The 56,848-nt window shown below is 53.6% G+C and carries 54 protein-coding genes and 1 other RNA gene (2 of these 55 only partly in view); 31 read left to right on the plus strand and 24 right to left on the minus strand.

Translation table 11 applies throughout. The annotated features are described in order from the left end of the window. The 4 genes from RIC05_RS02390 to RIC05_RS02405 all read right to left on the minus strand — a co-directional run. A protein-coding gene (locus RIC05_RS02390) for a trimethylamine N-oxide demethylase (RefSeq protein ID WP_350046323.1) crosses the window boundary here: on the minus strand, positions 1-2,285 show its 5' portion. Its footprint begins 100 nt before the window's first position; only the first 2,285 of its 2,385 coding nucleotides appear in the window; its start codon is at positions 2,283-2,285; its stop codon lies off the left edge, out of view. Between the two features lie 283 nt (positions 2,286-2,568). Continuing rightward, entirely contained in the window at positions 2,569-2,733 is a 165-nt protein-coding gene (locus RIC05_RS02395; RefSeq protein WP_350043083.1) for a hypothetical protein, read from the minus strand. 35 nt (positions 2,734-2,768) lie between these two features. Further along, positions 2,769-4,115 carry an ammonium transporter gene (locus tag RIC05_RS02400; RefSeq protein ID WP_350043082.1) on the minus strand — a complete coding sequence of 449 codons (1,347 nt, stop codon included), beginning with the start codon at positions 4,113-4,115 and terminating at the stop codon, positions 2,769-2,771. Positions 4,116-4,408: 293 nt separating this feature from the next. Next, complete coding sequence (locus RIC05_RS02405; protein WP_350046322.1) at positions 4,409-5,395, minus strand: GlxA family transcriptional regulator; 987 nt, start codon at positions 5,393-5,395, stop codon at positions 4,409-4,411. 150 nt (positions 5,396-5,545) lie between these two features. On the opposite strand from RIC05_RS02405, the gene RIC05_RS02410 reads away from it, so the two are divergent. The 5 genes from RIC05_RS02410 (at position 5,546) to RIC05_RS02430 (ending at position 11,420) form a co-directional block, all read left to right on the plus strand. After that, positions 5,546-6,796, plus strand: a complete 1,251-nt coding sequence (locus RIC05_RS02410; RefSeq protein WP_350046321.1) for a sarcosine oxidase subunit beta family protein — start codon at positions 5,546-5,548, stop codon at positions 6,794-6,796. A gap of 24 nt (positions 6,797-6,820) precedes the next feature. Continuing rightward, complete coding sequence (locus RIC05_RS02415; protein WP_350043079.1) at positions 6,821-7,099, plus strand: sarcosine oxidase subunit delta; 279 nt, start codon at positions 6,821-6,823, stop codon at positions 7,097-7,099. After that, the gene (locus RIC05_RS02420; RefSeq protein WP_350046320.1) at positions 7,096-10,071 is read left to right on the plus strand and encodes a sarcosine oxidase subunit alpha family protein; all 2,976 of its coding nucleotides are present in this window, start codon (positions 7,096-7,098) and stop codon (positions 10,069-10,071) included. The genes RIC05_RS02415 and RIC05_RS02420 overlap by 4 nt, the downstream gene beginning before the upstream one ends. Next, positions 10,064-10,606 carry a sarcosine oxidase subunit gamma gene (locus tag RIC05_RS02425; RefSeq protein WP_350046319.1) on the plus strand — a complete coding sequence of 181 codons (543 nt, stop codon included), beginning with the start codon at positions 10,064-10,066 and terminating at the stop codon, positions 10,604-10,606. Before RIC05_RS02420 ends, RIC05_RS02425 begins: the two co-directional genes overlap by 8 nt. Positions 10,607-10,727: 121 nt before the next feature. Continuing rightward, positions 10,728-11,420 carry a dienelactone hydrolase family protein gene (locus RIC05_RS02430; protein ID WP_350046318.1) on the plus strand — a complete coding sequence of 231 codons (693 nt, stop codon included), beginning with the start codon at positions 10,728-10,730 and terminating at the stop codon, positions 11,418-11,420. Positions 11,421-11,492: 72 nt separating this feature from the next. On the opposite strand, the gene argE is transcribed toward RIC05_RS02430, so the two are convergent. Both argE and RIC05_RS02440 read right to left on the minus strand, forming a co-directional pair. Next, positions 11,493-12,671 (minus strand): acetylornithine deacetylase, encoded by a 1,179-nt coding sequence (gene argE / locus RIC05_RS02435; protein WP_350046317.1) that lies wholly within the window; start codon positions 12,669-12,671, stop codon positions 11,493-11,495. Further along, complete coding sequence (locus RIC05_RS02440) at positions 12,668-13,435, minus strand: NAD kinase (protein WP_350043073.1); 768 nt, start codon at positions 13,433-13,435, stop codon at positions 12,668-12,670. The genes argE and RIC05_RS02440 overlap by 4 nt, the downstream gene beginning before the upstream one ends. A 197-nt stretch (positions 13,436-13,632) precedes the next feature. Here RIC05_RS02440 and RIC05_RS02445 point away from each other — a divergent pair, with 197 nt between their 5' ends. The 3 genes from RIC05_RS02445 to RIC05_RS02455 all read left to right on the plus strand — a co-directional run bounded on the left by RIC05_RS02445 (position 13,633) and on the right by RIC05_RS02455 (position 16,776). Then, entirely contained in the window at positions 13,633-14,376 is a 744-nt protein-coding gene (locus RIC05_RS02445; protein WP_350046316.1) for a TetR family transcriptional regulator, read from the plus strand. A 151-nt stretch (positions 14,377-14,527) separates the two neighbouring features. Further along, positions 14,528-15,451, plus strand: coding sequence for a sulfurtransferase (locus tag RIC05_RS02450; RefSeq protein ID WP_350046315.1), 924 nt, complete (start codon positions 14,528-14,530; stop codon positions 15,449-15,451). 113 nt (positions 15,452-15,564) lie between these two features. Next, on the plus strand, positions 15,565-16,776 hold the full coding sequence (locus tag RIC05_RS02455) for a YeeE/YedE family protein (protein ID WP_350046314.1): 1,212 nt from the start codon (positions 15,565-15,567) through the stop codon (positions 16,774-16,776). A 150-nt stretch (positions 16,777-16,926) separates the two neighbouring features. Here the strand turns inward: RIC05_RS02455 and RIC05_RS02460 are convergent, their stop codons facing one another. Further along, positions 16,927-17,367, minus strand: coding sequence for a hypothetical protein (locus tag RIC05_RS02460; RefSeq protein WP_350046313.1), 441 nt, complete (start codon positions 17,365-17,367; stop codon positions 16,927-16,929). A gap of 231 nt (positions 17,368-17,598) precedes the next feature. Here RIC05_RS02460 and dcm point away from each other — a divergent pair, with 231 nt between their 5' ends. From dcm to RIC05_RS02485, 5 genes are all read left to right on the plus strand, one after another. Further along, complete coding sequence (gene dcm / locus RIC05_RS02465; RefSeq protein WP_350046312.1) at positions 17,599-18,882, plus strand: DNA (cytosine-5-)-methyltransferase; 1,284 nt, start codon at positions 17,599-17,601, stop codon at positions 18,880-18,882. A 4-nt stretch (positions 18,883-18,886) separates the two neighbouring features. Further along, complete coding sequence (locus RIC05_RS02470) at positions 18,887-19,339, plus strand: very short patch repair endonuclease (protein WP_350046311.1); 453 nt, start codon at positions 18,887-18,889, stop codon at positions 19,337-19,339. Beyond that, positions 19,339-20,673, plus strand: coding sequence for an MvaI/BcnI family restriction endonuclease (locus RIC05_RS02475; protein ID WP_350046310.1), 1,335 nt, complete (start codon positions 19,339-19,341; stop codon positions 20,671-20,673). Before RIC05_RS02470 ends, RIC05_RS02475 begins: the two co-directional genes overlap by 1 nt. Before the next feature lie 300 nt (positions 20,674-20,973). Then, the gene (locus tag RIC05_RS02480; RefSeq protein WP_350046309.1) at positions 20,974-22,767 is read left to right on the plus strand and encodes a DEAD/DEAH box helicase; all 1,794 of its coding nucleotides are present in this window, start codon (positions 20,974-20,976) and stop codon (positions 22,765-22,767) included. Between the two features lie 80 nt (positions 22,768-22,847). Further along, entirely contained in the window at positions 22,848-23,057 is a 210-nt protein-coding gene (locus RIC05_RS02485) for a cold-shock protein (RefSeq protein WP_008892034.1), read from the plus strand. A 131-nt stretch (positions 23,058-23,188) separates the two neighbouring features. Here RIC05_RS02485 and RIC05_RS02490 read toward each other — a convergent pair whose 3' ends face one another. Beyond that, on the minus strand, positions 23,189-23,866 hold the full coding sequence (locus RIC05_RS02490; RefSeq protein ID WP_350046308.1) for a FadR/GntR family transcriptional regulator: 678 nt from the start codon (positions 23,864-23,866) through the stop codon (positions 23,189-23,191). A 201-nt stretch (positions 23,867-24,067) separates the two neighbouring features. On the opposite strand from RIC05_RS02490, the gene RIC05_RS02495 reads away from it, so the two are divergent. The 6 genes from RIC05_RS02495 (at position 24,068) to RIC05_RS02520 (ending at position 28,807) form a co-directional block, all read left to right on the plus strand. Continuing rightward, positions 24,068-24,850 carry a transporter substrate-binding domain-containing protein gene (locus RIC05_RS02495; protein ID WP_350046307.1) on the plus strand — a complete coding sequence of 261 codons (783 nt, stop codon included), beginning with the start codon at positions 24,068-24,070 and terminating at the stop codon, positions 24,848-24,850. A gap of 46 nt (positions 24,851-24,896) precedes the next feature. Then, the gene (locus RIC05_RS02500; protein ID WP_350046306.1) at positions 24,897-25,568 is read left to right on the plus strand and encodes an amino acid ABC transporter permease; all 672 of its coding nucleotides are present in this window, start codon (positions 24,897-24,899) and stop codon (positions 25,566-25,568) included. Then, positions 25,561-26,214, plus strand: a complete 654-nt coding sequence (locus RIC05_RS02505; protein WP_350046305.1) for an amino acid ABC transporter permease — start codon at positions 25,561-25,563, stop codon at positions 26,212-26,214. Before RIC05_RS02500 ends, RIC05_RS02505 begins: the two co-directional genes overlap by 8 nt. Continuing rightward, entirely contained in the window at positions 26,201-26,929 is a 729-nt protein-coding gene (locus RIC05_RS02510; RefSeq protein ID WP_350046304.1) for an amino acid ABC transporter ATP-binding protein, read from the plus strand. Before RIC05_RS02505 ends, RIC05_RS02510 begins: the two co-directional genes overlap by 14 nt. A 121-nt stretch (positions 26,930-27,050) precedes the next feature. Beyond that, positions 27,051-28,295 (plus strand): MFS transporter, encoded by a 1,245-nt coding sequence (locus tag RIC05_RS02515; protein WP_350046303.1) that lies wholly within the window; start codon positions 27,051-27,053, stop codon positions 28,293-28,295. Positions 28,296-28,333: 38 nt separating this feature from the next. Beyond that, positions 28,334-28,807 carry a YaiI/YqxD family protein gene (locus tag RIC05_RS02520; protein WP_350043060.1) on the plus strand — a complete coding sequence of 158 codons (474 nt, stop codon included), beginning with the start codon at positions 28,334-28,336 and terminating at the stop codon, positions 28,805-28,807. A 182-nt stretch (positions 28,808-28,989) separates the two neighbouring features. Here the strand turns inward: RIC05_RS02520 and RIC05_RS02525 are convergent, their stop codons facing one another. The 6 genes from RIC05_RS02525 to RIC05_RS02550 form a co-directional block, all read right to left on the minus strand. Then, complete coding sequence (locus RIC05_RS02525) at positions 28,990-30,447, minus strand: aldehyde dehydrogenase (RefSeq protein ID WP_350046302.1); 1,458 nt, start codon at positions 30,445-30,447, stop codon at positions 28,990-28,992. A gap of 54 nt (positions 30,448-30,501) precedes the next feature. Further along, on the minus strand, positions 30,502-31,218 hold the full coding sequence (locus RIC05_RS02530; protein ID WP_350046301.1) for an ABC transporter ATP-binding protein: 717 nt from the start codon (positions 31,216-31,218) through the stop codon (positions 30,502-30,504). After that, a complete protein-coding gene (locus RIC05_RS02535) occupies positions 31,211-31,945 on the minus strand; it encodes an ABC transporter ATP-binding protein (protein WP_350046300.1) in 735 nt (244 codons plus the stop codon). Before RIC05_RS02535 ends, RIC05_RS02530 begins: the two co-directional genes overlap by 8 nt. Further along, positions 31,942-32,928 (minus strand): branched-chain amino acid ABC transporter permease, encoded by a 987-nt coding sequence (locus tag RIC05_RS02540; RefSeq protein WP_350046299.1) that lies wholly within the window; start codon positions 32,926-32,928, stop codon positions 31,942-31,944. Before RIC05_RS02540 ends, RIC05_RS02535 begins: the two co-directional genes overlap by 4 nt. Further along, on the minus strand, positions 32,925-33,797 hold the full coding sequence (locus RIC05_RS02545) for a branched-chain amino acid ABC transporter permease (protein WP_350046298.1): 873 nt from the start codon (positions 33,795-33,797) through the stop codon (positions 32,925-32,927). The genes RIC05_RS02540 and RIC05_RS02545 overlap by 4 nt, the downstream gene beginning before the upstream one ends. Positions 33,798-33,877: 80 nt before the next feature. Further along, positions 33,878-35,095 carry an amino acid ABC transporter substrate-binding protein gene (locus tag RIC05_RS02550; protein ID WP_350046297.1) on the minus strand — a complete coding sequence of 406 codons (1,218 nt, stop codon included), beginning with the start codon at positions 35,093-35,095 and terminating at the stop codon, positions 33,878-33,880. A gap of 316 nt (positions 35,096-35,411) precedes the next feature. On the opposite strand from RIC05_RS02550, the gene RIC05_RS02555 reads away from it, so the two are divergent. Then, positions 35,412-36,398 (plus strand): helix-turn-helix domain-containing protein, encoded by a 987-nt coding sequence (locus RIC05_RS02555; RefSeq protein WP_350046296.1) that lies wholly within the window; start codon positions 35,412-35,414, stop codon positions 36,396-36,398. 156 nt (positions 36,399-36,554) lie between these two features. Further along, positions 36,555-37,406 (plus strand): DUF3750 domain-containing protein, encoded by an 852-nt coding sequence (locus tag RIC05_RS02560; RefSeq protein WP_350046295.1) that lies wholly within the window; start codon positions 36,555-36,557, stop codon positions 37,404-37,406. Positions 37,407-37,416: 10 nt separating this feature from the next. Here RIC05_RS02560 and RIC05_RS02565 read toward each other — a convergent pair whose 3' ends face one another. Then, positions 37,417-37,932: a TspO/MBR family protein gene (locus tag RIC05_RS02565; protein WP_350046294.1), complete on the minus strand. Its 516-nt coding sequence runs from the start codon at positions 37,930-37,932 to the stop codon at positions 37,417-37,419. A gap of 22 nt (positions 37,933-37,954) precedes the next feature. Beyond that, positions 37,955-39,169 carry an alpha/beta hydrolase gene (locus tag RIC05_RS02570; protein WP_350046293.1) on the minus strand — a complete coding sequence of 405 codons (1,215 nt, stop codon included), beginning with the start codon at positions 39,167-39,169 and terminating at the stop codon, positions 37,955-37,957. Positions 39,170-39,439: 270 nt separating this feature from the next. Between RIC05_RS02570 and RIC05_RS02575 the strand changes: the two genes are divergently transcribed. After that, complete coding sequence (locus RIC05_RS02575; protein ID WP_350043049.1) at positions 39,440-41,131, plus strand: methyl-accepting chemotaxis protein; 1,692 nt, start codon at positions 39,440-39,442, stop codon at positions 41,129-41,131. A gap of 59 nt (positions 41,132-41,190) precedes the next feature. Here RIC05_RS02575 and RIC05_RS02580 read toward each other — a convergent pair whose 3' ends face one another. Continuing rightward, positions 41,191-41,889 carry a glutathione binding-like protein gene (locus tag RIC05_RS02580; protein WP_350046292.1) on the minus strand — a complete coding sequence of 233 codons (699 nt, stop codon included), beginning with the start codon at positions 41,887-41,889 and terminating at the stop codon, positions 41,191-41,193. A gap of 154 nt (positions 41,890-42,043) precedes the next feature. On the opposite strand from RIC05_RS02580, the gene RIC05_RS02585 reads away from it, so the two are divergent. Then, positions 42,044-42,736 carry a glutathione S-transferase family protein gene (locus RIC05_RS02585; protein WP_350046291.1) on the plus strand — a complete coding sequence of 231 codons (693 nt, stop codon included), beginning with the start codon at positions 42,044-42,046 and terminating at the stop codon, positions 42,734-42,736. A gap of 116 nt (positions 42,737-42,852) precedes the next feature. Further along, entirely contained in the window at positions 42,853-43,179 is a 327-nt protein-coding gene (locus RIC05_RS02590; protein WP_350046290.1) for a hypothetical protein, read from the plus strand. A 107-nt stretch (positions 43,180-43,286) separates the two neighbouring features. Here the strand turns inward: RIC05_RS02590 and RIC05_RS02595 are convergent, their stop codons facing one another. Next, on the minus strand, positions 43,287-45,146 hold the full coding sequence (locus RIC05_RS02595; protein WP_350046289.1) for an autotransporter domain-containing protein: 1,860 nt from the start codon (positions 45,144-45,146) through the stop codon (positions 43,287-43,289). A 217-nt stretch (positions 45,147-45,363) separates the two neighbouring features. After that, positions 45,364-46,704 carry an MFS transporter gene (locus tag RIC05_RS02600; RefSeq protein WP_350046288.1) on the minus strand — a complete coding sequence of 447 codons (1,341 nt, stop codon included), beginning with the start codon at positions 46,702-46,704 and terminating at the stop codon, positions 45,364-45,366. Between the two features lie 451 nt (positions 46,705-47,155). Between RIC05_RS02600 and cyoA the strand changes: the two genes are divergently transcribed. From cyoA to RIC05_RS02625, 5 genes are all read left to right on the plus strand, one after another. After that, entirely contained in the window at positions 47,156-48,286 is a 1,131-nt protein-coding gene (gene cyoA / locus RIC05_RS02605; protein WP_350046384.1) for a ubiquinol oxidase subunit II, read from the plus strand. Between the two features lie 91 nt (positions 48,287-48,377). Then, positions 48,378-50,384: a cytochrome o ubiquinol oxidase subunit I gene (gene cyoB / locus RIC05_RS02610; RefSeq protein WP_350046287.1), complete on the plus strand. Its 2,007-nt coding sequence runs from the start codon at positions 48,378-48,380 to the stop codon at positions 50,382-50,384. Between the two features lie 10 nt (positions 50,385-50,394). Next, the gene (cyoC, locus tag RIC05_RS02615) at positions 50,395-51,015 is read left to right on the plus strand and encodes a cytochrome o ubiquinol oxidase subunit III (RefSeq protein WP_350046286.1); all 621 of its coding nucleotides are present in this window, start codon (positions 50,395-50,397) and stop codon (positions 51,013-51,015) included. Continuing rightward, complete coding sequence (locus RIC05_RS02620; RefSeq protein WP_350046285.1) at positions 51,012-51,395, plus strand: cytochrome o ubiquinol oxidase subunit IV; 384 nt, start codon at positions 51,012-51,014, stop codon at positions 51,393-51,395. The genes cyoC and RIC05_RS02620 overlap by 4 nt, the downstream gene beginning before the upstream one ends. Before the next feature lie 90 nt (positions 51,396-51,485). After that, entirely contained in the window at positions 51,486-52,280 is a 795-nt protein-coding gene (locus RIC05_RS02625; protein ID WP_350046284.1) for an SURF1 family protein, read from the plus strand. Positions 52,281-52,380: 100 nt separating this feature from the next. On the opposite strand, the gene RIC05_RS02630 is transcribed toward RIC05_RS02625, so the two are convergent. From RIC05_RS02630 to RIC05_RS02650, 5 genes are all read right to left on the minus strand, one after another. Further along, entirely contained in the window at positions 52,381-52,938 is a 558-nt protein-coding gene (locus RIC05_RS02630; RefSeq protein ID WP_350046283.1) for a peroxiredoxin-like family protein, read from the minus strand. A gap of 133 nt (positions 52,939-53,071) precedes the next feature. After that, complete coding sequence (locus tag RIC05_RS02635; protein WP_350046282.1) at positions 53,072-53,695, minus strand: class I SAM-dependent methyltransferase; 624 nt, start codon at positions 53,693-53,695, stop codon at positions 53,072-53,074. 172 nt (positions 53,696-53,867) lie between these two features. After that, complete coding sequence (locus tag RIC05_RS02640) at positions 53,868-54,449, minus strand: TetR/AcrR family transcriptional regulator (RefSeq protein WP_350046281.1); 582 nt, start codon at positions 54,447-54,449, stop codon at positions 53,868-53,870. A 133-nt stretch (positions 54,450-54,582) separates the two neighbouring features. Next, positions 54,583-55,110, minus strand: a complete 528-nt coding sequence (locus RIC05_RS02645; protein WP_350046280.1) for a dihydrofolate reductase — start codon at positions 55,108-55,110, stop codon at positions 54,583-54,585. Beyond that, the gene (locus RIC05_RS02650; RefSeq protein ID WP_350046279.1) at positions 55,110-55,904 is read right to left on the minus strand and encodes a thymidylate synthase; all 795 of its coding nucleotides are present in this window, start codon (positions 55,902-55,904) and stop codon (positions 55,110-55,112) included. Before RIC05_RS02650 ends, RIC05_RS02645 begins: the two co-directional genes overlap by 1 nt. A gap of 392 nt (positions 55,905-56,296) precedes the next feature. On the opposite strand from RIC05_RS02650, the gene ssrA reads away from it, so the two are divergent. Continuing rightward, positions 56,297-56,663, plus strand: a transfer-messenger RNA (tmRNA) gene (ssrA, locus tag RIC05_RS02655). A gap of 86 nt (positions 56,664-56,749) precedes the next feature. Then, positions 56,750-56,848, plus strand: the 5' end (the start) of a protein-coding gene (locus RIC05_RS02660) for an SspB family protein (RefSeq protein ID WP_350046278.1). Its footprint extends 507 nt past the window's final position; only the first 99 of its 606 coding nucleotides appear in the window; the start codon lies at positions 56,750-56,752; its stop codon lies beyond the right edge, outside the window.

The raw sequence follows: 56,848 nt of genomic DNA on the forward strand, positions 1-56,848 counted from the left end.
TCTGTGCCGATATCGGCATGGGCAATATCAACACGTGCGAGTGCGATGTTTTTGCCCAAGATGGGCGATCGCATCGCACTGGTGATCTCGCCGATCTGGGCGCGGCCAATATGGATGCAATCGCCGTGGCTGGCGGCGACATTGCCATCAAGTTCAATGCCGACCAGTTTGTGCGATGGATGTTCCTTGCGCCGGATCAGGGCGTCGCGGCCGATGAAATCATCTTCCTTGGATTTAAGCGGGACGGTAAAGCCGATCCCGGCTTCGAACGGGTCGGTCTGATCGGAAAATTCGTAATTGGCAAAAATCAGCCCGGCTTCGATCCGCACCATATCAAGCGCACCAAGCCCCATCGGAGTCAGTTCATGGGGAATGCCAGCTTCCCAGATGGCATCAAAGACCGTGATCGCATCTTTGGGATGGCACCAGACTTCATAACCAAGTTCGCCCGTATAGCCGGTGCGCGAAACGACAACCGGTGCGCCCTTGGCATCACCGATGCGTCCGATGGTGAATTTGAACCAGCCGACTTCATCAAGTTTTGGCTGATGCGGGGGTGTCCAGATGACATCGCGCAGGATATCGCGGCTTTTGGGGCCCTGGACGGCGATGTTGTGCATCTGATCGGTTGAAGACCGGATCAGGACATGCAGGCCGAGTTTTTCAGCCTGTTCGCGCAGCCACACACCGCTGTAATCATCGCCGCAAATCCAGCGGAAATTATCCTGCCCAAGGCGTAGCAAGGTGCCATCATCCATCATGCCGCCATGGGGGTAGCACATGGCGGTATAGACGACCTGACCAATGCCAAGCTTTTTGACATTGCGCGTCAGGCAATATTGCAAAAGGGTTTCGCTATCAGGCCCGGTGACTTCGAATTTACGCAGGGCGGACAGGTCAATCACCACGGCCTTTTCCCGGCAGGCATAATATTCTTCGATCATGCCAAAGCCTGTATATTCGTGGGCCAGCCAGAAGCCTTTATATTCAACAAAATTGCGGGTCAGTTCGCCAAAACGGGGATGGAAGGCAGTTTCTTTGGTCATTTTTGCTTCGGCCTCTGCTGTCGGGCGCCAGGCAACGGCATGGGTGAATTTTTCCGTCGCGTCATAGCTTCGAATATGGATGTCGGTGGGTTTCCAGCCATTGGCGGCAGTAGTGTCATCCGGGCAGGCGGAGGATACACACACCAGATCGGTCATGGCGCGGAGCAAAACGTAATCGCCGGGACGCGACCATGGCTGATCGGCATACATCACGCCCTGATCATCAATGCCGGTATTGAAAAAGAAATTGATCGCCATCCAGCCGGGACGCGGATCAACGCCATGTTTGGCAAGGGCGGCATTAAAATTATCGGTACAGTTCACATGCCCCGGATAGCCGATATCGTCGTAATATTTTGCCGCACAGGCCATGGCAAAGGCATCATGGCGCCCGCAGGTATCCTGAATAACTTCGACCAGCGGGTCCATGTCCTGATCATAGTATTTCGCATGCAGGCCGGGCATCGGATAGGCATGGCCCATCAGGGTCCGGGTGGTGGTGACATCTAGCGGGTTCTGAATGCCGCGATCAAGTTTGCGGGCATCAAAGCATTGAAAATCAGTACATTGCCGACCATCAACATCAAGAATCTGGATATAGTCACCGGCCTTGATTTCATAAGCCTGCGCGGTGGCGGCATTGATCCGAAGATCAAGTTTGGGATCAGACAAAGGATCGGGCAGGGCAAAGCTGTAAGGGTCGCGATGGCGCGCACGCGTGATCAGGGCGGTCACCGGGCTTGCCGTGTTATGGGCATCAATCTGCATCAAGGGTGCCGGGGTGGCGATAATGACAAAGCCATCAAGATTTGCGGTTAGCTCGATTGTGTCGCCGGCCGGGCTGCTATTGCCAAACAGCCGGAATGCCATGCAGGTTTCAAGTTGCACATCGCGGCGTTTTAACGTGCGGGCAAAGCGGGTCAGGCTTTCATCAAAGGCGGTGCTCAGAAGTTCCATCAAGCCGCGTGGGGCCCCGTGCGGCAGACGGTGAAAGATCGACGGACAGGATTTGCCATCCGGATCAAGGGCAATCAGTTCGACCGATTGCATGCCTTCGGCATTGGTCAGAACCAACTGATCGCCTTCGCGTATCGGGATCAGGGCGGCACCCCGACCGGGAATTTCATAGCGTTCGGTGTTGCGGGCCATGTCGGTACGCCCGGCATTGAGGATGCGACTGGGGCGTGCGGCACGCACAGAATGGGGGTAGGGCGCAGATGCTTGGGCGGGGTTGATCATCGTGGCCTCATGCGGTGTATGACTATGGGCCCTAAGGCAGCGGGGATGGTGGATGTTAGGGTCCAAATGCGTGCGGCGTGCGGTGTGCAGTGTGCAGGAGAAGGCCGATCAGTTTTGCAGGCGTTGCGGCATTTTACACTCTTTTCGTCCCGATCCTTAATCGCGATTTTCAGAAGAAAGACAGAAAGGCCAGTATGATGCTGGCCTTTCTGATTGTGGTTGAAGGGTGTGTTGCCGGTTGGGTTCAGGGCAGGTTGGCAACACACCCGGACAATCCATCAGATTACATGTCTTTGTATGCTTTGTTCTCATGCATGGCCATCGAAGCAATGGTCCAGACACAGACGCCAACACCAATCAGCGTGAACAGAACAAGAAGGGCCGGTTTGTCAGCAAAGGTGAAATAGGCCTCTGCACCTTCCCAGCTTGTAAGCGGAGCTGTATTCATTTTTCAGTTTCCTTGTCTAAAAGTTCAGAACAAGATTACTCAGCCGGGGTCGGCGAAGTAGGATCGTTGGCAAACGCAGCCGGAACAGTGCTTTCCGGATAGGCGCTTGTCGGAACTTCGGCGATGTCCAGACCGGCAATCTCTGCTTTCTCGGTGACACGCAGCAGTCCAACAACCTTGAGGATGTAGGACAGGACGTAACCCGGAGCAAAGCCGAGAACCATGAAGACAACAGCACTTGAAAGCTGACCAACAAACGAGATTTCAGGACCGGCAACGTTCGGGTAACCCGACGCAAAGATGCCCGCCATGACAAGGCCCCAGACACCGCCAAAGCCGTGAACGGAAACCGCGCCAACAGCATCATCGATCTTGAATTTCTCGACGAGGATGTCGTTAAGTTTCGGCATGACGCAACCGCCGCCGAAGCTGATCAGGAATGCAAGGCCCGGATAGTAAAGATCAAGTGCCGGAGCAGACGAGATCACACCGATCAGGGCACCAGACATCATCCAGAACGGATCACGGGTCACCAGATACGCACCGATCATGCCGCCAGCAACGCCCATCAGGGTGTTGAATGCGAATGCCGACAGGGTTGCCGGGGTGTTGTAAATGGTCATCCATGTGTCGCCGGTATAGATAATGCAACCGCCAAGGAAGCCGAAGAAGCCCATGACAATGAGCATCAGGCCAATCAGCGACATCGGCATGTTATGGCCGTTGATGTTGTTAACCGTACCATCGGCGTTAAAGCGACCGATACGCGGGCCGAGGTTGATCAGAACACCAAGGGTGAAGAAACCGGCGATGGTGTGAACGGCACCAGCAGCACCAACGTCGTGCAGGCCCCACTCGGTGGTGAGCCAGCCATCCGGGTGCCAGCCCCAGGATGCGCCAAGAATCCAGACAACCGAGCCAAGGAAGATCGCAAGGATCGTGAAACCGGAAATACGGATACGTTCGATCACCGAACCCGACATGATCGAGGCGGTGGTTGCTGCGAACAGCGTGAAGGCCGCATAGAAAATGCCCGACGCGTTATCGGTCAGGTTCGGCCCCATATATTGGCTCCAGGGCAGACCTGCCTCGGACCCTTCGGAAATGCTGAAACCTGTCGGGAACGCAAGGTAGATCCACCAACCGACATAGTAGAAGGTCGGGATCAGGAATGCGAACGCGATCAGGTTTTTCATGCCGGATGCAAGAGCGTTTTTCGCGCGCGATGCACCCATTTCGTAAGCAAGGAAGCCTGCATGGATGGCAAGCATCAGCGCTGTACACCACCAATAGAAAACTTCGGAATTAATGGTCGTTGCCATGCTGAGTGATGTCTCAAGACTATCAAGCCTCGCCATCAACTCTGGTACGGATTGTTCCATTTTAGTCTCTCCATCACAAAATGCCCCCCGATGGACATTCCTTTTATTAAAAATCAATTCCTTGTAGTGAACAAGTTGAAAAGTGTTTTTTATTGTGCGTCGCAATAAATATAATAAATTCAATATGTTATGTTTGATGAAATGTGCGTGAGATTTGATGTGCGTAAAAATTAGACGTCAAAAATCACTGCGCATCTAATAATCAGACTCGCTGAGTCGTGCCGATTCTGTCGAAATCAGGGTTCGGGAAATGCATCCTTCGGTTGGACAGGATGTTCGCCAAAAGGGTGGGGTCAGGTACGACGGGCTTTGCCGGGAGTGACACCATAGGTTTCCTTGAAGCTGCGCGAAAAATGGCTGCTGTTGGAAAAGCCGGTGGCAAAAGCGATTTCTGAAATGCTGAGCGCACTTTGGGTCAGAAGCTTTTTGGCATGGTCGAGGCGGACCTGCCGGTATGTCTCAAGAAAGGATTTGCCAAGATGGGCAACAAACAGGCGATCAAGCTGGCGGCTTGAAAGTCGGGCGAAGCGGGCCATCTCGTCGCGGGATTTCGGGTCTTCGATGGTGGTTTCCATCTTTTCCAACACCCGAAGCAACCCGGCATGATGGACGTTATAGCGTTCGGCAAGCGATGCGCGTTGTGATCCGCTTGAAACGCCGACATGGGTATGAAGATACCAGTCCGATACACGGGTGGCGAAATCCAGTCCCAGATGGTCGGCGATCATGGCATGCATCATATCAAGCGGCGCAACCCCGCCGCCACAGGTGATGCGGTCACCATCCATGACAAACCGGGCGCGTTTGGGTTCCAGATCGGGAAAGGCTTCGATCAGGGCCGGGGCATGTTCCCAGTGGATGGTGAATTGCCGTTGGGCCAGCAACCCGGCAGCGGCAAGAATATAGGCACCGCTTGATATCCCGCCCAGACGAACACCCCAACGCGCGAGTTTGCGCAAGGCAGGAAACATTTCCTGTGCCTGCCACTGTGCGGGGTTTCCACCGGCACAGACAAACAGGGTATGCAAATTGGTTGGCGCCATCGCAATCGGGGTGGTCGGCACCATCGTTCCCGATGAGGAATGCACAGTCCCGCCCGATGCCGAATAATTCAGGATTTTATAGATCGGCTGCCCGGCCAGAAGGTTGGCCGCCCGCAGCGGTTCAATTGCCGAGGCATAAGACATCAGCGCAAAGTCGGGCAGCAAGACAAACCCGATGGTCTGCGGGGCAGGCAGCGGCGACGTCCCGGTTTGGGCGTTGCGGGCGTTTGACGTCATGGGATGCTGCCTTGTTGCTGTGCGGCGGTCAGAACGAATGTCGCAAATTTGTTATTAGATGTCCTTTTTAGACAAGCTGTATTTTAAGGCTGTGTCAAGATCGACTGGTATTTCAGGATTTCCAAACCGGGCAACAGCGAAAGAACCAAGATGCGTTATTCAGCCCTGTCATTGCTTGGCAATGCCTTTTCCAAGAACAAGAACTGGAAGCCGGCATGGCGCAATCCGGACCCGAAACCGCATTATGACGTGATCATTATTGGCGGCGGCGGGCATGGATTGGCAACAGCCTATTACCTGTCAAAGGTGTTTGGCGTGCGCAATGTGGCGGTACTGGAAAAGGGATATCTGGGTTCGGGGAATATCGGGCGCAACACGACGATCATTCGGTCGAACTATTTGTTGCAGGGGAATAACCCGTTCTACGAATTTTCCATGAAGCTGTGGGAAGGGCTGGAGCAGGATTTCAATTTTAACGCCATGGTGTCCCAGCGTGGCGTGATCAATCTGTTTCATTCCGATGCGCAGCGCGATGCCTATACCCGCCGTGGCAATGCCATGCGCCTGCACGGGGTCGATGCCGATCTTTTGGGCCGCGATCAGTTGCGCGAAAAACTGCCGTTCCTTGATTATGAAAATGCCCGGTTCCCGATTATGGGGGGCCTTATGCAAAAGCGCGGCGGCACCGTGCGCCATGACGCGGTGGCATGGGGATTTGCCCGTGTGGCGGATCAGAACGGGGTGGATATCATCCAAAATTGCGAAGTCACCGCGATTGACCGTGAGGGTGATCAGGTCACAGGCGTTCAAACCACGCGCGGTGCGATCAAATGCAATAAGATCGGCATGGCCGTTGCCGGGAATTCAAGCCATGTGGCGCAAATGGTCGGTATGCGTCTTCCGATTGAAAGCCACGCGCTTCAGGCCTTTGTGTCCGAAGGGTTGAAACCATTCATTGATACCGTCGTGACATTCGGGGCCGGGCATTTTTATGTGTCGCAATCTGACAAGGGGGGCTTGGTGTTTGGCGGGGATATCGAAGGATATAATTCATATGCCCAGCGCGGAAACCTTGCCTGTGTTGAACATGTTGCCGAGGCGGGCATGGCAATGATCCCGGCCCTTTCGCGGGTGCGCATTTTGCGAAGCTGGGGCGGGATCATGGATATGAGCATGGATGGATCGCCGATCATGGATCGGACCCATATCGGCAATCTCTATTTCAATGGCGGTTGGTGTTATGGCGGGTTCAAGGCAACGCCGGCATCTGGTTATTGCTTTGCCCATTTGCTGGCAAAGGATGCACCGCATGAAACCACGACCGAGTTCCGCATGGACCGGTTTGCGCGGGGATATCTTCTGGATGAAAAGGGCGTTGGTGCCCAAGCCAACCTGCACTGATTAAGTCGCATAAGGATTTTGGAAATGAGCAGTCTTGTCAAATGTCCCCATTGTGGCCTTCGCCCCCGCGAGGAATTTTCAGTGCGCGGCGAAGTCGCAACCCCGCGCCCCAAGGCGGGTGCGGATGAAAGCACATGGTTCGATCATGTTTACCTGCGCGATAACCCGCGTGGTGAGCACCGCGAATATTGGCACCATGCCGGGGGATGCCGCCGGTGGTTGGTGTTAAGCCGCAATACCGTTACCCACGATATCAGTGACGTTGTCGATGCCAGCACCTTGAAGGTCGGGGGCGAGGTATGAGCAGTTTCCGGATTGATGGCGGCACACTGATTGACCGCAATGATGTGCGGCATTTTACATTCAACGGTGCAAAGCTTAGCGGGTTTGGTGGCGATACAGTTGCATCGGCCTTGCTTGCCAATGGCAAACAACTGGTCGGGCGCAGTTTTAAATATCACCGTCCGCGCGGCATTCTGAGCGCCGGGGCGGCAGAGCCCAATGCGCTTTTGACCATCGGGCGCGACGGGCGGCGCGATCCCAATACCCGTGCAACCATGGCGGAACTGTTTGACGGGCTTGAAGCCAGATCACAGAATTGCTGGCCGAATGTTGATTTTGATATTGGGGCGGTGAACGGATTGCTGGGCCCGTTTTTGGGGGCCGGGTTCTATTACAAGACATTCATGTGGCCTGCGGCCTTTTGGGAAAAGGTCTATGAGCCGATTATCCGTAAGGCAGCCGGTCTTGGCCGGGCAAGCTATGATCCCGATCCGGCTTATTATGAGAAATGCTGGGCGCATTGTGATCTTCTGGTGATTGGTGCCGGGCCGTCGGGATTGGCGGCCGCATTGACCGCCGGGCGATCCGGTGCGCGGGTTATCATTGCCGATGAAGGTGCGCAGTTGGGCGGCGGGATGTTGGCCGAAGGCGGCATGATCGGGGATAAGCCCGCAGATGTCACATTGGCCGATATTGTTGGCGAGCTTCATGCCTTGCCCAATGTCGAGATCAAGAAACGCACGACGGTCTTTGGTGCCTATGATGATCAGGTTTTTGGCGCGGTTGAGAGGGTGCAAAAGCATCTGGCGGAAAGTGCGATCAATCCCCACCGGGCGATGGAACGGCTTTGGCGGATTGTTGCCAAACACACCATTCTGGCAACCGGGAGCGAAGAACGCCCGATTGTCTTTGGCGGCAATGATCGACCCGGTGTGATGATGGCCGGAGCGATGCGGACATATTTAAATGCCTATGGCGTTGCGCCGGGTAAGCGCGTTGCGTTGTTTGCCAATAACAATCATGCCTATCAAACCGCGATTGATCTTGAGGCCCGCGGGATCGAGATTGCCGCGATTATTGATCCGCGCACTTGCCCCAATATTCCTTATGAAGGCAAGGCACGCCATATTGCCGGGGCCATGGTCCGTGATACGGCCGGGCGGAAGGGGCTTAAATCCATCACGGTGCGCCATGATGACGGGCGCGATGAAGTGATTGGGGTGGATGCGCTTGCGGTTTCTGGCGGGTATAGCCCGATTGTGCATCTGGCCTGCCATCGCGGGGCAAAGCCGGTCTGGTCGGATGCGCATGCCGGGTTCCTGCCACCTGAAACAACAGACGGCATGACGCCTGCGGGCGCGGTCACGGGGTTGGTTGGCATTGCGGCCTGCTTTGATGCCGGGGCCAAGGCGGCCGTCGCGGCATTGGACGGACTTGGTTTTACCGCACAGGGGGCAAGTCTTGCGGGTGTTGCGGAGGCCGATGAGAGTGGTCAGCACACATTTGCCCTTTGGTCGGTTCCGTCTGCCAAGGGCAAGGCGTTTGTCGATTATCAGAACGATGTTACGGCGGGTGACATTAACCTTGCGATGCGCGAGGGATATGATCATGTCGAGCTTGCCAAACGCTATACCACCAACGGCATGGCGACCGATCAGGGCAAGACATCGAATGTAAACGCGATTGGCATTCTGGCCGAGAACAAGGGCGTTTCCCCCGGCGAGATCGGCACAACCACCTTCCGCCCGTTTTACACGCCGGTTTCATTTGGCGCATTGGTCGGGGCATCCAAAGGGTTTGACTTCCAGCCGGTTCGTAAATCGCCACTGCATGGTTGGGCGACGGGGAACGGGGCCAGGTTTGTCGAGACCGGGCTTTGGTATCGGTCAAGCTGGTTCCCGAAAGACGGGGAAACGTTCTGGCGCGATAGTGTGGATCGCGAAGTTTTAAACGTTCGCACCAATGTCGGCATTTGCGATGTATCGACCCTTGGCAAGATCGAGATTTTTGGCGCGGATGCGGCAGAATTCCTGAACCGGGTTTATTGCAACGCATTTCTGAAATTGCCGGTGGGCAAGGCACGTTACGGCATCATGCTGCGCGAAGACGGGTTTGTGTATGACGATGGCACGACAAGCTGCTTGGGCGAAAACCATTACTTCATGACGACGACAACCGCCCTTGCCGCCGGTGTTTTGACCCATCTGGAATTTTGTGCGCAGGTTTTGTGGCCGGAGCTTGATGTTCGGATGGCATCAGCCACCGATCAATGGGCGCAAATGGCGGTTGCCGGACCCAAATCGCGCGATGTTCTGAGCCAGATCATTGATGATGATATTTCCAATGATGCCTTTCCGTTTTTGGCCGCAAGGGAAGTATCGATGTTTGGCGGGCGGCTTAGGGGTCGGTTGTTCCGTATTTCGTTTTCTGGCGAGTTGGCGTTTGAAATCGCCGTCCCGGCAGGTTATGGCGACAGTGTGGCCGATGCGATCATGGTCGCAGGCAAGGATCATGGTATTGCGCCTTATGGGACAGAGGCGCTTGGCGTGATGCGGATTGAAAAAGGTCATGTCACCCATGCCGAAATTAATGGCACGGTCACCCCGGCCGATCTTGGGATGGGGCGGATGGTGTCAACCAAGAAGGATGACTTTATCGGGCAGGTGATGAATTTGCGCGACGGGTTGGTTGATCCATCCCGTCCGGCTTTGGTCGGGATCAAGCCAAAATCGCCAGCCGATAAATTTGCCACCGGATCGCATATTTTAAATGTCGGCGATGCGGTCAGCCTTGAGAATGATCAGGGCTATGTCACATCGATGTGCCATTCACCCAGCCTGGGTCATGCCATTGGTCTGGCCCTGATCAAGGGTGGGCCGGATCGATATGGCGATGAGATCGTTATCTGGAATGGTCTGGCCGGATCGGCTGTCACCGGCATTATTTGCAATCCCGCCTTTGTCGATCCAGAGAATGAGAAGCTTCATGCGTGATTTTCCCCTTAACAACGTATCGCCGTTTCCCGCCAAGCGTGATGCCAATGGTCATGCCGCGGTGCATATCGCGCCAATCGGGGCGGGGTTTGTTTTTCATGTGTTGGGCAATGCGCAGGCAGGTGAGGCCAGCCTTAAAAAGCTTATCCATGATATTGCGCCGGATGTGGGCGGGGATCTTCGCAGTTCGTCGCCCGGTCAGTGGTTCTGGATCGGGGCGTGTGAGGTATCACAGGACCGGCAGGGCGAAATTTTGGCAAAATTGCCGGGTGACTTTGCCATATCCGATCAGACCCATGGGCGTGTCCGGCTTTCGGTTTCCGGGGGCAAAGTCCGCGATGTGTTGGCAAAGGGGACGATGATTGATCTTGGACCGGATGTTTTTGCGGTGGGGACATCGGCCATGACCCAGATCGGGCATATCGGGGCAATGATCACGCGCACCGATGAGGATTGTTTTGAAATTATGGTGCTGCGCAGCTTTGCGGTTAGTCTGTGGGATGAGCTTCATCATATGGCGGCAGAGTTCGAATAACGGTGGTGGTCTGAAACCTTGGGCGATGTAACAGCGGGTTTTTTGATCTCCAAGCCTTGTCATGTCACAATCTTGCGATACCTGATTGGACATAAAGATCAAAACAAGGAGGACGCTTACGATGACCAAGCTGAATGTGACCACCCCGGATGGTGCCTTTGACTGTTATGTCGCCATGCCGGATATGCTGCCGGCACCGATTGTCGTGGTTATTCAGGAAATCTTTGGCGTCAATGAAGTGATGCGCGGCATTGCCGATGACTATGCCAAGCAGGGCTATGTCGCGGTCTGTCCTGATCTGTTCTGGCGGATTGAGCCGGGCATTGACATTACCGATAAGTCCGAAGCCGAATGGAAACAGGCATTTGGCTATTATCAGGCGTTTAATGTCGATAAGGGCGTTGAAGATATCGCCGCCACCATGAAGGCCGCGCGCAGTATTGAGGGATCGAACGGCAAGGTTGGTGTTGTTGGCTTCTGTCTTGGTGGATTGCTGACGTTTCTGTCGGCAACGCGGACCGATGGCGATGCCTTTGCTGCCTATTACGGCGGGGGGATGAATAATTATATGAATGAGGCCGATAACATCAAAAACCCGCTGATTGTTCATCTGGCCGGCAAGGATGAATATATCCCGGCGGATGCGCAGGCCGTGATCAAGGATGCGCTGGGCGATCATCCCTTGACCGAACTTCATATCTATCCCGACCGCGACCATGCCTTTGCCCGGAAAGGCGGGGCGCATTACGACGAAGGTGATGCACAAACCGCGAATGCGCGCACGGCGGAGTTTTTTGACGCCAATCTGGTGTGATCAGACGCAGGGCGAAATGACAAGGGGCTGCGAATTTCGCAGCCCCTTTTTCATGGTCATATGTCTGGGGAATTACTTCGTTAATACGCCAAGCAATTTATCAAGGAACAGTTCGCAGCGGCCAAGCTGATCCATCTCGATGAATTCATCGGGCTTGTGGGCCTGTTCGATATTGCCCGGACCGCAGACAACCGTTGGAATATCGCCAAGAGCGGAAAAGACGCCGGCTTCTGTGCCGAAGCTGACCTTGCCGGTGGTGTTGGCCCCGGTCAGGGCCATGACCAGTTTGGTTACTTCTTCGTCATCGCCAGTCGCAAGGCCGGGCATGTCAGAGATAACTTCGATTTCGACCCCGACATCGTCATAGGTTTCGCGCATTTCCGGGATCAGGGTATCATCGAGATAGGCGAAAATGGATGCCTTGAGGGCATTGCGATCATCATTGGGCAGATTGCGGAATTCGAAATCGACAAAGCAGTTCTGCGGAATGATATTAAGCTGCGTGCCGCCCTTGATCACGCCGGTATGGAATGTGGTGTGATTGGGCACAAAATCATTGTCATGCGGGCCATGATCGCGGCACTGGCGACCAAGCTTGCGCAGGAACACAACAAATTCCGATGCAAATTCAACAGCGTTAACACCTTCGCCCGGAAGGGATGAATGCCCGGAACGGCCGGTGAAATGCGCGCGGGCGGAATATTTGCCTTTGTGCTGGGTAATCACCTTCATCTCGGTCGGTTCACCGACAATGCACATGGCGGGTTTGTTCGGCAGATTATTGATCGCCTCAACCAGACTTGGCACACCAAGGCAGCCGACTTCTTCGTCATAGGTAAAGGCCAGATGGATCGGCACGCGCAGATCAGCGTTTTTAAAGGCTTCGGCCTTGGCCAGAAGGCAGGCCAGAAACCCCTTCATGTCGCACGATCCGCGGCCATAGAGTTTGTCATCGCGGATATCAACGGTATAGGGATCAGACGCCCAGTTCTGGCCTTCGGTCGGGACCACGTCGCTGTGACCGGACAAGATCACGCCGCCATCAACCGCCGGACCGATCGAGGCATAAAGATTGGCCTTGGTGTTGCTTTCATCGCGCACAACAAGGGTCTGATAGCCAAGCCCTTCCAGGAATGCTTTGACCTCGTCGATCAGATCCATGTTTGGCGTCATGCTCACAGACGGGTGGGCAATGAGTTTCGTGCACCAGTCAATGGTGGATTGCGACGGTGAAAGTGCGGCGGTGGTCATTCGACGAATTGTTCCTTCAAGATGCGTTCTTCAAGATTATGTTCCGGATCAAACAGCAGTTTGATCTTCATGGTGCGATCTTCGCGGATCGTCACATGGGAAACATCGCGCACTTCGGTATAGTCGGCCACAGCCGATACCGGGCGCTTTTCCGGGTTTTCGATATGGAAAACGACTTCGGCCCCGTGCGGCAACAGCGCCCCACGCCAACGACGCGGGCGAAACGGACTGATCGGGGTTAAGGCCAAAAGCCCGCTTCCCATCGGAAGGATCGGCCCATGTGCCGAAAGATTATAGGCGGTACTTCCCGCAGGTGTGCAGACCAGAGCACCATCACAGACCAGTTCGGCCAGACGTTCAACACCATCCACCTTGATGCGCAATTTGGCGGCTTGTCGGGTTTCGCGCAACAGCGACACTTCATTGATTGCCAGCGCACACAGGCTTTCGCCAGATACGGTGTGGGCTTCCATCTGAAGCGGGTTGAGTTCAACGGTCTGGGCTTCGGCGATGCGATCAAGCAGATCAATTTCGCGAAATTCATTCATCAGGAACCCGACCGTTCCCCGGTTCATGCCATAAATCGGCACCTTGCGGCCCATGTAACGGTGCAGGGTTTCAAGCATGAAACCATCGCCGCCAAGGGCAACAATCACCTCAGCCTTATCCGGGGCTGTGTGACCGTATCGGTGTTTCAGCCGATACATTGCATCCTGTGCGATCTTGGTGTCGGCTGCGACGAAGGCGATGGAATCAGTCTGCATCTGCTATCCGAAGGGTAATTGGGGCTGTCCCATAGGGACATTCGCCAACAATAGAGTACGCTTTGCGTTGAATTGCAAGGGTCTGCGTCATGTTCGTGATCACAGAAAGGGTTTGAGAACCGGGTTGCCTTGTTGACCTTGTTGCCAAAAGAGTGGAACCTGACATTCCAGATCATTTTCCAGTTCCGATTGGCGCAATGTCCAAAGAACCTTTTAGCATCTCTGCCGCCCTTTCACGGATTTCACGTTCCGATGACCTTGATGGTGATCAGGTTCTTGAAGTGGGCGAAGGCATGGAAGTTGAAAGCACATCCAACGGCGCACTGGTGCCCAAACGGGTGCGTGATCCCGATGCCACACGCCAACGGATCCTTGATGCCGCCTTTGGCGAAATTCGCCGGGCCGGGTTTGGCGGGGCGTCGATCAATAATATCCTTGATCATAGCGGTGTGACCAAGGGCGCGCTGTATCATCACTTTGCCGGTAAGGCCAAGCTGGTCAATGCCGTGATCGAGGATTGCCTGCCGGGCTATGTCGATGAAGTTTGGCTTGATGAACTTGAAGGTGTCGATGATATCCTGCCGGTCATGATGGGGCAGGTCGACCGGCTTGGCAGCGATGACGCGCCGACCTTGCTTGAAGGCGGCTGTCCGTTGGCACGGTTGGCATCGGGGGCGGGGGAGCTTGATGAGAACCTTCGCAAACGCATCGATGGTGTCTATCGCTATTGGCGGCGCAGTCTGGCATCGCACATTGGCAAGGCGCAGTTTAACAAGACGGTGCGCACTGATGTTGAACCTTCTGCCGTGGCAGAATTCCTGATTGCAGCCTTGCACGGGTTCCTGACCCGTCCACCGGCCTTGCGCAATCTGGAAACCCAGGATGCGTTTGCCCGTGAATTTGCCCGCTATCTGAACGGACTTCGCCCGGGCGGCGGGTGACCTTATTGCCCAAGGGCATAGGGGGTAAATTCTTTGCTTTGCCACATTAAACAAAATATTAGTGTGTTAATGAAGTTATTGACATTTTTCTGTGCGTGATTACATCTATCCCACAGTTTCATGATACTTTTGCAATATGGAGACAGGCCCCATGCGTTCTCTTATCCTTTCTGCTGTTGCCGCAGCAGCGTTTGTTTTTGCCGGTACGGCTGCGCAGGCGGAACGTCTGACCGACAAGCCGCTGGTGGATGCCAACTGGGTAGAAGCCAATCTTGGCAATCCGTCACTGGTTGTTGTCGATATCCGTTCGATGACCAAAGAAGGAAGCCCCTATGATGCCGGTCACATTGCCGGTTCGGTTTATGCGCCATATGGCACATTCGGCTGGCGGGCAAAGGTCGACAATGTTGTCGGCATGCTGCCGCCGGTTGATGTGATTTCCAAACGCATCGGATCGCTTGGCATTGATAATGACAAACAGGTCGTTGTTGTGCCCGCAGGTCAGAACAGTTCGGACTTTGGGGCGGCAACCCGCGTTTATTGGACCTTCAAGGTTCTGGGCCACGATGCGGTAACCATCCTTGATGGGGGTCAGCGCGCATGGCTTGCCGCAGGCAAAGACGTTTCAAAAGACTCGGTCGCGCCAGATGCAGTTGCCTTTAACGCCAGTTTCCGCCCGGAACTTCTGGCGTCTGCCGATGATGTCGCCAAGGCGCAAGCCAATGGTGTCGCGCTGATTGATGCCCGTCCGGTATCGCAGTTCAAAGGCGAAACCAAAAGCGGTGTTGTTGCCCGTGCGGGTGCCGTTCCGGGGGCAAAAAACATCGCCCAGTCCGAGTTTTATAACGATCAGAACGGTGCCTTTGTTGCATCGGATGTGATTGCAGGTCTGGTTGCGGATGCCGGTGTTGCCAAAGACGCCAAAGAAATCACCTATTGCAATACCGGTCACTGGGCATCGGTTGCATGGTTTGGTTTGTCCGAAGTCATGGGCAACAAGAACACTGCAATGTATGATGGCTCCTTGACCGAATGGGCTGCTGATCCAAGCCGCGAAATGGTTATTCCGGAATAATCCGGCATTTCCTTCGGCTTTATGGCAGGTTAAATTTCAACGGAATCGGGTTTTGCCCGGTTCCGTTCGTGCTTCATGATTGATGAATTTATTCAAGGTTACTGAGCGTCACCATGTCAGAAACGACCTTAAAAGCGCGCCCGCAGATATCGGGCTTTGAATTTGACAAGGGTCCGGCTGCGATTACGGCTGTGCTGTTTGTCATTGTCGGGATTGCAATTGCGCAGGCCGTCGATCTGCATCAGGCCGTTCTTTATGGTCTTGGCGGCATACTCGGCATTGCGCTGTATCACGCATCATTCGGTTTTACCGGCGGTTGGCGCCGTTTCTCGGTCGAGAAGCGCGGACGCGCGATGCGGGCCCAGCTTTTAATGATCGGTGTTGCTGCCGCGGCCTTTATCCCGATGCTGGCCCTTGGAAGCCCGCTTGGCAATCCGATTGTCGGGGCGGTGGCACCGGTCGGGACATCGGTTCTGATCGGGGCGTTTTTGTTCGGGCTTGGCATGCAGCTTGGCGGTGGATGCGGGTCGGGAACCCTGTTCACGGTTGGCGGTGGCAGTGCCCGCATGTTGTTAACCCTTGTCTTCTTTATTATTGGTGCGGTGATCGGGACGGCGCATTTGCCGATGTGGCTTGAGCTTCCGGCACTCCCGCCAATGAGCCTTGGCCGTGAATTTGGCATGACCGGTGGTCTTGTCGTTACCTTTGGCGGCTTGGCCCTGATCGCGCTTATTACGGTGCTGATTGAAAAGCGCGCGCATGGCACCCTTGAAGTCACCCCGACCGCACCACGCGCCGGGATTGCGCGGTTGTTTCATGGCCCCTGGCCGTTGGTCTGGACCGGGCTTTTGTTGGCCGGGCTGAATGTTGCGACGCTTTTGATTGCCGGTCACCCATGGTCGATCACGTTCGGGTTTGGCCTTTGGGGGGCGAAAATCGCGCAAGTGATCGGTATTTCCGTTGAAACATGGGAATTCTGGAACTGGCCCGGACCGGCACAGGCGCTGGTAAATTCGGTTCTGGAAGATAATACGTCGGTGATGAATTTCGGCATTGTGATTGGCGCTGCGTTTGCGGCTGCCCTTGCCGGGAAATTTGCGCCGAAGGTTTCTGTGCCGGTTGCGTCACTGGTTGCGGCAGCAATTGGTGGATTGCTGATGGGCTATGGCGCGCGTTTGGCGTTTGGCTGCAATATCGGGGCGTTCTTTAGCGGGATTGCATCGGGCAGTGTTCATGGCTGGTTGTGGTTTGTTCTGGCCTTTGCGGGCAGTTGGCTTGGCATTGCACTGCGTCCTGTCTTTGGAATGGATGGTTTCCGGAAATGAGCGAGAAAAACACACTTCTGTTTGGTGCGGTCTTCCTTGCTGCGAGCGGGGCGGTTGCCCTGGACCATTATAGCCACACAGCAAATATTCCGGCGGTTGCCAATCCGGCACCTGCTGCGTTTCCGGCGGCGGGCAGTAATCCGTGCGGCGCTAATCCATGCGCGGCAAATCCCTGTGGTGCCAATCCTTGCGGCGCGAACCCTTGTGGCGCGAACCCGTGCGGGGCTGGATATAACCCGTGTGCCGCGTCGCCTTGTGGTGCAAATCCGTGTGCAGCATATAATCCGTGCGGTGCGGCCAATCCCTGTGCTGCGGCGAATCCTTGTGCGGCATCGCCGTGTTCAGCCGGGAATCCATGTGGGGCAGGGTATAACCCGTGCGCAGCGTCACCTTGTGGCGCAAATCCGTGTGCGGCGTATAATCCATGCGGTGCGGCCAATCCCTGTGCTGCGGCGAATCCTTGTGCGGCATCGCCCTGTTCGGCCGGGAATCCATGTGGTGCGGGATATAATCCGTGTGCCGCATCACCGTGCAGTGCCAATCCATGTGCGGCTTATAACCCGTGTGGGGCAGGCAATCCGTGTGCGCCATCTAACCCATGTGCGGCGGCGAACCCGTGTGCGGCGGCGAACCCGTGTGCGGCTGTGAACCCGTGCGGTGCCATGAACCCCTGTTCTGCCAGTTGAAGTCTGTCTGGTCATGAGATTGCGGGCGCAGAAATTTGCGTCCGCAATAAAAAGGGAACAAAACGTGATTCTTTGCTTGATCTAAATTCAGGCTTCCTTATTCTTGTTTTGTTCTCTTTTCGGTTTGGGGTGCAAGATGGAACGCAGTTTTCATTCGCTTCGCACAGCAAACGGCTGGTCAGTGGGTGACGCAGCTGCATGGTTTGGTGTATCAATACAGAAAGTCGAGCAGTGGGATGCAGGTAACGGCAAACCTGACGAGAGATATCTGCAAGACCTTGAAGATACCTTGATATACAAAAAGAATTTCAACCGGGGCCATCCGATGAGCGACTTTACCTTTATTGACCTGTTTGCGGGAATCGGCGGTGTCCGGCGGGGGTTTGAAGCGGCTGGTGGAAAATGCGTCTTTACCAGCGAATGGGATTTGTACGCGCAAAAAACGTACCGGGAAAACTTTCCGGACGACGACCACGAGATCGCAGGCGACATAACCCGGATAAAGGCAGAAGACATTCCCGCCCATGATGTTCTTCTTGCCGGGTTCCCGTGTCAGCCGTTCTCGATTGCCGGTGTGTCCAAGAAGAATGCGCTTGGGCGCGCACACGGTTTTATGGACAAAGCCCAGGGAACCCTGTTCTTCGATGTGCTGCGTATTCTCAAGCATCACAAGCCTGCGGCCTTTATGCTTGAAAATGTCAAAAACCTTAGAAGTCATAACAAGGGCGACACATTCAAGACCATCTTGGGCGCTCTGCGTGATGAGCTTGGCTATCATGTCCAGGCAAGGGTTATCGACGGAAAAGGTTACGTTCCGCAGCACCGTGAGCGTATTTTTATTGTAGGCTTTCGAGAGGATGTGGGCTTCGACTTTGAGGCTTGTGCGTTTCCGGATGCGACTTCGGGGCCGGTTATCAGCACTATTCTTCATGCCCCGCACGAGGAACCGGAAGATCAGTTCACGTTGCCACCGGAAGATGCTCTGTCAAATGTCGCGAGCGTTGTAAATCCGAAGTACACTTTATCGGACAAGCTCTGGAAGTACCTGTTCGATTATGCCGCAAAGCACAAGGCAAAGGGCAACGGGTTCGGGTTTGGTCTTTGTGGCCCGAATGACAAGGCCAGAACGCTTTCTGCGCGCTACTACAAAGATGGAAGTGAAATTCTGATTGATCAGGGTGAAGGCAGGAACCCGCGCCGATTGACGCCGCGTGAATGTGCTCGTCTGATGGGGTTTGATGATGACAACTTTACAATGAAAATTCCCGTTTCTGATACTCGCGCATACAAACAGTTCGGAAATTCTGTTGTTGTGCCGGTGATCAAGGAGATTGCCCGCCAGATGAAGCCTTATGTTCTAAAGAGCCTGGAATCAGAGGGGCAGGTTATTCCAGGCGAAGAGACGGTCGCAGCAGAGTGATTGTATGACTGACATTGTATCGCCAGCAAAACGTAGCGAGATGATGTCAGGTATACGGGGCAAAAATACCAAACCTGAAATATTGGTGCGCAAGGCCTTGCACGCCAGAGGGTTTCGGTATCGTTTGCATGGAAGGCGGCTACCGGGAAAGCCGGACATCGTTCTTCCGAAATACAATGCTGTCATATTTGTCCATGGCTGTTTCTGGCACGGACATGATTGCCATTTGTTCAAGCTGCCCAGATCACGTACCGAATTCTGGCAAGAGAAGATCAAAAGCAATCGGGAGCGAGATGTTGAAATCCGCAAGTTGTTGCTGGACAACGGTTGGCGTGTAGCCGAAGTTTGGGAATGCTCTGTTAAAGGGAAATTGCGTATCGACTTGCCCGATTTGATTGTCCGGCTTGTCAACTGGCTTACCGGGGAAGAACCTGAACTGGAAGTGCGTGGGGGATAATGTTTGAAGAAATTTCTGCGCTGATCGGTCGAATGGCGGAATGTGGCGCAAAGAGGTTCTATGCCAAGAGATTGGCTCCAAATGACAATTCGAAGAACCAGATTTATCTGGGAGGTGACTTTTCAGCGCTTAACGTTATCCCGCATCAGGAAATTTATACAGATAGCGACGAGGTTTCGGGAAGCAAACGGGACAGGGCCAAAGCCGGAATTTTGTTTTCATGGATCGATGAAGCAGGCTTGTATGAAGCACCTAATGCTCAGTTGATTCTTTATCCGAAGTATCCCGAAGTCAGAATGTCCGGCTTTCTGAAGGGGTGCCGGAAAGCCCCGTCAAACATCCTTAAGGTCAGGGATGAAGGTCGCGTGATGTTCCTTGGTATCACCGATGCAGGCCGTGTTTTGGGCTATGCCGTTGATCAGGTGCATCCCTTGGCTAGAGAACTCGCATCTCACCCGGAAATCTCGGAGATCGGAGTTTTCCTGGAGATCCCGTCTCGCCCCGGCGCGGGAAGTTCCCGTACCCAGTTGCTGCGAAAGTTGAAGGAAATACACAGAAAGCAATGGATTCCGTCGCAGAAACTGGGGGCGGATGGAGAAGTTCATTCTTATGTCGCGCGGAATGGTGGTGGCTATACTCTTGAAGCAGAATTGGGGATTGCTCCGAACGGGTATGCCGAACCCGATTATCTGGGTTGGGAGATCAAGCAATTCGGAGTGCGTGATTTTAGCAGATACCTTCCAAAGGGCCCTGTTACTCTTATGACTCCCGAGCCGTCTGGAGGAATTTACAAAGACCTCGGTGTGACTGCATTCCTGCGTTCTTATGGATACAAGGATAAAAACGGTGTTCCGGACAGGCTGAATTTCGGGGGGATATATTCTTGTGATAAACCGCCTCACAAGGATACGGGACTGCGCCTGGGGTTAATCGGGTATGATGTGGCCACCGAAAAAATAACAGACATTGAAGGTGGACTGGCTTTGTTTTCAAAGGGTGATGAAATTGCCGCTCTCTGGAAGTTTGCTTCAATAATGGATCACTGGAACAGAAAGCACGCGCAAGCAGCTTATGTGCCTTCGATTTTCCGTCAGGGGCCACCGGCTTATGCTTACGGGGCAAAAATTCTGTTATGTGAGAAAACCGACTTTAACCTGTTTCTGAATGCGATTGCTTCCGGGGCGATATATTATGATCCGGCTATAAAAATGGAACAGATGTCGTCCTTGAGCCCGAAGATAAAACGAAGAAGTCAGTTTCGTGTGAAGCATCAGAGTCTGGCTGCGCTTTATCAGAACGCGGAAGAGGTCGATCTGGAAAAGTTCGAAGACTGAGGCGGTTTTTCCGGCTCGACGCGCAATTGTGCGGGGCCTGTGTGCGTAAAACGCGGGGCTGTAACAAATAACCCGTTTGACAAGCCGAATAAACTCTGCGCATTGTGTAGTTGATATTTGATCGCTCCAGAAGCGTAGACGGGATGCAAGTCCTTCCCTGTTGAGTGATTGACGTAAGAACGCAATGAAGTATCCAGCTACGCGGGTGCTTCCAGAACTGCAAGGCGCAGACCTGATTACTAAAATTCACCGGGCGATAGCCCAGCTGTCTGCAGCCTCTAATTTACGAGTTACTCTTATTTGACCCAGTTTTCCGAACTCGGCCTGGCCGAGCCGGTCCTTCGCGCACTAGCGCAAGAAGGATATGATGCGCCCACCCCTATTCAGGCGCAATCCATCCCGTCCCTGCTCCAAGGTAAGGACCTGCTTGGTATCGCTCAGACCGGTACCGGTAAGACGGCAGCATTCGCGTTGCCGATCCTAGATCGCCTCTCCAAAACCGAAGGTCGTACACCCAAGGGTGCCTGCCGTGTGCTGGTACTTGCACCGACGCGCGAACTTGCTGCGCAGATCGGTGAAAGTTTCCGTGCCTATGGCCGCTTCCTGAATGTCCGCGTTGCCGTGGTCGTTGGTGGTGTTGCCCCGGGTCCCCAGATCAAAGCGATTAATCCAGGTGTCGAGGTGCTTGTCGCCACCCCTGGTCGTTTGCTTGATCATGTTGATAGTGGCAAGCTGAGCCTTAAGCATGTTGACGTCGTGGTTCTTGATGAAGCCGACCATATGCTTGACCTTGGCTTCCTGCCGCCAATCAAACGCATCATCAAAATGCTTCCGCGTAACCGTCAGAACCTGTTCTTCTCGGCAACCATGCCGGGGCAGATCGGTCAGCTGGCTGGTGATATGCTTTCTGATCCGGTCAAGGTGTCGGTAACCCCGGTTTCCACCACTCAGGAACGTGTCGAGCAGTCGGTTTATCTGATCGAGCGGACCCGCAAGCGTCAGCTTTTGGCTGAACTTCTTGATAATCCGGTTTTCAAACGCACCTTGGTCTTTACCCGGACCAAGCGTGGTGCCGATCGTGTTGCCCGTCATCTTGAGGCAAACAAGATCAGTGCAGCAGCCATTCACGGCAATAAAAGTCAGAACCAGCGCGAGCGCGCTCTGAACGCCTTTAAGGACGGTCAGATCGGTGTGCTTGTTGCAACCGATATCGCAGCACGCGGTATTGATGTTGATGCTGTGACTCACGTCGTGAATTTCGAACTTCCCAACGTCCCGGAAAGCTATGTCCACCGTATCGGCCGTACGGCCCGTGGCGGTGCCAGCGGTTGCGCAATTGCATTCTGTGATGCCGAAGAACGTGGTTTGCTGCGCGATATCGAAAGAACAACCCGTCAGACGATCCCGGTAATTGATCGTCGCGATGCCAAGCTTGCTGCTGAGCAGGAAGCGCTGTCGGACGAGCCACGCGAAACCAACCGTGGACGTCGTTCCAGTGGTGGTCAGCCGCGCGGCAACGGTGGTCGCAACAATGGTGGCAATAATAATGGTCGTCGTGGTGGCGAAGGCAACCGCAGCGCATCTGCTGGTCGGAATGACCGGGATGGCCGTGCTGCTGGTGGTCCGCGTCGCCCGGATGATGCCCGCAAACCTGCGGTGCGTCGTGACGTCGAAGTCAATGCCCGTTCGACTGAAAAGGCCGAGGTGAATCCGGCCCTGGAAAAATCGAAAAGCCGTTTTAAAGGCGGGATCAAATCCAAGCCGGAAAATGGTCGTGGCACCGGTGCCGGTAACGGCGCGGGTCAAGCAGATGGTCGCAAGCGCCCGACGAAACGTGTGGATTCCAATGGAAACCGCCGCGACGGTGTGCAAGGTGACAATTCAATTTCTTCCGGTCTTTCCTTTATGGGAAGCACCGAGGAACGCCGCGCGAATGGCAACGGGGGCAATGCCGCCCGGACCGCCAGACCGCAAGGCAAGCGCGGCGGTGCGAACCGCAATCGCAATCAACGTGGTCCACAACCTGGCGGGCAGCCGGGTGGGGCGGGCCGCGATACATCTTCCGGTAATCAGAGAAAGCGTGACCACGCCTGATTTGATTACCGAACACAAATAGGCCCACCCACACGGGGTGTGTCGTAACGCCAATCAATACTCGATAAGGAGATTTAAAGATGGCAACTGGTACAGTTAAATGGTTCAACGCAACTAAAGGTTTTGGTTTCATTCAGCCTGACGAAGGCGGAAATGACGTATTCCTGCACATCAGCGCTGTTGAACGCGCTGGTATGGGTCACCCACAGGAAGGCGACAAAATCAATTACGAACTGCGTACCGACTCACGTTCGGGCCGCGTTTCGGCTGACGACCTGACTGCTGCTTAATTCGGCTTGTCGTTCTTTTTGAACGGCACCGTATTATACGAAACCCCCATCCGCGAAAGCGGGTGGGGGTTTTGTGTTTTCGCCCGAAGCTGTCGCCATGGTTGCGGGTGATGGCATATGTGGTCCTGGTCCTAGGGCCGCAAGAAAGCGATCTTGGCACGGGTCGCGGCACTTAGAACATGGAAATGCATGGCATCGCGGGCACCTGACGGGTTGTGGTCGCGGATATAGCGCAAGACCTGTTCATGTTCGGAGAGCGGGGCGGCAATCGCATTTGCATTGGCAAAGGGCAGCATCTGATTTTCATGAATGATCTGGGCTGCCGGATGCATGGCATCGGCAAACATCGGGTTGCCAGATGCCAATAGAAGAACTTCATGAAATTCCGTATCGGCCATGGCAGCCGCGATCAAATCATCGGCCTCAAGGGCGGCACGCATGTCATTGATGCTGTTTGCAAGTGTCTCAAGATGTTCTGCATTGCGCATCTGGGCGGCAAGCCCTGCGACATAGGGTTCAATCGCCAGACGGAACTGATAGACCTGTGCCGCATGACGGTTGCGGTCCTGATCCATCGGTGTGTGAATTTGGCGATCGGTGATGTATACGCCTTTGCCTGCATGGATATGGACAATGCCAAGGGCCTCAAGTGTGGCCAATGCTTCGCGCAGGCTGGTGCGGCTAATGCCAAGCTCGTTGGCGAGGCTGCGCTGAGGAGGTAGCGAGTCACCAGCGCCTAGCCCCTTGTTTTTTATCAAATTTCGAATGTCTCGCGCGGCGCGTTCTGGCGCGGTTTCGCTGCGTGTCATCTGCGTTCCTTATTCTGGTCAGACCAGTGAGGGGCGGGCGTGTATCCCGAAATTCCCTAGGTTCTGCCAGTTATGATTGCTCGGTGAGTTGAATTTACGCTTAGGAAAAAAATATTCATAGACAAAAGATCAAAAAATATGCAGCCTTCGTGTCAGGTTAAAAAAAGTGCATTAAACTCTTAGCAAAACGGGTAGAGGCTCATGAAACAATTCTTCAAAACCGCAATTGCGGCTGTGGCGATGCTTGCCGCACCACTTGGTGCAGCGTCAGCCGGTGCTTTGGATACGATTGCCGAAGCAGGTGTCTTAAAGGTCGCCGTGCCGCAGGACTTTCCGCCATTTGGATCGGTCGGGACCGATATGCAGCCAAAGGGCTATGACATCGATATGGCAGCGCTGATTGCGGAAGAACTTGGTGTGAAGCTTGAGCTGGTGCCGGTTGCATCCAGCAACCGCATTCCGTATTTGACCACCGGCAAGGTTGATCTGGTGATTTCCAGCCTTGGCAAAAACCCGGACCGTGAAAAGGTGATTGATTTCAGTGATCCATACGCCCCGTTCTATAACGGCGTGTTTGGCCCGGCGGATTTTTCGGTTGAAAAGGCGGCTGATCTTGCGGGTATGTCGGTTGGTGTCACCCGTGGTGCCATCGAAGACCTTGAGCTGACCAAAATTGCCCCGTCTGATGTTGATATCAAACGCTATGAAGACAATAACGGCACGATTTCGGCTTTCCTGTCCGGTCAGGTTGACCTGATTGCCACGGGCAATGTAACGGCGGCTGCGATTATTGAACGTGATCCGCCGCGCAAACCGGAACCGAAATTCCTGATCAAAAATTCGCCATGCTATGTCGGTTTGAACAAGGAAGAACCGGAATTCATGGCAAAGGTCAACGAGATCATTGCCGCATCCATGGCCGATGGTCGCTTGAATGCGATTGCCGAAAAATGGCTTGGCATTCCGCTTCCGGCGGAACTTTAAGCCCCTTTGACGGACTTGCCGGAATTGACGGGATTGTTGCAGATCAATGGCATATAAATTTGACTTCGGCGCCATCGTGCCACATTGGGAATTGCTGTTTGACGGGGTTATTTTAACCACACAGCTGACAGTTATCGGTGCGGTGGTTGGTGTCGGGTTCGGAATCCTGGGCGCGTGGGCACGGGCATCACGCGCCCCGGTAATCAGTCCGATTGTCGGGATCTATGTCGAGCTGATCCGCAACACCCCGTTTCTGGTTCAACTGTTCTTTATCTTCTTCGGGCTTCCGGCACTTGGCGTCAAACTGACGGAATTTCAGGCTGCGGTTTTGGCGATGATTGTCAATCTGGGGGCCTATTCGACCGAGATTGTCCGGGCCGGTATTCAGGCCATCCCGCAAGGTCAAATTGAAGCGGCCCAGACGCTTGCGATGAACCGGGTTCAGATTTTCCGTTATGTGGTGATCTTGCCGGCGTTGCAGAAAATCTGGCCGGCACTTTCCAGTCAGATTGTGATTGTCATGCTTGGATCATCGGTTTGTTCGCAGATCGCGGCCGAGGAGCTGACCTTTGGGGCGAACTATATTCAGGCCCTTAATTTCCGGGCGTTTGAAGTTTATTTCGTCGTCACGGCACTTTATCTGGTGATGTCGATTTTGCTGCGTATGGGGTTAAAGGTTTTGGGCAACTTCCTGTTTGAACGGCGGCGTCATGTCTGAGTTTTCATTGTGGGATATTGTCTATAACTTGCTGCTTGCCGGGCGCTGGACTGTTTTGCTGTCGCTGAGCGCCTTTGTTCTGGGGGGCTTGGTCGGTGTGGTGCTTTTGATGTTGCGCACGGCGGGCAACCCATGGGTGATCCGGCTTGTGCGCGGCTATGTCGAACTGTTTCAGGGCACGCCGCTTTTGATGCAGCTTTTCATCGTGTTCTTTGGCCTGCCTTTGATCGGGATTGATGTGTCGCCCTGGACGGCGGCGATCCTTGGCCTGACGCTGTTTACCAGTGCGTTTCTGACCGAAATCTGGCGCGGATGTGTTGAATCGATTGGCAAAGGCCAATGGGAAGCATCGGCCAGTCTTGGCATGGGGTTCACCCAACAGATGCGTTACATCATTCTGCCGCAGGCCTTGCGGATTGCGGTTCCGCCAACGGTTGGTTTTTCCGTGCAGGTGGTCAAGGGAACGGCCGTGGCATCGATTATCGGTTTTGTCGAACTGACCAAGGCCGGCACCATGATCACCAACGCGACCTATGCGCCGTTTACCGTCTATGGCTGTGTCGCGGTGATGTATTTCCTGATTTGTTATCCGCTGTCGCTTTTTGCCGGTCATCTGGAAGGGAAGTTCCGTCATGCCGCTCGTTGAACTGCACGCCATACATAAAAGCTTTGGCGCGCTGGAAGTCCTTAAGGGCATCGACCTTTCGATTGAAGAAGGTCAGGTCATTGCCCTGATTGGCAAAAGCGGGTCGGGCAAAAGTACATTGCTGCGCACGATCAACGGGCTTGAGGCGATTTATGATGGCGTGATCATGGTTGGCGGTAAAAAGGTCAGCGACCGTGATTCCGATCTTTTGGCGTTGCGGCTTCAGGTCGGAATGGTGTTTCAACAGTTCAATCTGTTTCCCCATTACACCGCCCTTGAAAATGTCATGCTCTCCCCGCAGGTGGTGAAAAAGCAATCGAAAGCCGAGGCAAAAGAGATTGCCGAGGAAATGTTGGCCAAGGTTGGGCTTGCCGACAAGATGATGCATTACCCCGATCAGCTTTCCGGCGGCCAACAGCAACGCGTTGCCATTGCGCGCGCCCTTGCGATGCAGCCCAAGGTTCTTTTGTGCGACGAAGTCACCTCTGCCCTTGATCCGGAACTGGTCAACGAGGTCTTGGCCGTTGTCCGTCAATTGGCCGAAGAAGGCATGACATTGGTGATGGTCACCCATGAAATGCGCTTTGCCCGCGAAGTTTGCGACAAGCTGGTCTTTATGCATCAGGGGCGCATTCATGAAACCGGCGATCCCGAAGAAGTGTTTTCCAATCCCAAAACACCCGAACTTTCCAGTTTTGTTGGCGGTCTTTCATAAGTTTTCGATGATGGTTTTATGACATCTTTTCCGTAGTGATCGGAAATGTTTAACCATTTTCTGTTGAGCCTGTAGAACGTTTCCTTGATGCCGATAGGGGTGGATAAGGGATGTGCTGCAGATGAAAGACGACGTCACCAATGAACTTGGAGAAGGCGGGACCAAACACCGTTCATCTGTCATCGCGATTCTGGATCGCTATCCCCTTTTGGTGTTGGGATTGCTTCTTGTCGGGGCGTTTACATCCTCCTGTGCGGTGCCCCTGGCCGGGCTTTATGTGGTTGAAGGTTTGGGGCAATCCCCCTGGAAGCTCAGCATGGTTGCCATCGTGCAGGTGTGCGTGACGTTGATCACCAACCGGGCCTTTGGCCGGGCGATTGACCGGGCTGTGCCGGTCAAGTTTTTGCTGGTGACCAGCATTGTGTGCTTTGGCACCGGGATGCTGATCCTTGGTGTGTTTCAAATCTATTGGGTTTATCTCGGTATCGTTTCGATCTTGCTCGGGATCGGGTCGGGGGCCTTGTCCGTGATGTATTCGTTTGGCCGGTTGTTTGCCGAACAAACCAACCGCGATGTCGTGAAGTTCAACGGGTTCTTGCGGATGCAGACGTCATTAGGCTGGATGGTGGGGCCTGCGGCGGCGTTGTCATTTTATGGCGTGTTTGGCTTTGCGGCGACCTATTACGGGATTGCCGGATTGTCGTTGATCTGGTTTGCCGCCTGTCTTTTGATTGTGCCGCATGCGTTTAAAACCCACCACCCCAACAGCCTTGAAACCGGGGTAAAAATTCCGTTCAATTTTGGCCTGTTGCAGGCCTGTATTCCGGTGTTTTTCATTGGCGCGGCCAATGTTGTGTTTGTTTCGGCCATGCCGCTTTACTTCTCGACCGAGATCGGATTGATCGCATCATCGGCGGGCTTTGCTTTGAGCGTTAAATGCCTGGTCGAAGTGGTGGCGATTTATTTCTGTGCATCGCTGATCAAGCGTGTGGGCGAACGCAAGGGCATGTTGATCGCATCGGTTTTGGCGGCGGTGTTTTTTGGCCTGATCTATCACGCCAGCAGCCTTGAGGATGTTTTACTTCTGGCTGTGCTGGACGGCATTTATTACGGCATCTTTGCCGGGATCAGCATGACGTTTGTTCAGAATTTTGCCCCCGACCAACCCGGTGTGGCGACAAGTTATTATGTCAGCACGCTCTTTGTTGGCGGGCTTATTGGTAATCTTCTGACCGGTGTGGTCGCCAGCATCTTTGATTTCCAGACCACGGTTGTTTTGGCCTGTGGCTTTGCCTTGATCGGGGGGGTGGTTTTGATGGGGATGCGCGATGCCAGACCTGACGAACGGGTCAGGGATGCTTCATGAAGTCTTGACTTTCACCGCGTCCCGGCGATGATCGCGCCATGTCTGAGATAGTTGAAAATAGTCGCCCGCGTTTGTTTGTTGATGCCGATGCCTGCCCGGTAAAGGTGGAATGCGAACGTGTGGCTGAACGTCACCGGATCGAGATGATTGTTGTCTCTAACGGTGGTATCCGCCCGTCGCGTAATCCCTTGATCCGAAATGTTATTGTGCCGCCCGAACCCGATGCGGCGGATGACTGGATTGCGGAAAATGCCCGTGCGCGGGATGTGATCATTACCAATGATATTCCACTGGCCTCACGCGGGATTGAAATTGGCGCGCGGGTGTTAAAAGCCAACGGGCAGGAATTCACCGAAGCCAATATCGGTAATGCGCTGGCAGGCCGCGAGATCGCAGCCCATATGCGCGAAGTCACCGGTGAGCAGGGGCGTAATGCGTCCTTTACCCAGAAAGACCGGTCAAAATTTTCCAGCGCGCTTGAAGTTTTGGTGCAGGCGGTTTTGCGGGGTTAATTCGTAAGATCGATGTTGCCTAACCTGAAACGACGCAGGCCGCCAATTCATTTAAGAACTGACGGCCTGCACACAGGTCCTGATTTGTAAGGGAACTAGAACAAATCAGGCTTCCCCCCTGCGTGTTCGGATATCCATGGAATGCCGGGTGGGTGACCACCCGGTTTTAAGGTGTTTGCGGCTTAGAACGGGTAGTGGCGTTTGCCGCTCTGGATCGTGATCCAGCGCATTTCGGTGAATTCATCGATCGATGCCTGCGACCCAAACCGGCCATAACCAGACGATTTGACACCACCAAACGGCATTTGTGCTTCGTCCTGAACGGTCGGGCTGTTGATGTGGCAGATGCCGCTTTCGATGCGTTTGGCGACTTCCATCGCGCGCGGAATGTTGGTCGAGAAGACCGCAGATGACAGGCCATATTCGCTGTCATTGGCGATGCGCACGGCTTCGTCTTCGTTACCGGCACGAATAACCACACAGATCGGACCAAAGCTTTCTTCGGAATAGATCTTCATCGCCGGGGTGACGTGATCAAGCAAGGTGGCATCCATCAGAACGCCGTCTTTGGCCTTGCCCGAACCGGCAACCAGTTTCGCACCCTTGGAAACGGCGTCTTCGACCAGTTCTTCGATGCGGTTGATGGCCTCAACACTGACAACACCCCCAAGGATATGTTCGGCCTTGGCCGGATCGCCCGCGGTGAGGGTTTTGGTCTTGGCGGCCAGTTTGGCAACAAAGTCATCAGCAACGGCGTTATCGACGATCAGGCGTTCGGTCGACATGCAAATCTGGCCCTGATTCATATAGGCGCCAAAGGCCGCACCATTGACGGCTTCGTCAATATCCGCGTCATCGAGAACGAGGAACGGTGCCTTGCCACCCAGTTCAAGCAGAACCGGTTTAAGATGTTCGGCACCCAGTTTGGCAACAATGCGCCCGACACGGGTGGAGCCGGTAAAGTTGATGCGACGCACCGCCGGATGGGCAATCAGGGTTTCAACGATTTCCGGGGCATCTTCCGGGGCGTTGGTGACAACATTGACCACACCAGCCGGGGCGCCAGCTTCGACCAGGCATTGACCAATCAGGTGATGCAGGGCCGGGCACAGTTCGGATGCCTTGAGGATCACGGTGTTACCGCAGGCAAGCGGCATGGCAATCGCACGGGTGCCAAGAATAACCGGCGCATTCCAGGGGGCGATGCCCAAAACAACACCGACCGGCTGACGAATGCCCATTGCCATCAGACCCGGATGGTCAGACGGAATGATGTCGCCTTGAATCTGGGTGGTCATGGCACCGGCTTCGCGGAGCATGTTTGCTGCGAGATTGGCGTTAAAGCCGCCCCACATGCGCGTGCTTCCGGTTTCATCAAGAACCAGCTGACCGAATTCACCGGCCTTTGATTCCATAATGTCAGCAGCCTTTAACAGGATCTTGCGGCGTGCGCCCGGACCCATTTTTGACCATTCCGGAAAGGCCGCGGCAGCCGCATCAGCCGCCTTGCGGGCATCGGCGGCACTGGCGGCGGCGGCAACGGTTGCCGTTTCACCGGTCACCGGGTTTTTGCGTTCAAACGTGCGGTTGTTTGAAGCGCTTACATCCTGATTGTCGATCAACAGTTTTACATCGTTCATGACGTTTCTCCTGAGTTTCTGATGGTCTGCTGTGAGGTGGCGAAAAGCGGCATGTTATGCAGCCCCAAGGCCAAGGAAGGCCTTTTGCACAGCAGGGTCGGATTGCAGGGCCTTGGCAGTGTCCTGCCCGGTGATGGCCCCGTTTTCGATCAGATATCCCCGATCTGATATGGCAAGGGACTGATGGGCGTTCTGTTCGACCAGAAGCACACCAACCCCGGTTTTACGAATGGCGGCAAGTGCCTTGAACAAATCACCGGTCATAATCGGCGACAGACCAAGGGAGGGTTCATCAAGCAACAGGATATCCGGGTTGGACATCAAGGCACGACCAATGGCGACCATTTGCTGTTCGCCGCCGCTCATGGTGCGGGCGGCCTGATCAAGCCGTTCTGCCAGTTTGGGGAAAAGATCAATCACACGTTCGAGATTTTGCTTTTCCGCCGCGCGGGCGCGTTTGGCAAAGGCCCCCAGTTCAAGATTTTCGCGCACCGTCAGTTCGCCGAAAATCCCGCGACCTTCGGGGACAAGGGCCAAGCCTGCCTCGACAATTTTATGGGCCGGAAGATCGGTAAGCTCGCTTCCTGATAAATTGATGCTGGTGTCATCATGAGCGGTAACCAGACCGGCACAGGCTTTGAGCAGGCTGCTTTTCCCCGCACCATTAGCACCAAGCATGACAACGATTTCGCCACGCTGCACATTGACATCAACCCCGCGCAGGGCAGCATGTTTGCCATAGGAAACAGACAGGTTTTTAATTTCAAGCATGGCTGTCTCCAAGATAGGCGCGGACAACTTCCGGGTCGGAAAGAACTTCATCAGGCGTGCCATCGGCAATCTTGGCCCCGGCGTTCATGACAACACAGCGATCACACAGGCTGCGGATGGCATCCATGACATGTTCTACCATGATGATGGTCAGGCCTTCGTCCTTGAGTTTGCGCACAAGCGTGATGCCATCTTGAAGTTCCGAGGGGTTCAACCCGGCCAACCATTCATCAAGTAACAGTAACTTGGGTTGCAGGGCCAAGGCACGACCCAGTTCCAAACGTTTTTGATCGATATAGGTCAGATCACCAGCAGGTGTGTGGGCCTGTTTGGCAAGACCGATCCGGTCCAGAAGGTCATGGGCTGCTTTATGGGCACTTTCACCCCAAAGCGGATTGTTGCGATAGGCAAGACCGGCTTCGATATTTTCGATGCAATCAAGATCGGGCAGAACGCGCACCAGTTGGAAAGTACGTGCAACGCCGGAATGGCTGATTTTGTGAGCCGGAAGGCTTGTGATGTTTTTGCCGCCAATGACGACCTTGCCTTCGTCAGGTGACAGGGCACCCGATATCAGGTTCATCACGGTTGTCTTGCCTGATCCATTGGGGCCCAGAAGGCCGACAATTTCGCCTTCATGGACATCAAACTGCATCTGGTTGACGGCAATCAATCCGCCAAAGGCCTTATGCAGACCATCAATCGACAGAAGAATTTGCGATGTCATGCTGCTTTCTCCTCTGACTTGGTGGTGCCATCTGTGCCGTTCGGCGGCGAAAGGGTGCGCTTTTTCGGCGCACGGTACTTTTCATAAAGTCCAAGCACACCGCCGGGCAAAAGATAGACAATCACCATGAACACACAGCCCAGAAGGATGCTGAAATGGTTCGGGAAACTTGCGGTCAGAACTTCAAACAGCAAGGTCAGCGGAATAACCCCCAACAGCGGACCGAGTAACCGGCGCGGACCACCCAAAAGCGCCATAATGACAACCTGGAAGGACAGCATCGGGTTAAAGGCAATCAAGGGATCGATATAGGTCCAACGTGGCGCCATGATGGCACCGGTCAGGGTCATGAACAAAGCCGAGAGAACAAACAGGGCAACTTTGACCCGGGTAACATCAATGCCGCAATGTTTGGCGACGGTTTCGTCTTCGCCAATGATGCGCAGCGCAAAGCCAAGCCGGGACCGGGCCAAGATAAAGCCGGTCAGAAGCAGGACGGCAAACAGGGCCAGCAACTGCCAGTAAATGTCGTTCTGGGTGATATCAAGAAAGACATAACGACCCATTTCGCGGGTGACATTGACTTCGTACCAACTGACAACCTGACGCACCAGTTCGGTCAGGCCAAAGGTAAAGATCACGAAGTAAACACCGGCCAGCCGCAGGGTGGAGAACCCGACCAGAAGGGCAACGACCGTACCGGCCAGTGCGGCACAGACAAGAACCAGCGGAAAGGCCATATGTTCGCCAAGAACGGCCACCGTATAGGCACCGATGCCAAAGAACACGACGGTTGCCAACGAGATATAGCGCGTCGGGCCAGAGAACATTGACCAAGCGGTCGCAAGCACGGCAAAGCTGACCACACTGATGGCAAGCGACATATAGTAGTTGTCGACAAAGTTCGGCAGGAAGGCAAGGGCGGCAAAGATTACGGCACCCAAGCCAACGGGCTTGATGAAGTCAGGTTTCAGGATGCTCATGAAGATGCCCTCCCGAACAGGCCGGATGGTTTGATCAGCAAGACCAGAAGGAAGATGACGTAAGTGACCGCAATGGTCAGGCCGGGATCAACATAGGTCGCGACCAGACTTTCCGCCACGCCAAGGATCAGACCGGCGATCAGCGCACCAAGCAGGTTGCCAACCCCGCCCATGATCACGACAATCAATGCCTTCATGGTAAAGACAACGCCCATCGATGTTGAGAAGGTCAGAAACATGCTGACCAGAACGCCACCGACAGCGGCCATTGCACCACCAAGGGCAAAGGCAAAGCAGGAGGCAAAATTAACATCAATCGCAACCAGACGGGCAGAGGTCGGATCAACAGCAACCGCGCGAAGAGCCGTGCCAATCCGTGTTCTGGTCAGGATGACATAAAATCCAAGCCCGATAACAACAGCAAAGCCAAGGGCAACCAGACGGTTGGCAGCAATCACTGCGCCAAACACATTCACGGCACCATTCATGAAGTCATAGCTGTAATAATTACCGCCAAACCAGACCAGCAACACGCCCTGAACAATGAACAGCAGGCCAAAGGTGGCCAGAATGCTGTCGACTTCAAGCATGCCGCGGTTCTTTGCCCGTGCGACCAGCGGGGTCAGCAGGATGCGATAGATCACCCAGTTCAGAGCAAAGCTTAGCGGGATAATGATCAGAAGACCGACAATCGGGTTAATCCCGAACGAGGTCATGAAAACAAAGGCAATAAAGGATGCGACGATCACCAGCTCGCCATAGGCGAGGTTCATGATGCGCGATACTCCGTATTGCAGGGTCAGCCCCATGGCGACGAGTGCATACATGCCGCCAAGCGTGATCCCGGAAAATATTGCGTAGCTTAACATTCAATTCTTCCCAGAGGGGTGTCGGGGTTCCCGCGCGGTTGTGCGTGCGCAGGAACCCCGGCTTTCCTTGTCAGCTGCACTTATTGTGCTGCTTTCCATTCAGGTTTCGGGAAGACAAGTTCTTGTGCGCCTTCCATGCTGGTTGGGGCAACACCGACAAATTTGCCGTCCTGCCACTGGCCAACCTGCCAGAAATTCTGATCGCCCGGCTTATAGGTGCCCAGAATGGTGTCAAAGCCACCTTTGGCGAGTTCAGCATTCACAGCTTCGCGGTCGGTGGAACCGGCACGTTCGATTGCCTGTTGCAGGGACTGAAGCGATGCCCAGTTGACAATCGATGCCCAACGATCCGGCTCGCGATCGGCAAATGCGACATGGCGTGCAATGTAATCGGCAATTTTCGGATCATTTTCGCTGGCACCCCCAAGGCTGATGACGCCCTGTGCATCTTCACCGAAACGGTTTTTATAAAGCGGGAAAGCTGTGCCAACACCGGCATAGAAGATTTTCGGGTTAAAGCCCAGAACACGGGACTGTTCGGTCAGGCCAAGGGTGCCCGGCGGGTAGGAAAAGGCCACAAAGGTATCTGCGCCAAGTGATTTGATTTCATTGACGATGGTTGCAAGGTCCTGGGAGCCCAGCGGATAGGTTTTGTCATAGACCAGATCAAAGTCGCGATCTTCAAGGGCGGTACGACCGGCTTTGGAAAGTTCAATCCCGAAACCATCGGCAACGGCAATCATTGCGACCTTGTCGTTGATTTTACCGGCGTCTTTCAGGCCTTTAAGGAATTCGGCCATTTCAACGGCATATTGTTCACCCGTACCCAGCAGCCAGTAGGAGTTTTTCCAGCGTTCTGCGAGTTGCGGTGATTTGTCGGTAACGGCTGTACCGGCAATATGGGCATAGCCCGCACGATCAAGGATCGGTGCGACGGCAAGGTTAAGCCCCGTACCCCAAGGCGACAGGATGAAATCAACCTTGTCCTGATTGATCAAGCGTTCGATCGCACGGACAGCTTCTTCGGAGCTGGAGCGATCATCATATTCAACGACTTCAATCGGGATCTGTTTGTCGCCGACTTTAAGGCCGCCGGCGTCATTGATTTCCTTGACCCACATTTCATAGTTCGGCGTGGTGCTGGTGGCAGCGCCCGGTGCGCCGGGGCCGGTTTTCGAGATGGCGTAACCAATGCGATAGGTTTCTTGTGCGTTGGCACTAAACAGCGTCGCGGTGCTCATCAGGGCAGTGGTTGCTGCCGCGATGGTCGCGATGCGCAGTTTCGCTGAAATTTGCATGCTTTTCCTCCTGATCTCTTTGCAGAGACGGTTTTCCCGTTTACGCGCTATTTCAGGAGTTTAGGCAAAGAGATTCTGTTATTTACTTCGCAGTGCAAAGTAAATCCCCGGCGTTTCCTCCTGCCCATTATTTCGCAGTTGCAAAATAACGGGAACGCAATTTTGATTTGTATTGTTGTTTTTGCGGTTCTTTTGACCGTCACACTAGTAAGCGACGGAACGCTTCCGATGTAAAGATAGCTAAATTGACATTTTAGGACGAAAAATTGTATTTTTATACATATAACCATTTGGAATAGATGATCGACAAAAAGGCATGCCTCAGTATTCATCCCGACATATCCCGGTTTCAAGCCCGGCACCGCTGGTTGAAAACCCGTTCGAAGATCTGGTTCCTGTCACCGCGCAGGCCATGATGGATCATTTTGATCATCCGTTATCCACGCAAGAATGGGTGATGAATGATCCGGGGCGGCGGGACCGTTGTTATGCGGTTTTGCTGCTAAGCGGGCGGGCGCGGATCGGGTTGCGACAGGGAACCATTGAATGCAGGGCACCCGCCCTAGTGTGGATGCCGCTGGGTGAAACGCAAAGCTTTTCTGTAACGGCCGGTGGCGAAGGTTATTTGCTGTCGGTGGCGGATGATTTGGTGGCCCGTCATTGCGGGGATGGGGCCGGTGGTCTTGGTGCGCCGGGGGGCAGTCCGGTCGGCGGTGGTTTGCCGCTTCGATTTGCTGCTGATACGGTTCACAATGTCACCCCGGCAGAAGATAGCGAAAATCTATCGCTTCTGGCGCGCAGCTTTGCCGCCATCCGAACCGAGCTGATGCAAAATGCGCTTGGCGCCAGCCTTGTGGTTGGTGCGCATTTGCAAATCATCCTGACCATGGTTTTGCGCCTTGGCGAAGGGGTGATGGAACAGCGCGACAAACACCGCCCGGGATCGATCACGTTTCAGCGGTTTCTTCAGGTGCTGGAACTGCATTTTCGTGAACACTGGAATGTTGCCGATTATGCAACGGCCCTTGGCGTCAGTGAACGTCGGCTTGGGTCGGCTGTTTTGCGCGCGACAGGTAAGCCGCCGCTGAGTGTTATTCATGATCGTGTCTTGCGTGAAGCCTGTATGCGGCTTGAACAATCCCCGCTTGGTGTGGCGCAGATTGCTTATGGTTTGGGGTTCCGTGATCCGGCCTATTTCAGCCGGTTTTTCAAACGCTATATGGGCGAGGCGCCGGGGGGATATCGCCGGTTACGTCGGGCAGCGGAGCGCGTGCGTGATGATACTTTTGCCGCCTGGCCGTAATGTTGAACAAGTGTTAGTTGGCGTAAATGTCGCAATAATGTATCCGGCTGTCACAGTCTGTTGATCACCGTTAAAGATTGCGATGCCTTAATTTGATCCTACTTCTTCGCTTACTCGTAATATTATACAAATGCGAATTCAGACAGGATCGATACGTTGCGCAAAGGTAAAACCTTTTTTCTTGGCTTTCTGGCCGCCATTATCTTGCCGTTTGGGATGAGCCTTGCCGAAAACCCGCCAAGTGAAAAGGCAAAAGAACGGTACACGTGGCGCAATGCCCCGCGTGGTTCATCAGGGGTGGCTCCTGATGCCGCGAGTCATGCAGATCAGGCGATTGTCATGGTCATGGCGGCCGATACGTTTGGCTGGCGTGGGTATTTCGCTGTGCATCCGTGGATCATTTACAAGCGCGCTGGCGACACCAGCTATACCCGCTATGACGTTGTCGGGTGGGGCGGTGGCAATGTTGTGCGCAAGAATTACGCGATTGCGGATGGATTGTGGTTTGGCTCCAAACCTAAAATCCTTGCCGATCATCGCGGGGTAGATGCCGAAGGGTTGATTGATCAGGTTGAGGCGGCGGTTAAAAGCTATCCCTTTCCACGCGAATATCGCAGCTATCCGGGGCCGAACAGCAATACCTTTATTGCCCATATCGGGCGCGAGGTATCGGGGCTGAACCTTGATATGCCGGCCAATGCGATTGGTAAGGATTTCCGGGCAATCACAAATCCAGTCGGGCTGTCGTCAAGCGGGCAGGGCATTCAAGCCAATATTCTGGGTGTGTTTGGTTTTTCGCTTGGTCTGGAAGAAGGGATCGAGTTGAACTTGCTTGGTCTTAATATCGGCATTGATTTTAACCGGCCTGCCTTGCGTCTGCCATCCGTCGGGCGGTTGGGTATGGATAATGTCGATCAGAACCCCGATCATGAAATCGCAGGTGATGACACCGCCGACGGGGTTGCCAGTGAAGATGGCGGTGAGATGCCGGGCAACAACGCGCTTTGATGTTTGGGCCCTAGCCGTTCAAATGCCAGATCGCGGCATTTAGCAAGGTGGCAAAGCTTGCCCATGCGCCGTAGGGCAACAACAAGATTCCGGCCAGACGGTCAATCTTCATAAACACCACGATATTGGCCATGATCAGCACCAGAAGGACACTGATATCAATCAGGCCGAGCAAGGGTGATTGCGCCCCAAAGAACAGAAACGACCACAAAAGGTTTAAGGCCAGTTGGGCGCCATAGATCGCAAACGGGCCCTTGGCATTGCCAATGCCGCGTTTGAGCCAAACGCGCCAGCCGCTAAAGGCGATCATGAAATAAATGACCGTCCAGACCGGGGCGAACAGCCAGTTCGGCGGATTGAAGAACGGCTTTTGCAATGTCGCGTACCAGTCATTGACACTGGTTGCGGTCACCGCACCGCCAAAGGCCGATATGATCAGGCACAAAACCATAAAGGCAATCAGCGCGAAGACACGGGTGCGATGGTTTGTCTTTGGCGGGGTGAAGTCATCGGTGCTGTTCATCATGGCGAAGTTAAATCCCCGGCGATCAGTTTGTGACGTCTTGAATGGTTTCGATCAGTTCATCGAAATAAGGGTTCCAGGTCAGCCGACCGTGATATTTACCCGGTTCGCTATAGCCCCAACCACTGCGCCAGATTGTCGATAGATCATTGGGCAGTGCGATGTCTTCCTGACCATTTTCAACAAAAACAAAACTTCCCTTCACACCGTAATATGGGTTCTCGGGCGAAAACAGCACGCTTAGATGCGAGAAATTGCTGATTTGCTGATCGGGCAGGTTGCTGTTGCGGGTTTCAACCCGCGGGTCGCTGCTTGGTGCGGGGGCGTCATCATACCAGATTAGGTGTGATGACGGATGGGTGAAGTCGGTTTCAAACGTTCGCAGCGTTTCAAGCGGATCAAGGACACTGTCATCGGCACTTATGGCGATGAGAGCCGGGCGGTCAAAAGGTGCGGCATCAAGGCTTTCGCGCGCTTCGCTGACACTGTGGTAATAAAGTGCGGATGCCTTGGTGGAAAGGGATTGGTAGTTAATGACATTGTCCTCAGGATCAACATCAACCCAGTCCCACAGATACTGGACGACGGGGGCAAGGAACAGCAAATCGCTGTCTGGTTCAATTCCCGGCGAAAACAGCATCAATCCGGCGATTTCCGGGTTCTGGGCAGCGTAGCTGGTCACAAGGTTGCCGCCGGTCGAAAAACCACCAAGCCAGACTTCGTCGACGTCGCGTTCAAGAAGGGCTACCTGATGGGCAACAGACTGCGTCCAGTCGGCATAGTCCGGCAGGTTCAGATCACCCGGGCGGGTGCCATGGCCGGGCAATAACATTGACCTTGCAAGCCATCCATTGCGGGCCATTTCGGTTGCGATGTCGTGGAAATACCACGGGCTTGACCCAAGGCCATGGACAAACAGCACCCCCCGCGTTGGTTGATCATTGGAGGTGGTTTTTGGGCGGATTTCAAACGGACTGTTGCGCGTGATTTCCATTTCGTGATCGTCGGTCAGAAAGACACGGTGGGTTGCAACCCATTCGCGTGTTTCTGATACGTAAGTGGAAAATTCATCCTGCATATAGGGCGGGATATCGGGGGATTTTTCATAAAGTGCGTTTTCCGGCGGGAAGGCACACGCCGCGAGAAAAAGTGCCGGGATCAGGGCCAACAGGGTGGTGCGTTGATTGGGACTAAATAGCGTTCTTTTGGGGCTGCTGGTGCTTGTTCCAGAATTGACCATAAATATGCCTTTGCGGATGTCTTTCTGCTTTGGTTCTTGTACGGCAATCCTTTGTTTTCGGGTCTTATTTTGCCGTTCAGAAATGTGCTTATAAGTGATTGTAATCACAGATAAGGCATATGCCGAATGTTATAAAATTATTTATCTGTCGGTTGATATGTTCTTGCGGGAACGCCACTTTAAATAGCTGCTCTTCCTGATAAAATACAAAAAATATCAATAAGTTACCGATTTGTCCGATGTGCTTGGATACCGGTTATGGGGATGAAAATGTTCAATTTGAATTCTATGAAAATCAGCACACGTATGTTGATCATTGTTGCAGGGGCAATTTTTGCTGTGTTGCTGGTCGGTGCGTTCGGTCTTACCGAAATGCGCAGCAACATGGTCGAGGATCGCAAGGCAAAGACGCAAAATCTGGTGGAAACCGCGATCAGCCTGATCGGGCATTTCCATGAGATGGCGCAATCGGGCGAGCTGACAAACGAACAGGCACAGGCGGCGGCGGCAAAGGCCGTTGGGTCCTTGCGCTATGATGAAACGAATTACTTCTTTGCGTTTGATTATACCCCGGTCGTTGTCATCCATGCGGTCAAGCCCGAGCGCGTTGGGTCGAACGTCGGGGATGCGGTGGATGGATCGGGTAAGTTTCTGTATCGCGAAATGGTCGAAGCTGCGCGTTCCGGCGGGCAGGGCTTTGTTGATTACACCTATCAGGTGCCGAAATCGGACAAACTCCGTCCCAAGCTTTCGTTTGTAAAAGAATTCAAACCATGGGGCTGGATCGTGGCAACCGGCATTTACATGGATGATGTCAATGCAGTGTTCCAGAAAAGCATGTTGGTGATGGGGGCGGTTGCATTGGCAATTCTGGTTGCCGTTGTGGGCATGTCTTTGATGATCAGTCGGGGGATTACCCGCCCGTTGCTGGCGATTTCTGAAAACATGCTGCGCTTGTCGCAGGGCGATCACGATATCGAGGTCAAATATACCGACCAGAAAAGCGAGATCGGCGATTTGGCGCGCGCGATGGATATCTTCAAGGCGAAAACCATCGAAATGGAAGAAATGCGCACCCAGCGCGAGGAACAGGAACGTCGTTCCGATGCGGAAAAACGCGATGCCTTACGTAAAATGGCCGACAGTTTCGAAGCCAGCGTGGGACAGGTTGTGACCCAGGTGATCAAGGCATCGGGCGATATGCAGACATCGGCAAATGCCATGACGGGTACTGCCAAACAGGTTGGTGAACGATCAAGTGTGGTTTCCAATGCGTCGCGCGAAATGTCGAGTAACGTTGAAACGGTGGCTTCTGCTGCGGAAGAACTGAGTGCCTCGATTGCCGAAATCAGCAATCAGGTTGCGCAGTCTTCGACCATTGCCAACGGTGCGGTACGGACGTCTGAAGAAACCCATCAGAAAATCGAAATGCTGGCCGATGCGGCAAACCAGATTGGTGAAGTGGTTTCACTGATTACCAACATTGCCGAACAGACCAATCTTCTGGCCCTTAACGCAACGATCGAAGCTGCGCGTGCCGGAGATGCAGGCAAAGGTTTTGCCGTGGTTGCCAACGAAGTTAAAAATCTGGCCAACCAGACGGCCAAGGCGACCGAAGATATCCGTTCGCAGGTTGAGGATATCCAGGTCGCTACATCGAATGCGGTAACGGCAATCAGTGAAATCGCCGAAACCATCCGTCAGCTTGACGGGTCGACAACAACGATTGCATCTGCGGTGGAAGAACAAGGGGCGGCAACGCAGGAAATCGCCCGAAATGTCGAACAAGCCGCCCATGGCACGCGCGATGTTTCCGAAAACATCACGGGTGTATCGTCGGCTGCGGGGGATGCAGAACGGCTTTCGAACGAAGTTCTTGGCCTGGCCGAGGGGCTTGGACGTGAAGCTGCCGTCTTGAACAAGGCTGTGGAATCGTTCCTGTCGGAAGTTCGCAGCGCCTGATTTGCAAAATCTTGATGTGGCCCCCGCTTTGATATCAAAGCGGGGGCTTTTTTTTGTGTTTAGGTCTTTGACTTTGAAGATTGCCCAAACAGGATTTTCTTGCCTTCTTCGGTCACAGCGGGCGTGGACGAATATGGTTCGGCTGCCTTGTATGCCGCAATCGTGGCCGGACGGGAGCGAATGGTTTCAAACCAGCGTTTCAGGTTTGGAAAATCATTGAGATCCTGTTGCTGCTTTTCGTGGCTGACAACCCATGGATAACACGCCATATCGGCAATGGTGTAGTCGTCACCGCCAATGAAATCACGGCCTTCAAGGCGCTTGTTCAGCACCCCGTAAAGACGATTGGTCTCATTGACATACCGGTTGATCGCATAGGGGATCTTTTCCGGGGCGTAAGTGCCGAAATGATGGTTCTGACCGGCCATCGGGCCAAGTCCCCCCATCTGCCAGAACAGCCATTCCATCACGGTTTTCTTAGCCCGCACATCGGTCGGAAGGAACTTTCCGGTTTTTTCGGCAAGATATTGCAAGATCGCGCCGGATTCAAAAACCGTAATGGCAGCACCGCTATCGGCAGGATCATGATCAATGATCGCGGGCATCCGGTTGTTGGGCGAGAAGGCCAGAAATTCCGGTTTGAACTGATCCCCGGCACTGATATTGACCGGGAAGATTTTGTAATCCAGTCCGGCTTCTTCAAGGAACAGGGTGATTTTGTGACCGTTCGGGGTTGGCCAGTAATAAAGGTCGATCATGGGCCAGAGGCTCCTTTAACTTTTATCTGGTGGCAGGTTCAATAAACGGAGCTTGCCAATTGCGGTGTTATCGGTCAATTTAAAACGATCATTCCAAAAGACAATGCCGGGTCACGGTTTTGTGTAAATCTGCTGACCCGCAAGGAGACTATTTATGATCCGCTTCTATTTTCATCCGACGCCAAACCCGCAGAAAATCTCGATGATGCTTGAGGCATCCGGGCTTGAATATGAAGTGCTGCCAGTTGATACCCGCAAAGGTCAGCAGCACGATCCGGCGTTTCGTTTGATCAATCCGAATGGCAAATTGCCAGCGATTGTTGATACCGATGGCCCGGGTGGCAAGGAAGTCCGCGTTTTTGATTCGAACGCGATCTTGCTCTATCTCGCAGAAAAGTCTGGCAAGTTCCTTGGCAAGGCCGAAGACCGCGGCGAGTTTCTGTCATGGTTGATGTTCATTGCCACGGGTCTTGGTCCGTTTTCCGGTCAGGCTGTGCATTTTCAGCATGTCGCACCCGAAGGCAGCGACTATGGCGTAAACCGCTATCGCAATGAAATCGCCCGCCACTATCAGGTTCTTGAAGATCATCTTGCTGGTCGCGATTTCATCGTCGGTGACGAATTGACGATTGTTGATATCTCGGCATGGGGCTGGATCGACAAGGCACCCTTTGTTCATAAAAACCCGGATGTGATGGACAAATACCCGAACATCAAACGCTGGTTCGATGCCGTCAACAAGCTTCCGGCAGCGATCAGCGCACGCGACGTTGGCAAAGGCCACAGCTTTAAGACCGAAATGGACGAAGACGCCAAACGCGCGATGTTCCCGTCGAACTACGTTTAAGGGCGGCTGAAATCTGTTTGGAAAGTTTGGCGTTGCAATCATTGCACTTTTGAAGTGCAATGATTGCTGGGGGAGACAACCCTAAAAATCCAAATTTTCCGAATGAGGTTGTCTTTATGCAAGAACTTGAAATTACAGACGGCCGAATTGTGCGTATCTGGTGGTTACTTACCTGGCGCACCTTTGCAGGGGCAATGATCGGCGGAATTGTGATCGGCTTTGCGGCCAGTTTTGTCATTGGCATCATCAATGAAACGGCTGGCCGAACCATCCTTGAACGGGGCTTTATTGTTAGCCTTCTGGAAATGTTCTGGATGTTTATCTGGCAGTTCTTTGTCATCAAGATGATGCTGCGCAAACGCTATAATGGTTTCAGGTTGGCGATTATCGCGGATGATCCGTCCGCTGCAACCGAACCAGAAACATCACCGGCACAGCCATAACAGTCAGAACTATAGTTCCAGTTTTGTAAGTTTGACGGTTAGAAAAGAAAACACCCCCGACCAATGATCGGGGGTGTTTTGTTTTTGGGTGGTGTGCTTGGAATTGATCAGAACGGCACGGAAAGACTGACTTCTATCGCGCTTTCATCAGATTGATCATTGTCATTGGCAACCGACATCATATGCGAAAGGGCGAGTTCGCTGCTAAGATCACCAAAGCTGTATCCCAGTCCGCCGCGAAGACGCTGATTGCCATATTCGGTCAGATTGCTGCCAAAGAAGGGTTTGACGATACCAAGATCCTGACCATTTTCGTCACTTAGCACAAAGCCATAAGTGATCGTTCCGGCCAAGGTGTATTCGGTGTAATCGGTCCGCCCGATCAGATAGTTTCCTTCAAGCGACCCATTCAATCCGGTTTCACTGTCATACAAACGCAAACCACCACCAAGATTAAAGGCCGTGGCATCGTCGTTGATTTCGTCGGTGAAATCATAGGTCATGCCAGCTTCGACAAACGGGCTGAGTGTCAGGCTGCCCTGATAAACATCATAGGCCATTTCGACAGCAGGTTTGACCTGGCGGGTGTTCGAACGGGTCTCGCCAATAGCCGTGCCACCGCTTTCGGTGTAGCTATCAACGGTTTTGCGCGCTGCAAGGACGGCAAGGCTTGGGGAGACCGAAAGCGGGGTCTCGTCAACCGGGCGATAGCGGTAAGACGCGGACAATGCACCGTACCAAAGATCGGAATCTGTCTTGCCGGAAATCGATCCGTTGCTGCGGGTAACGTCAATGTCGCCCATGCCATAGCCGGCTTCAACGACAAGGTTTAAGCCCGCAATCGGGTTATAGATGGCATAAGGGGAAAACACCCAGCCAGCTTCGTCATATGTGCCGGTATTGAACGTGGTGGTCAGTTCGGTGTCGCTATAACCCAGCGAAACGCCAGTCGTCAGGTTTTCAGCAACGCGGTAATCGACCCCGATATTATACCCCCAGACATCGCCGTCATAGCGGCTGTCGGTTGACCCGCTAACATAGTCGTTGTCAACGCTGGTATAGGATCCATGTCCCCAAACCGTAATCGGCGAACTTGATGAAAGGGCGGTTCTGCCATCGGTTCCAGCCGCACCGCCAATATCGCCCTGATCTGTTGGGCCCAGTCCAAGCGCCTGCTGTTGGGCGTTTTGGGCCGCGATAAGGGAGCTGTCAAAGTTGCCGATCATGGCAAGCTGTCGCAGGCCGGTACTGGTTTGGTTCATCGTGCTTTGGCGATAGCTGCTGTCATCGGCAAAGCTTGGATTGTCAGAATTGTTGCTGTTTGATCCACCGGTGCCACCGGTTGATCCACTTGCCCCACCAGCGGAAGCGCCACCGGAAGCGCCACCGACGCCACCTGTCGGACCGGCGCCAACCGATCCGGTAACCACAGAGGCGCGGGCACCGATATTTTGTTGAACAACTGTCGTTTGTGAACGCGAAACAGCCCCGACGACAGCAGAAGTGGTTGTCGCACCAGAGCCGGCGACACTGACGACCGAGCACGACGTTGCCGTGATGGACATGTTGCCGGGACCTGTATTGGCAATTTGAATGGTGGCGTTGGATGTTGCCGCGTTGGCGGTAAAGGATACCGTCGTGCTTCCGGCATTGGACAAGGAGCCGGTTTTGGTGCGGTTATTTGATGTGTCGTTATTGTCTGTATAGGTGAATGTGTAATTGATGCCGCCGCCGACTGCAGAGATGGAGAAAACGGGGGTCGCTCCGGCCACGGCAGACATGTTTGTATAGAGACGTGTATCGCCGTTGTTTACCGTAAAAGTCGATCCACTGAATTCTGTGCAAACGGCCGTCCCGCCCAAAGGAGCTGCGTGGGCGCTGTTACTGCCATAACCTGCGATGAGTGCTGCTGTTGTCAGGATGCCTGCCACAGGCAGAATACGGTTATTGTTTTTTGTGTTGAACACTCGTTTTCATCCGATCATGTGACGCTATACAGATAGATAGTGTGTCTGTTGGCAATAGCGGTAACAGAATGTTCCGAAGCGAACAACGAAATGAACCTGGTTGCCAGAATATGTCAGGATTGACCATCGTTTCGCGTTGTGTTCGCTATATTTCCTTTTGAACAAAAACACCCCCGACCAATGATCGGGGGTGTTTGAATTCAAGATGTTTTCGCACTCAGTCGGTGGTTTTGGCACCGAACTGTTTGTTGAATTGCAGGACCACCAAGGTGACAACTGCACCGGACATCAGGTAGGCACCGACACCGGGCAGGCCGAACTTGTCACACAGATAAAGTGCGATCAGCGGGGCAAATCCGGCACCAAGCAGCCATGCCAGATCCGATGTAAGGGCCGAACCGGTATAGCGGTATTCCCGCTTGAAGTTTGATGCCAGCGTTCCGGCAGCCTGACCAAAGCAGAGGCCAAGAACAGCAAAGCCACCCAGCACAATCATGCCTTCATTGATGATGTTGAAGGAATAAAGAAGCGGGGTGAGGATGGCACCAAGCAGGATGATCCCGGCACTGTATCCCAGCAAACGGCGACGGCCGAGCTGATCGGCAATGAAGCCCGATGCAATGATGCCAAAGGCACACAGCACAGCGCCAACACCCTGGGTCAAAAGGAACTGCCCGGCATTGCCATTGGCGTAAAGATAGACCCAGCTGAGCGCAAAGACCGTGACGAGATGGAACAGTGCGTAGCTGACCATCGGGACCAAGGCACCCAGAACAACGGTACGACCGTTATGTTTAAGGGTATCGATCACGCGGGCTGGTTCGAGTTCATTCTGTTCAAGCAGATGACCGAATTCCGAGGTTGCCACAAGGCGCAGGCGGGCAAACAGGGCCACCACGTTAATGGCAAAGGCCACGAAGAACGCATAGCGCCAGCCAAAGGCAAGGAAGTCATCGGGATGCAAGGTCAGGATCAGATAGGCAAACAACGAAGATGCCAGCATGAAGCCAAGCGGAGCACCCAATTGCGGGATCATCGCATACCAGCCCTTGCGGTTGTCCGGCGCATTAAGGGCGAGCAGGGATGACAGACCATCCCATGCACCACCCCATGCAAGACCCTGCAGGAAGCGGAAGGTACAGAGCAGATAAATCGCAAGGATGCCAGCTGACTCAAAGCTTGGCAGGAAGGCCATGGCCGCGGTCGATCCACCGAGCATGAACATCGCTATTGTGAGCTTCACCCCACGGCCATGATGCCGGTCTACGGTCATAAAGACGAGGGAGCCGACAGGGCGGGCGATGAAAGCCAAGGAGAAAATGGCAAAGGAATACATGGTGCCCACAAGTGCCGTTTCGCCGGGGAACAGCAATTGCGGGAAGACCAGTACCGATGCGATGCAATAGACGAAAAAGTCAAAGAATTCCGATGTCCGGCCAATAATCACGCCAAGCGCAATTTGACCCGGATCGTTGGTGGCGTCGGCATTGTGATGCCGCGCATCGCGTTCCAAACCTGAAGAGGTGGCGGTCGCGTAGTTTTCTGGTGTTTGGTTCACGCCGTTCTCCCGAATTCACTGGTCGGACCTTTTCGGTCCTAACTGCTTTTGATTGGATCACAAAAACGGATCGCTCGGCGATACGACTTTGGGATCGAGTCTGAGTATAAACATGTGAATTCAAAACGTCAGTGTCAATTATCACCCCGCACCGCACAACGTATGGTTTACGTTGTAATGATAATTGTCATTGAGACCCTGCTATGCATGGCGCATACCTTGACATTGCTGCATCGCAGCTATAGCAATTTCCGCGAAATTACGATCTGGTAGATTATTGAAAAAAATTTGCCAAAATTGTGCCTTTTCCGTGGATGTTTAGGATGTTCATTCCTATATGCGATGCGGTGGGGTACGACGTGTGGCGGTCTCCGATGGATCGTTCATGCGGCTTGCAGGCATATGGTTGTCTGTGAGAACATCTTCCAGAAACAGACAAAGTATGAAGCGCATGCTTTCAAAACTTGTACGCGGCGTGGCTGTTGCCTCGATGTTTTCGCTTCTGGGCGGTTGCAATCTGGTTGTGATCGACCCGTCGGGTGATATTGCGTCACAGCAGTCCGACCTGATTATTGTGTCCACAATCTTGATGCTGCTGATCATCGTTCCGGTGATGGCACTTACGGTTTTCTTTGCCTGGAAATACCGTCAGAGCAACAAGGATGCGGAATACGATCCCGAATGGCACCATTCCACAAAACTGGAAGTCATCATCTGGTCTGCACCATTGGTAATCATTATCGCACTTGGCGCGATTACCTGGGTAACGACGCATACGCTTGACCCGTATCGTCCGCTTGACCGCATTGATGCCGAACGTCCACTGCCCAAAGGCCACAAGCCGATGGTGGTGGAAGTTGTTTCCCTTGATTGGAAATGGCTGTTTGTCTATCCGGAACAGGGTATTGCAACCGTTAACGAGCTTGCTGCTCCGATTGATACCCCGATCCAGTTCAAGATTACCTCTTCGGGCATTATGAACTCCTTCTTTATTCCGGCTCTTGCGGGCCAGATTTATTCGATGGCGGGCATGGAAACCAAACTCCACGCCGTGATCAACGAAGAAGGCATTTATGACGGCTTTTCGGGGAACTATAGCGGTGAGGGTTTCTCTCATATGCGCTTCAAGTTTCACGGTCTGAGTCAGGAAGGGTTTGATAACTGGGTCAATGATGTGAAGGCGGACGAGAACTTCCTTGGTCGTTCCCAGTATCTTGAGCTTGAAAAACCAAGCATCGATGAGCCGGTTCACCACTTTAGTGCCGTGGACCCGGAACTCTATACCGCGATTCTCAATATGTGCGTCGATCAGTCGAAAATGTGCATGAACGAGATGATGTCGATCGATGCGAAAGGTGGTGGCGGACTTGCCGGTATCCACAACGTCATGTCTTTGACCTATGACGTGCCGCAGATGCGTGGCAGCCAGCCGTTACCCGAAAGCAAGTCCTATGTGGCGTCGCTTTGCACCACCCCGGAAGGTGGTTTGAGTGGCGAGATCGCGAACCTGCCATTGTTTGATAATGGGAAGGCAGCATCCGCCATGAGCGTCGCACCTAAAGGTATTTCGTCAGCGTTCTAAAGCAGTGCCGGTTGGTCTATGCCAACCGGCCCTTCGTAGTGAGTGTACCGGACATCCGGTGCCTTGCTGCATTTGAAAGAAGAGTAATCCGATGTTCTCTGATCCGGACCTTTTACATTTTATATTTGGCCGGCTGTCACTTGATTCACTTCCGTTCCATGAACCGATCCTTGTGGTGACGTTTGCGGCGGTGGTTCTGGGCGGTATCGCTGTTGTCGGCGGTATCACCTATTTCCGCCTCTGGGGATATCTCTGGAACGAGTGGATCACGTCGATTGACCACAAAAAAATCGGCATCATGTATATCATTCTGGCGATTATCATGCTGTTGCGTGGTTTTGCCGATGCTTTGATGATGCGTGCCCAGCAAGCGATGGCTTTTGGTGGATCGGAAGGTTTCCTTCCGCCGCACCATTATGATCAGATCTTTACCGCCCATGGCGTGATCATGATCTTCTTTGTGGCCATGCCGCTGGTGACGGGGCTTATGAACTTTGTTGTGCCGCTGCAGATCGGTGCGCGCGACGTTGCTTTCCCGTTCCTGAACAATTTCAGCTTCTGGATGACCACCTGTGGTGCCGCGCTGATCATGGTGTCGCTGTTTATCGGCGAGTTTGCCACGACCGGCTGGCTGGCATATCCGCCGCTGTCTGACAGTGTTTACAGTCCGGGAGTCGGGGTCGATTATTATATCTGGGCCTTGCAGATTGCCGGTGTCGGGACGTTGCTTTCGGGTGTGAACCTGATTGTGACCATCGTCAAGATGCGCGCACCGGGCATGAGCATGATGAAAATGCCGGTCTTCACCTGGACATCGCTTTGCACCAACATTCTGATTGTTGCAGCATTCCCTGTTTTGACCGCCGTTTTGGTCCTGCTGGGTCTTGACCGTTACGCAGATACCAACTTCTTCACCAACGATCTTGGCGGCAACGCCATGATGTATATCAACCTGATCTGGATCTGGGGCCACCCGGAGGTGTACATCCTGATCCTGCCAGCGTTTGGTGTGTTTTCCGAAGTTGTGTCGACCTTCTGCCGCAAGCGTCTGTTTGGCTATAGCTCGATGGTTTATGCCACCGTGGTTATTACCATTCTGTCCTATGTCGTCTGGTTGCACCACTTCTTCACGATGGGGTCGGGGGCTAGTGTGAATGCCTTCTTTGGCATCACCACCATGATCATTTCGATCCCGACGGGTGCGAAAGTCTTCAACTGGCTGTTCACCATGTATAAGGGCCGCATCAGCTTTGAAGTCCCGATGCTGTGGACGATGGGCTTTATGCTGACCTTTGTGATCGGCGGGATGACCGGTGTCATGCTTGCGGTTCCGCCTGCTGACTTCGTGCTTCACAACAGTTTGTTCCTGATTGCGCATTTCCACAATGTCATCATTGGTGGCGTGGTGTTCGGGATGTTTGCCGGTATCGTTTACTGGTTCCCGAAGGCGTTCGGCTTCAAGCTTGATGATTTCTGGGGCAAGATGTCGTTCTGGCTTTGGACCATCGGGTTCTATTTCGCCTTCATGCCGCTTTATGTGCTTGGCCTGATGGGCGTTACCCGCCGTATGAGCCAGTTTGACGATCCGTCGCTTCAGATCTGGTTTGTTATTGCGGCCTTTGGTGCGCTTCTGATTGCCGGTGGTATCGGGTCCTTCATCATGTCGATTGTTGTTGCGGTGATCAAACGTGACAAACTTCGTGATGAAACCGGTGACCCGTGGGGCGGTCGTACGCTGGAATGGTCGACTTCGTCGCCACCGCCAGCCTACAACTTTGCTTTTACCCCGGTTGTTCACGAGCTTGATGCATGGGCTGATATGAAGAAGCGTGGCTATGTCCGTCCGACTTCCGAGTTCATTGATATCCACATGCCGAAAAACACCGGTGCTGGTTTTATCCTGGCAGCTATCTCGCTCGTTCTTGGCTTTGCGTTGATCTGGCATATCTGGTGGCTTGTGGTTGCAAGCTTCATTGCCCTGGTCGGCGGCGCGATTGCGCACACCTTCAACTACAACCGCGATTATCACATCCCGGCGCACGAAGTTGTGAAGACCGAAGACGAACGAACTGCCCTTCTGGCAAAGCAGCAGGCGTAAAGGAATGACAATGGCGAATAATACTGCCGCGCAGACCGAAACGCCGGTCTTTTACCTGAAAGAAGAGCATCACCCGGAAACCGGGACGATGCTTGGCTTCTGGATCTATCTGATGAGCGATTGCCTCATCTTTGCGATCCTGTTTGCGACCTATGCCGTTCTTGGCCAGAACTATGCCGCAGGTCCGGCACCGGTAGATCTGTTTGATCTGGAACTGGTGGCGATCAATACGTCCATGCTGCTGTTCTCGTCGATCACGTATGGTTTTGCTATGCTGCAAATGGAAAAAGGCAACATTGCCGGAACCCAGTTGTGGTTGGCGATTACCGGTCTGTTCGGGATCGCGTTCGTGGGCTTGGAAATCTATGAGTTCCATCACCTCTGGAGCATTGGTGCAACACCGATGCGCAGTGGTTTCCTTTCAGCATTCTATACGCTGGTTGCGACCCACGGTCTTCACGTGACGTTTGGTATCATCTGGCTTGTGACCTTGATGGTTCAGGTGTCCCAACGTGGTCTGATCCCGGAAAACAAGCGTCGCCTGATGTGCCTGTCGATGTTCTGGCACTTCCTTGACGTCATCTGGATCGGTGTTTTCTCCGTTGTTTATCTGCTGGGAGTTCTGGGATGAGTGCACATTCACACGCACATGATGACCATCACGGCGATGGCGGTGCCGCCCACGGTACTTTCAAAAGCTATCTGATCGGGTTCATCCTGTCGGTTATTCTGACAGCGATCCCGTTCTGGCTTGTGATGGACGGGACCCTTGACAGCAAGATTGCAACCGCCCTTTGGGTCATGGGTCTTGGTGTGGTTCAGATCATTGTTCACATGGTCTATTTCCTGCACATGAACACCAAATCCGAAGGTGGCTGGAACATGCTGGCGCTGATCTTTACCCTTGTGATCGTTGCGATTGCCATCGCCGGTTCACTGTGGGTTATGTATCATCTTAATACCAACATGATGCCGCAGATGGATCATGAAATGATCCCAAGCTTCGGCTAGGTTTGGCTTGATATTTAAAGGGGGCGCGATACTTGACTTTGGTATCGCGCCCTTTTTTTGACGAAAAATCCGTTTTTGAAAGACACCGGGATGACCGATCACAGCGTTCGACAAACCGCAACCGATACTCAGAAAACCGGGCCATCGATGACGACACGGATCGGTGTGTTGTTGCTCGCCGTCATTCTGTTTTCAGGCTTTTGCGGCCTTGGATACTGGCAAGTTGAACGCCGGGCCTGGAAGCTTGATCTGATTGAACGGATTGATGCACGGGTGCATGGCGATGCAATCGAAGCACCGGGGCGCGATGACTGGGCGAATGTCAGTCGTGCGCGCGATGAATATCGCAAGGTCAAGGTCACCGGCACTTATCGCAATGATCTGGAAAGTCAGGTCTATACCGCGACTGATTACGGGGCCGGGTATTGGGTGATGACGCCGTTGATGCGGAATGATGGGAGCATTGTCATGATCAATCGCGGCTTTGTCCCGACCGATCAGCGTGATCCTGAAACCCGCCCTGACGGGATGGTTGAGGGGGAGGCCACGATCACAGGGCTTTTGCGTATGGACGAGCCGGTTGGGACGTTTATGCGCGATAATGTGCCGCAAGATGACCGGTGGTATTCCCGTGATGTTAAGGCCATGGCGATCAAACGGGGATTGGATGGCAATGACGTAGCACCCTATTTCATTGATGGGGATGGTGCGCGTAATCCGGCAAAGCTTCCGGTGGGCGGCCTGACCAAGATCAGTTTCGCCAATAACCATGTGACCTATGCGCTGACATGGTTTGGCTTGGCGGGATTAAGCATTCTTGCGGCATGGATTGTGTTGCGTCCACGCAGACGCAAACCAGATGGCAGTGATGCGGACGAGGATTAAGTTTGCGCGCAAATGATCGAACAAAAACAAACAAGCCCGACATCATCGCGATGCCGGGCTTTTATGTAGGGGAAGTTATTCCCCCGATAAATGTCACAGATTACGGATTGGTATGATCAATCACTTCGCCGCGGGCCGGATAGTTTTTGGCAATGACGAAATCAAGCGCGCCAAGGATCTGATCAAAGGCCGGGCGGGCGAACGGCATGGTTTGAACCGTGCCGAAATAAAGGGTGCCATCCGGGCGAACAAGGAAAAGACCCGGTTCGGAAAACAGGGCTGGTTCTTCAAACCCGCTTGAGGTCACACCGTTCGAGGTCGAGATGTAAAGACCCCATTCGCGGGCTTTCTCAAGGCTCAGACCATATCCAAGATCAAGATTTTCAAGGCCCCATTTTGCCTTGGCTTCGGTGGCGCGGTCTTCGGCGTCCGAGGACAGAACCACAACATTGACACCCCGTTTGGCAAACTCTTCAAGCTTGGTATCAAGGTCTTTGAGGTACTTGCCGCAAATCGGGCAATGCAGGCCGCGGTAAAACACCACCATGGTGAAGTTTTCCGGGCTTTGATCAGCAAGCGACCAATTGCCGCTACCGACCAGCGGGACCGACAGGGACGGGACTTTTTGACGGGGCATCAAGGCGGTAATTGCGGACATTTTATTCCTCATGATTTTTGTGAGTGATCGTTGGATATAAATATGGAACGATCATTCCAAATAGCAATCAGAATATGCCGCGTTCACCGAACTGTGATCGGCCACCGGTTAAGGAAACGGCAGGAAACAGGGGTTAGCGGTGTTTGGCCACGATGAAGCGTGAACCGGTCTTGGCGGGGTAAACGCCACTTTCGATGATTTCGAACCCGGCATCGCGGATCATGTCATCAAGTTCGACATAGCCAATGAAATGGACAAGCGGTGCCAGCCCGACTTTCTGCATGCACCAGATCAAAGGGCGCAGCAGGGGCATTTTTTCCGCCAGACAGGGCGTCTTGGAAATGAAAAGCCCACCGGGTTTCAGGAGGGCGTGAATAGAACCGACAGCGGCCTTCGGGTCATCGATCAGATGTAAAACATTAAAGCCCGCGACAACGTCATACCGGGTGTCATCCTGGCTCAGGTCATCAAGTGTTGCCTTGCGAAAGGTGACATTTTCGATCTTTTGATCGGTTGCTTTGCCTTGCGCAATTTCGATCATTCGCCCTGAGATATCTGTGGCGGTAATTTCTGCGACATCGGGGGCCAGTTTCAGGGCGGTTGTGCCGGTCCCGCAGCCAATTTCGAGAATGCGCGTGGTTGGTGACAGATGTTCGCGGGTGCGTTCGAGCGTTTTGGCATAGGCCGCTTCGTCGCCAACAGGTTTGCGGGCATATTTATCTGCCGCAGAGTCCCAGAACGTGTCACTGCGTTTCATCACTTGGCCGCCTGTTATGCCCGATCATGTGGGCTGATTGAACCGGCAGAGACTATTGACGAGGGCACAGGTCGACGCAACCCGAAATAATCGAATTTGGCGGAAATAAAACCATTGATAAAGGCGGGATGTGGGTGTGCGCGAACCAAACGGTAAGCTTATGCCGCACGCCCTAGTTAAGGGCAGCGAGAATGGTTTCGGTGTAATCTTCGAGTGTTTCCTGATCCGCACCACGGCGCGACATCAATTGCACACCCTGGATCGATCCGGCAAAGAACCGGGCCAATGCACGCACGTTTTTGTCGCTGCTGATCGATCCATGGGCAATTCCGCGCGAAAGTGCGGCGACAAACATATCTTCGACGCGGCGGAACGACTGATGGGCAATGGCCGCTGTTTCCGGATCATGCGGGGCCAGTTCCATACCCGAATTGACGATCAGGCAGCCTTTGTGACGGCCTTCCTTGCAGCCGGTCTTTGCCGTATCGCGAAAGGTTTTTTCGATGGCCTTGCGGCCATCTTCGATTTCGCGCAGATCGGCAAAGCGCTTGGTGCTGATTTTCAGGCTGTAATGATCCAGAACGCGCAGGAACAGGGCCTTTTTGTCGCCAAAGCTTGCATACATGCTTGCGCGGTTGAGCCCGGTTTCATTCACCAGATCCTGAACGGAGGTGGATTCAAACCCTTTGCTCCAAAAGATGTTCATGGCGTTATCAAGAACGCTTTCTTCATCAAATGCGCGTGGCCGGGACATGGCAGTTCCTTGCGTGTTTATCAGATATCTGGAACGAGTGTTCTGTAACTTATCTAAAGATGGCGGTTATGGTCACTAAAATCAACTATTGCGGTGTCACGTGATCGTGTGGTGATCGCGAGCAGCCTATGCGTTAGCGGCGATCAAGCGTGACAAAGCTGTAATCCGGGCCATCCGGGTTCGTAATCTTCTGACGGGCGCTTTCCGTCCATTGATCAGACGGTAATGGATCAAGGAAAGTGTCGCCATCAATTTCGGCATGGACTTCGGTTACTTCAAACCGGGTGGTGAAGGGCAGGGCGAGCTTATAAATCTGTGCCCCGCCGGCAATGATCACTTCATTAACGCCATCGGTGGCAGCAATTTTATCGCCGAGTTTGATCGCGCTTTCGACATCGTGGCACACGCGGACATTTTCATGATCGAATGACCAGTCTTTATCGCGGGTGACAACGATGGTCACACGTTTGGGCAACGGCCTGCCAATCGCCTCAAACGTCACACGGCCCATGATCATGGGTTTACCAAGGGTGAGCGCCTTAAACCGTTTAAGGTCTTCGGGCAGTTCCCACGGCATCCAGCCATCTTTGCCAATCGCGCCATTTTCGGCCGATGCAACCACGGCAACACGTTCGATCCGGTCGTTATTGTTGGCTGGCATCAGACAGCGACCTTACCGGCGATATGGGGATGCGGGTCATAGCCGACCAATTCGAAATCATCGAATTTGAAATCAAAGATCGATTTGACATCCGGGTTGATTTTCATGGTCGGAAGTGGTCGGGTTTCACGCGAGAGCTGCAATTCCACCTGTTCCAGGTGGTTGGTGTAAAGATGCGCATCGCCAAGGGTATGGACGAAATCACCAACGCCAAGATCGCAAACCTGCGCAATCATCATGGTCAGAAGCGCGTAGGAGGCAATATTGAACGGAACACCCAGGAAGATATCCGCACTGCGTTGATAAAGCTGACAGGAAAGTTTGCCATCAGCGACATAGAACTGGAACAGGCAATGGCAGGGCGGCAGCGCCATGTTTGGCACATCGGCCACATTCCACGCAGAAACAATCAGGCGGCGGGAATCGGGATTGGTTTTGATCTGATCAATAAGGCCGGTGATCTGATCAATGGTTTGATCATTGGCACCCTGCCATGAGCGCCACTGTCCGCCGTAAACCGGGCCAAGATCGCCGTTTTCATCGGCCCATTCGTTCCAGATGCGCACGCCGTTATCTTGCAGATATTTGACATTGGTGTCGCCATCAAGGAACCACAGCAATTCATGAATGATCGATTTCAGGTGCAGCTTTTTGGTGGTGATCATCGGAAAGCCCTTGGCAAGGTCAAACCGCATCTGATGACCGAAAACTGATACGGTTCCGGTTCCGGTGCGGTCTTCCTTGTGGGTGCCGGTATCGCGCACCAGGCGCATCAGGTCGAGATATTGCTGCATGCTGTGTCCTGCATTTTTCTGAATCGCGTTCGTCGCAGCATAGTCAGGTCGGAAGATGTGGGCAAGCCGTGCAGAACCGCTTTCAAAAGTGCTGTGGATTTAGGGTCCAAACTCATTCACATAATCGTCCCGGTCACCCGGATTTGTGCGGATACACGAAGCAAAACCGCAGGAAGATATACATCTTTCAAGGTTTTGCGACAAAGCAGGCCGTGCAAATCCGGGTGATCCGAAGGACAACTGATATAAGAGAAAACTCTGTGTCAAATTCCTTGACCGGGGATCACCCCGCTCGGCGGTCTTTTCCGAGTGTTTTCTCTTATATCCGTTGCCGGGGCGGTCATGTGAATGAGTTTGGATCCTAAGGGCTTTGTAAAAACTTTTTCCCGATTCCCCTTGTGAAACGGGTGGGTTTTGACCTATATAGGGCCTGTCGGGGCAACCCGTCTACGGCGCTAAACTGCGTGACAGAATAGGCTTTACGGACCCGGGGGCGGTACCCGGCGGCTCCACCATTATTTTGTTTGTCCGACTCAGGCAAACTTCGTGGGGCCGAAATAGGATCGACGTGAGCAGTAAAAGTCAATGTGGGCGCTCGGCATGGTACCACCGCATCGGGCCAATGTTTGTAAATGCAAACGACAACAATGCTCCGGTTGCTGTTGCTGCGTAAGCGGTACTAGCACCAAAGCGAAATTCCGGTTGCCGGGAGCGGTAATTTGGTGGGGGACGGGGCACCTAGCAACAGAACGCCCCACTCTTGTATTTCTTTCCAGCTCCGTTATGAATAGAGTTTAGGGATCAAACCCTGATCGAATGCGTTGTGATGTAAACAGCGTGATCAAATGCTATATTATAATGACGGGCTGGACCGCACATTGGCGGTGTGCCCGCCAGATACAGGATTACTGATGCAGAACCCGGAAGAATTCCGTTACGATCTT

This window comes from Thalassospira sp. (assembly GCF_040218635.1).
In the GTDB taxonomy this organism is placed as follows: domain Bacteria; phylum Pseudomonadota; class Alphaproteobacteria; order Rhodospirillales; family Thalassospiraceae; genus Thalassospira.

What these genes read in the sequence shown, in the direction of transcription:
- RIC05_RS02395 (WP_350043083.1), bottom strand. Translation starts at nt 2,733, where the DNA reads ATGAATACAGCTCCGCTTACAAGCTGGGAAGGTGCAGAGGCCTATTTC.
- RIC05_RS02400 (WP_350043082.1), bottom strand. Translation starts at nt 4,115, where the DNA reads ATGGAACAATCCGTACCAGAGTTGATGGCGAGGCTTGATAGTCTTGAG.
- RIC05_RS02405 (WP_350046322.1), bottom strand. Translation starts at nt 5,395, where the DNA reads ATGACGTCAAACGCCCGCAACGCCCAAACCGGGACGTCGCCGCTGCCT.
- RIC05_RS02410 (WP_350046321.1), top strand. Translation starts at nt 5,546, where the DNA reads ATGCGTTATTCAGCCCTGTCATTGCTTGGCAATGCCTTTTCCAAGAAC.
- RIC05_RS02415 (WP_350043079.1), top strand. Translation starts at nt 6,821, where the DNA reads ATGAGCAGTCTTGTCAAATGTCCCCATTGTGGCCTTCGCCCCCGCGAG.
- RIC05_RS02420 (WP_350046320.1), top strand. Translation starts at nt 7,096, where the DNA reads ATGAGCAGTTTCCGGATTGATGGCGGCACACTGATTGACCGCAATGAT.
- RIC05_RS02425 (WP_350046319.1), top strand. Translation starts at nt 10,064, where the DNA reads ATGCGTGATTTTCCCCTTAACAACGTATCGCCGTTTCCCGCCAAGCGT.
- RIC05_RS02430 (WP_350046318.1), top strand. Translation starts at nt 10,728, where the DNA reads ATGACCAAGCTGAATGTGACCACCCCGGATGGTGCCTTTGACTGTTAT.
- argE (WP_350046317.1), bottom strand. Translation starts at nt 12,671, where the DNA reads ATGACCACCGCCGCACTTTCACCGTCGCAATCCACCATTGACTGGTGC.
- RIC05_RS02440 (WP_350043073.1), bottom strand. Translation starts at nt 13,435, where the DNA reads ATGCAGACTGATTCCATCGCCTTCGTCGCAGCCGACACCAAGATCGCA.
- RIC05_RS02445 (WP_350046316.1), top strand. Translation starts at nt 13,633, where the DNA reads ATGTCCAAAGAACCTTTTAGCATCTCTGCCGCCCTTTCACGGATTTCA.
- RIC05_RS02450 (WP_350046315.1), top strand. Translation starts at nt 14,528, where the DNA reads ATGCGTTCTCTTATCCTTTCTGCTGTTGCCGCAGCAGCGTTTGTTTTT.
- RIC05_RS02455 (WP_350046314.1), top strand. Translation starts at nt 15,565, where the DNA reads ATGTCAGAAACGACCTTAAAAGCGCGCCCGCAGATATCGGGCTTTGAA.
- RIC05_RS02460 (WP_350046313.1), bottom strand. Translation starts at nt 17,367, where the DNA reads ATGGCGCACACGGATTGCCTGCCCCACACGGGTTATAAGCCGCACATG.
- dcm (WP_350046312.1), top strand. Translation starts at nt 17,599, where the DNA reads ATGGAACGCAGTTTTCATTCGCTTCGCACAGCAAACGGCTGGTCAGTG.
- RIC05_RS02470 (WP_350046311.1), top strand. Translation starts at nt 18,887, where the DNA reads ATGACTGACATTGTATCGCCAGCAAAACGTAGCGAGATGATGTCAGGT.
- RIC05_RS02475 (WP_350046310.1), top strand. Translation starts at nt 19,339, where the DNA reads ATGTTTGAAGAAATTTCTGCGCTGATCGGTCGAATGGCGGAATGTGGC.
- RIC05_RS02485 (WP_008892034.1), top strand. Translation starts at nt 22,848, where the DNA reads ATGGCAACTGGTACAGTTAAATGGTTCAACGCAACTAAAGGTTTTGGT.
- RIC05_RS02490 (WP_350046308.1), bottom strand. Translation starts at nt 23,866, where the DNA reads ATGACACGCAGCGAAACCGCGCCAGAACGCGCCGCGCGAGACATTCGA.
- RIC05_RS02495 (WP_350046307.1), top strand. Translation starts at nt 24,068, where the DNA reads ATGAAACAATTCTTCAAAACCGCAATTGCGGCTGTGGCGATGCTTGCC.
- RIC05_RS02500 (WP_350046306.1), top strand. Translation starts at nt 24,897, where the DNA reads ATGGCATATAAATTTGACTTCGGCGCCATCGTGCCACATTGGGAATTG.
- RIC05_RS02505 (WP_350046305.1), top strand. Translation starts at nt 25,561, where the DNA reads ATGTCTGAGTTTTCATTGTGGGATATTGTCTATAACTTGCTGCTTGCC.
- RIC05_RS02510 (WP_350046304.1), top strand. Translation starts at nt 26,201, where the DNA reads ATGCCGCTCGTTGAACTGCACGCCATACATAAAAGCTTTGGCGCGCTG.
- RIC05_RS02515 (WP_350046303.1), top strand. Translation starts at nt 27,051, where the DNA reads ATGAAAGACGACGTCACCAATGAACTTGGAGAAGGCGGGACCAAACAC.
- RIC05_RS02520 (WP_350043060.1), top strand. Translation starts at nt 28,334, where the DNA reads ATGTCTGAGATAGTTGAAAATAGTCGCCCGCGTTTGTTTGTTGATGCC.
- RIC05_RS02525 (WP_350046302.1), bottom strand. Translation starts at nt 30,447, where the DNA reads ATGAACGATGTAAAACTGTTGATCGACAATCAGGATGTAAGCGCTTCA.
- RIC05_RS02530 (WP_350046301.1), bottom strand. Translation starts at nt 31,218, where the DNA reads ATGCTTGAAATTAAAAACCTGTCTGTTTCCTATGGCAAACATGCTGCC.
- RIC05_RS02535 (WP_350046300.1), bottom strand. Translation starts at nt 31,945, where the DNA reads ATGACATCGCAAATTCTTCTGTCGATTGATGGTCTGCATAAGGCCTTT.
- RIC05_RS02540 (WP_350046299.1), bottom strand. Translation starts at nt 32,928, where the DNA reads ATGAGCATCCTGAAACCTGACTTCATCAAGCCCGTTGGCTTGGGTGCC.
- RIC05_RS02545 (WP_350046298.1), bottom strand. Translation starts at nt 33,797, where the DNA reads ATGTTAAGCTACGCAATATTTTCCGGGATCACGCTTGGCGGCATGTAT.
- RIC05_RS02550 (WP_350046297.1), bottom strand. Translation starts at nt 35,095, where the DNA reads ATGCAAATTTCAGCGAAACTGCGCATCGCGACCATCGCGGCAGCAACC.
- RIC05_RS02555 (WP_350046296.1), top strand. Translation starts at nt 35,412, where the DNA reads ATGCCTCAGTATTCATCCCGACATATCCCGGTTTCAAGCCCGGCACCG.
- RIC05_RS02565 (WP_350046294.1), bottom strand. Translation starts at nt 37,932, where the DNA reads ATGATGAACAGCACCGATGACTTCACCCCGCCAAAGACAAACCATCGC.
- RIC05_RS02570 (WP_350046293.1), bottom strand. Translation starts at nt 39,169, where the DNA reads ATGGTCAATTCTGGAACAAGCACCAGCAGCCCCAAAAGAACGCTATTT.
- RIC05_RS02575 (WP_350043049.1), top strand. Translation starts at nt 39,440, where the DNA reads ATGTTCAATTTGAATTCTATGAAAATCAGCACACGTATGTTGATCATT.
- RIC05_RS02580 (WP_350046292.1), bottom strand. Translation starts at nt 41,889, where the DNA reads ATGATCGACCTTTATTACTGGCCAACCCCGAACGGTCACAAAATCACC.
- RIC05_RS02585 (WP_350046291.1), top strand. Translation starts at nt 42,044, where the DNA reads ATGATCCGCTTCTATTTTCATCCGACGCCAAACCCGCAGAAAATCTCG.
- RIC05_RS02590 (WP_350046290.1), top strand. Translation starts at nt 42,853, where the DNA reads ATGCAAGAACTTGAAATTACAGACGGCCGAATTGTGCGTATCTGGTGG.
- cyoA (WP_350046384.1), top strand. Translation starts at nt 47,156, where the DNA reads ATGCTTTCAAAACTTGTACGCGGCGTGGCTGTTGCCTCGATGTTTTCG.
- cyoB (WP_350046287.1), top strand. Translation starts at nt 48,378, where the DNA reads ATGTTCTCTGATCCGGACCTTTTACATTTTATATTTGGCCGGCTGTCA.
- cyoC (WP_350046286.1), top strand. Translation starts at nt 50,395, where the DNA reads ATGGCGAATAATACTGCCGCGCAGACCGAAACGCCGGTCTTTTACCTG.
- RIC05_RS02620 (WP_350046285.1), top strand. Translation starts at nt 51,012, where the DNA reads ATGAGTGCACATTCACACGCACATGATGACCATCACGGCGATGGCGGT.
- RIC05_RS02625 (WP_350046284.1), top strand. Translation starts at nt 51,486, where the DNA reads ATGACCGATCACAGCGTTCGACAAACCGCAACCGATACTCAGAAAACC.
- RIC05_RS02630 (WP_350046283.1), bottom strand. Translation starts at nt 52,938, where the DNA reads ATGTCCGCAATTACCGCCTTGATGCCCCGTCAAAAAGTCCCGTCCCTG.
- RIC05_RS02635 (WP_350046282.1), bottom strand. Translation starts at nt 53,695, where the DNA reads ATGAAACGCAGTGACACGTTCTGGGACTCTGCGGCAGATAAATATGCC.
- RIC05_RS02640 (WP_350046281.1), bottom strand. Translation starts at nt 54,449, where the DNA reads ATGTCCCGGCCACGCGCATTTGATGAAGAAAGCGTTCTTGATAACGCC.
- RIC05_RS02645 (WP_350046280.1), bottom strand. Translation starts at nt 55,110, where the DNA reads ATGCCAGCCAACAATAACGACCGGATCGAACGTGTTGCCGTGGTTGCA.
- RIC05_RS02650 (WP_350046279.1), bottom strand. Translation starts at nt 55,904, where the DNA reads ATGCAGCAATATCTCGACCTGATGCGCCTGGTGCGCGATACCGGCACC.